Source organism: Bacillus sp. ISL-78 (assembly GCF_018613455.1).
Lineage (GTDB): Bacteria > Bacillota > Bacilli > Bacillales > DSM-1321 > Peribacillus > Peribacillus frigoritolerans.
This window is the reverse complement of the sequence record NZ_JAGGQC010000036.1, coordinates 1-53,605: the sequence shown is the minus strand read 5'-3', so window position 1 is coordinate 53,605 and position 53,605 is coordinate 1. Positions and strand designations below refer to the sequence as shown.

The 53,605-nt window shown below is 37.5% G+C and carries 51 protein-coding genes, 2 pseudogenes and 1 riboswitch; of the genes and pseudogenes, 37 read left to right on the top strand and 16 right to left on the bottom strand.

The genetic code is table 11. From position 1 onward, the window contains the following. Positions 1–44: 44 nt before the first annotated feature. Together J7I96_RS24975 and J7I96_RS24970 are read right to left on the bottom strand one after the other, a co-directional pair. The gene (locus J7I96_RS24975; protein ID WP_214772712.1) at positions 45–2,018 is read right to left on the bottom strand and encodes a S9 family peptidase; all 1,974 of its coding nucleotides are present in this window, start codon (positions 2,016–2,018) and stop codon (positions 45–47) included. Between the two features lie 167 nt (positions 2,019–2,185). After that, positions 2,186–2,506 carry a YckD family protein gene (locus tag J7I96_RS24970; protein ID WP_214772713.1) on the bottom strand — a complete coding sequence of 107 codons (321 nt, stop codon included), beginning with the start codon at positions 2,504–2,506 and terminating at the stop codon, positions 2,186–2,188. Between the two features lie 275 nt (positions 2,507–2,781). On the opposite strand from J7I96_RS24970, the gene J7I96_RS24965 reads away from it, so the two are divergent. Then, entirely contained in the window at positions 2,782–2,928 is a 147-nt protein-coding gene (locus J7I96_RS24965) for a lmo0937 family membrane protein (protein WP_214772714.1), read from the top strand. 84 nt (positions 2,929–3,012) lie between these two features. Here J7I96_RS24965 and J7I96_RS24960 read toward each other — a convergent pair whose 3' ends face one another. Then, entirely contained in the window at positions 3,013–3,930 is a 918-nt protein-coding gene (locus J7I96_RS24960) for an NAD(P)/FAD-dependent oxidoreductase (protein ID WP_214772715.1), read from the bottom strand. Positions 3,931–4,068: 138 nt separating this feature from the next. After that, positions 4,069–4,392 (bottom strand): catDE operon transcriptional regulator CatR, encoded by a 324-nt coding sequence (gene catR, locus J7I96_RS24955; protein ID WP_048678030.1) that lies wholly within the window; start codon positions 4,390–4,392, stop codon positions 4,069–4,071. Positions 4,393–4,655: 263 nt separating this feature from the next. Here catR and J7I96_RS24950 point away from each other — a divergent pair, with 263 nt between their 5' ends. The 3 genes from J7I96_RS24950 (at position 4,656) to J7I96_RS24940 (ending at position 7,850) form a co-directional block, all read left to right on the top strand. Further along, positions 4,656–5,735: a nitric oxide synthase oxygenase gene (locus tag J7I96_RS24950; protein WP_214772861.1), complete on the top strand. Its 1,080-nt coding sequence runs from the start codon at positions 4,656–4,658 to the stop codon at positions 5,733–5,735. A gap of 62 nt (positions 5,736–5,797) precedes the next feature. Further along, entirely contained in the window at positions 5,798–6,070 is a 273-nt protein-coding gene (locus J7I96_RS24945; RefSeq protein ID WP_214772716.1) for a hypothetical protein, read from the top strand. An 841-nt stretch (positions 6,071–6,911) separates the two neighbouring features. Next, complete coding sequence (locus tag J7I96_RS24940) at positions 6,912–7,850, top strand: magnesium transporter CorA family protein (RefSeq protein WP_214772718.1); 939 nt, start codon at positions 6,912–6,914, stop codon at positions 7,848–7,850. Between the two features lie 30 nt (positions 7,851–7,880). On the opposite strand, the gene J7I96_RS24935 is transcribed toward J7I96_RS24940, so the two are convergent. Beyond that, positions 7,881–8,072, bottom strand: a complete 192-nt coding sequence (locus J7I96_RS24935; protein ID WP_063576027.1) for a hypothetical protein — start codon at positions 8,070–8,072, stop codon at positions 7,881–7,883. 95 nt (positions 8,073–8,167) lie between these two features. Between J7I96_RS24935 and J7I96_RS24930 the strand changes: the two genes are divergently transcribed. Then, positions 8,168–8,332 (top strand): hypothetical protein, encoded by a 165-nt coding sequence (locus J7I96_RS24930; RefSeq protein WP_214923062.1) that lies wholly within the window; start codon positions 8,168–8,170, stop codon positions 8,330–8,332. 115 nt (positions 8,333–8,447) lie between these two features. Here J7I96_RS24930 and J7I96_RS24925 read toward each other — a convergent pair whose 3' ends face one another. Then, positions 8,448–8,582, bottom strand: coding sequence for a YuzL family protein (locus J7I96_RS24925; protein WP_095392115.1), 135 nt, complete (start codon positions 8,580–8,582; stop codon positions 8,448–8,450). Positions 8,583–8,680: 98 nt separating this feature from the next. On the opposite strand from J7I96_RS24925, the gene J7I96_RS24920 reads away from it, so the two are divergent. Beyond that, positions 8,681–8,932: a YkuS family protein gene (locus J7I96_RS24920; RefSeq protein WP_214772721.1), complete on the top strand. Its 252-nt coding sequence runs from the start codon at positions 8,681–8,683 to the stop codon at positions 8,930–8,932. A gap of 55 nt (positions 8,933–8,987) precedes the next feature. Here J7I96_RS24920 and J7I96_RS24915 read toward each other — a convergent pair whose 3' ends face one another. Beyond that, entirely contained in the window at positions 8,988–9,437 is a 450-nt protein-coding gene (locus tag J7I96_RS24915) for an OsmC family protein (RefSeq protein WP_214772722.1), read from the bottom strand. 399 nt (positions 9,438–9,836) lie between these two features. Between J7I96_RS24915 and J7I96_RS24910 the strand changes: the two genes are divergently transcribed. The 3 genes from J7I96_RS24910 to J7I96_RS24900 are packed head-to-tail and all read left to right on the top strand — an operon-like array spanning position 9,837 to position 12,177. After that, positions 9,837–10,598, top strand: coding sequence for an SDR family oxidoreductase (locus J7I96_RS24910; protein ID WP_214772862.1), 762 nt, complete (start codon positions 9,837–9,839; stop codon positions 10,596–10,598). Positions 10,599–10,625: 27 nt separating this feature from the next. Continuing rightward, on the top strand, positions 10,626–11,132 hold the full coding sequence (locus tag J7I96_RS24905; RefSeq protein WP_214772724.1) for a hypothetical protein: 507 nt from the start codon (positions 10,626–10,628) through the stop codon (positions 11,130–11,132). Continuing rightward, positions 11,125–12,177, top strand: coding sequence for an alpha/beta fold hydrolase (locus J7I96_RS24900; RefSeq protein WP_214923061.1), 1,053 nt, complete (start codon positions 11,125–11,127; stop codon positions 12,175–12,177). Before J7I96_RS24905 ends, J7I96_RS24900 begins: the two co-directional genes overlap by 8 nt. 182 nt (positions 12,178–12,359) lie before the next feature. Here the strand turns inward: J7I96_RS24900 and J7I96_RS24895 are convergent, their stop codons facing one another. Then, positions 12,360–12,959 carry a nitroreductase family protein gene (locus J7I96_RS24895; RefSeq protein WP_214772726.1) on the bottom strand — a complete coding sequence of 200 codons (600 nt, stop codon included), beginning with the start codon at positions 12,957–12,959 and terminating at the stop codon, positions 12,360–12,362. Positions 12,960–13,201: 242 nt separating this feature from the next. On the opposite strand from J7I96_RS24895, the gene J7I96_RS24890 reads away from it, so the two are divergent. From J7I96_RS24890 to J7I96_RS24860, 7 genes are all read left to right on the top strand, one after another. Continuing rightward, positions 13,202–14,179 (top strand): ring-cleaving dioxygenase, encoded by a 978-nt coding sequence (locus J7I96_RS24890; protein ID WP_214772727.1) that lies wholly within the window; start codon positions 13,202–13,204, stop codon positions 14,177–14,179. 24 nt (positions 14,180–14,203) lie between these two features. Continuing rightward, positions 14,204–15,151 carry a ring-cleaving dioxygenase gene (locus J7I96_RS24885; RefSeq protein ID WP_214772728.1) on the top strand — a complete coding sequence of 316 codons (948 nt, stop codon included), beginning with the start codon at positions 14,204–14,206 and terminating at the stop codon, positions 15,149–15,151. Then, positions 15,151–15,759, top strand: a complete 609-nt coding sequence (locus tag J7I96_RS24880; protein WP_214772729.1) for an alpha/beta hydrolase — start codon at positions 15,151–15,153, stop codon at positions 15,757–15,759. Before J7I96_RS24885 ends, J7I96_RS24880 begins: the two co-directional genes overlap by 1 nt. A gap of 17 nt (positions 15,760–15,776) precedes the next feature. Beyond that, the gene (locus J7I96_RS24875) at positions 15,777–16,385 is read left to right on the top strand and encodes a flavin reductase family protein (protein WP_214923060.1); all 609 of its coding nucleotides are present in this window, start codon (positions 15,777–15,779) and stop codon (positions 16,383–16,385) included. A 234-nt stretch (positions 16,386–16,619) separates the two neighbouring features. Beyond that, a riboswitch (SAM riboswitch) is annotated at positions 16,620–16,722 on the top strand. Positions 16,723–16,805: 83 nt separating this feature from the next. After that, positions 16,806–18,200: an S-methylmethionine permease gene (gene mmuP / locus J7I96_RS24870; protein WP_214772732.1), complete on the top strand. Its 1,395-nt coding sequence runs from the start codon at positions 16,806–16,808 to the stop codon at positions 18,198–18,200. Beyond that, entirely contained in the window at positions 18,190–19,152 is a 963-nt protein-coding gene (gene mmuM, locus J7I96_RS24865) for a homocysteine S-methyltransferase (protein WP_214923059.1), read from the top strand. Before mmuP ends, mmuM begins: the two co-directional genes overlap by 11 nt. A gap of 306 nt (positions 19,153–19,458) precedes the next feature. Continuing rightward, positions 19,459–19,626: a hypothetical protein gene (locus tag J7I96_RS24860; RefSeq protein WP_162878727.1), complete on the top strand. Its 168-nt coding sequence runs from the start codon at positions 19,459–19,461 to the stop codon at positions 19,624–19,626. Positions 19,627–20,120: 494 nt separating this feature from the next. Here the strand turns inward: J7I96_RS24860 and J7I96_RS24855 are convergent, their stop codons facing one another. After that, positions 20,121–20,495, bottom strand: coding sequence for a helix-turn-helix domain-containing protein (locus J7I96_RS24855; protein WP_214772734.1), 375 nt, complete (start codon positions 20,493–20,495; stop codon positions 20,121–20,123). A gap of 229 nt (positions 20,496–20,724) precedes the next feature. On the opposite strand from J7I96_RS24855, the gene J7I96_RS24850 reads away from it, so the two are divergent. Together J7I96_RS24850 and aspA are read left to right on the top strand one after the other, a co-directional pair. Beyond that, positions 20,725–21,714: an asparaginase gene (locus J7I96_RS24850; protein WP_214772863.1), complete on the top strand. Its 990-nt coding sequence runs from the start codon at positions 20,725–20,727 to the stop codon at positions 21,712–21,714. 23 nt (positions 21,715–21,737) lie between these two features. Beyond that, entirely contained in the window at positions 21,738–23,168 is a 1,431-nt protein-coding gene (gene aspA / locus J7I96_RS24845) for an aspartate ammonia-lyase (RefSeq protein ID WP_034307227.1), read from the top strand. A 278-nt stretch (positions 23,169–23,446) separates the two neighbouring features. Here aspA and J7I96_RS24840 read toward each other — a convergent pair. Beyond that, a pseudogene (locus J7I96_RS24840) lies at positions 23,447–24,134 on the bottom strand (MFS transporter); the annotation flags it as partial. Between the two features lie 285 nt (positions 24,135–24,419). Between J7I96_RS24840 and J7I96_RS24835 the strand changes: the two are divergent. The 5 genes from J7I96_RS24835 to J7I96_RS24815 all read left to right on the top strand — a co-directional run bounded on the left by J7I96_RS24835 (position 24,420) and on the right by J7I96_RS24815 (position 29,603). After that, the gene (locus tag J7I96_RS24835; RefSeq protein WP_214772735.1) at positions 24,420–24,863 is read left to right on the top strand and encodes an SRPBCC family protein; all 444 of its coding nucleotides are present in this window, start codon (positions 24,420–24,422) and stop codon (positions 24,861–24,863) included. A 167-nt stretch (positions 24,864–25,030) separates the two neighbouring features. After that, on the top strand, positions 25,031–25,294 hold the full coding sequence (locus J7I96_RS24830) for a metal-sensitive transcriptional regulator (RefSeq protein WP_214772736.1): 264 nt from the start codon (positions 25,031–25,033) through the stop codon (positions 25,292–25,294). 228 nt (positions 25,295–25,522) lie between these two features. Beyond that, positions 25,523–26,980, top strand: a complete 1,458-nt coding sequence (gene cls, locus J7I96_RS24825; RefSeq protein ID WP_214772737.1) for a cardiolipin synthase — start codon at positions 25,523–25,525, stop codon at positions 26,978–26,980. Positions 26,981–27,400: 420 nt separating this feature from the next. Continuing rightward, positions 27,401–28,150, top strand: coding sequence for a (S)-benzoin forming benzil reductase (locus J7I96_RS24820; protein WP_214772738.1), 750 nt, complete (start codon positions 27,401–27,403; stop codon positions 28,148–28,150). Between the two features lie 190 nt (positions 28,151–28,340). Then, positions 28,341–29,603 (top strand): glycosyl hydrolase family 18 protein, encoded by a 1,263-nt coding sequence (locus tag J7I96_RS24815; RefSeq protein WP_214772739.1) that lies wholly within the window; start codon positions 28,341–28,343, stop codon positions 29,601–29,603. A gap of 152 nt (positions 29,604–29,755) precedes the next feature. Here J7I96_RS24815 and J7I96_RS24810 read toward each other — a convergent pair whose 3' ends face one another. Continuing rightward, positions 29,756–30,997 carry an MFS transporter gene (locus tag J7I96_RS24810; protein ID WP_214772740.1) on the bottom strand — a complete coding sequence of 414 codons (1,242 nt, stop codon included), beginning with the start codon at positions 30,995–30,997 and terminating at the stop codon, positions 29,756–29,758. Positions 30,998–31,213: 216 nt separating this feature from the next. On the opposite strand from J7I96_RS24810, the gene J7I96_RS24805 reads away from it, so the two are divergent. From J7I96_RS24805 to J7I96_RS24755, 11 genes and pseudogenes are all read left to right on the top strand, one after another. Beyond that, positions 31,214–32,929, top strand: a complete 1,716-nt coding sequence (locus J7I96_RS24805) for an ABC transporter ATP-binding protein (RefSeq protein WP_214772741.1) — start codon at positions 31,214–31,216, stop codon at positions 32,927–32,929. 622 nt (positions 32,930–33,551) lie between these two features. Then, a complete protein-coding gene (manA, locus tag J7I96_RS24800; protein ID WP_214772742.1) occupies positions 33,552–34,499 on the top strand; it encodes a mannose-6-phosphate isomerase, class I in 948 nt (315 codons plus the stop codon). A 215-nt stretch (positions 34,500–34,714) separates the two neighbouring features. After that, positions 34,715–35,455, top strand: coding sequence for a sugar phosphate nucleotidyltransferase (locus J7I96_RS24795; RefSeq protein WP_214772743.1), 741 nt, complete (start codon positions 34,715–34,717; stop codon positions 35,453–35,455). Then, positions 35,452–36,411, top strand: coding sequence for a dTDP-glucose 4,6-dehydratase (gene rfbB / locus J7I96_RS24790; RefSeq protein WP_214772744.1), 960 nt, complete (start codon positions 35,452–35,454; stop codon positions 36,409–36,411). Before J7I96_RS24795 ends, rfbB begins: the two co-directional genes overlap by 4 nt. Positions 36,412–36,415: 4 nt before the next feature. After that, entirely contained in the window at positions 36,416–37,261 is an 846-nt protein-coding gene (gene rfbD, locus J7I96_RS24785; RefSeq protein WP_214772864.1) for a dTDP-4-dehydrorhamnose reductase, read from the top strand. Further along, the gene (locus J7I96_RS24780; protein WP_214772745.1) at positions 37,254–37,712 is read left to right on the top strand and encodes a dTDP-4-dehydrorhamnose 3,5-epimerase family protein; all 459 of its coding nucleotides are present in this window, start codon (positions 37,254–37,256) and stop codon (positions 37,710–37,712) included. The genes rfbD and J7I96_RS24780 overlap by 8 nt, the downstream gene beginning before the upstream one ends. A 434-nt stretch (positions 37,713–38,146) precedes the next feature. Beyond that, positions 38,147–39,256 (top strand): glycosyltransferase, encoded by a 1,110-nt coding sequence (locus J7I96_RS24775; protein ID WP_251029241.1) that lies wholly within the window; start codon positions 38,147–38,149, stop codon positions 39,254–39,256. A 217-nt stretch (positions 39,257–39,473) separates the two neighbouring features. Next, positions 39,474–40,511 (top strand): mannose-1-phosphate guanylyltransferase, encoded by a 1,038-nt coding sequence (locus J7I96_RS24770; RefSeq protein WP_214772747.1) that lies wholly within the window; start codon positions 39,474–39,476, stop codon positions 40,509–40,511. 54 nt (positions 40,512–40,565) lie between these two features. Continuing rightward, the gene (gene gmd, locus J7I96_RS24765; RefSeq protein WP_214772748.1) at positions 40,566–41,522 is read left to right on the top strand and encodes a GDP-mannose 4,6-dehydratase; all 957 of its coding nucleotides are present in this window, start codon (positions 40,566–40,568) and stop codon (positions 41,520–41,522) included. Positions 41,523–41,709: 187 nt separating this feature from the next. Next, positions 41,710–42,336: a LamG-like jellyroll fold domain-containing protein gene (locus tag J7I96_RS24760; protein WP_214772749.1), complete on the top strand. Its 627-nt coding sequence runs from the start codon at positions 41,710–41,712 to the stop codon at positions 42,334–42,336. Between the two features lie 571 nt (positions 42,337–42,907). After that, positions 42,908–43,186, top strand: a pseudogene (locus J7I96_RS24755) (TylF/MycF/NovP-related O-methyltransferase). 351 nt (positions 43,187–43,537) lie between these two features. Here the strand turns inward: J7I96_RS24755 and J7I96_RS24750 are convergent. Beyond that, a complete protein-coding gene (locus J7I96_RS24750) occupies positions 43,538–44,137 on the bottom strand; it encodes a class I SAM-dependent methyltransferase (RefSeq protein ID WP_214772750.1) in 600 nt (199 codons plus the stop codon). A gap of 358 nt (positions 44,138–44,495) precedes the next feature. On the opposite strand from J7I96_RS24750, the gene J7I96_RS24745 reads away from it, so the two are divergent. From J7I96_RS24745 to J7I96_RS24735, 3 genes are all read left to right on the top strand, one after another. After that, the gene (locus tag J7I96_RS24745) at positions 44,496–45,497 is read left to right on the top strand and encodes a glycosyltransferase (RefSeq protein WP_214772751.1); all 1,002 of its coding nucleotides are present in this window, start codon (positions 44,496–44,498) and stop codon (positions 45,495–45,497) included. Positions 45,498–45,642: 145 nt separating this feature from the next. Next, positions 45,643–46,773, top strand: a complete 1,131-nt coding sequence (locus tag J7I96_RS24740; RefSeq protein WP_251029240.1) for a glycosyltransferase — start codon at positions 45,643–45,645, stop codon at positions 46,771–46,773. Between the two features lie 676 nt (positions 46,774–47,449). Next, positions 47,450–48,733: a glycosyltransferase family 2 protein gene (locus J7I96_RS24735; RefSeq protein ID WP_214923058.1), complete on the top strand. Its 1,284-nt coding sequence runs from the start codon at positions 47,450–47,452 to the stop codon at positions 48,731–48,733. Between the two features lie 14 nt (positions 48,734–48,747). Here the strand turns inward: J7I96_RS24735 and J7I96_RS24730 are convergent, their stop codons facing one another. The 4 genes from J7I96_RS24730 to J7I96_RS24715 form a co-directional block, all read right to left on the bottom strand. Beyond that, entirely contained in the window at positions 48,748–49,575 is an 828-nt protein-coding gene (locus tag J7I96_RS24730) for a glycosyltransferase family 2 protein (protein ID WP_214923057.1), read from the bottom strand. A 410-nt stretch (positions 49,576–49,985) separates the two neighbouring features. After that, positions 49,986–50,597, bottom strand: coding sequence for a class I SAM-dependent methyltransferase (locus J7I96_RS24725; RefSeq protein WP_214772754.1), 612 nt, complete (start codon positions 50,595–50,597; stop codon positions 49,986–49,988). Between the two features lie 80 nt (positions 50,598–50,677). Further along, the gene (locus tag J7I96_RS24720; RefSeq protein WP_396020140.1) at positions 50,678–51,565 is read right to left on the bottom strand and encodes a glycosyltransferase family 2 protein; all 888 of its coding nucleotides are present in this window, start codon (positions 51,563–51,565) and stop codon (positions 50,678–50,680) included. Positions 51,566–51,738: 173 nt separating this feature from the next. Then, positions 51,739–53,605 (bottom strand): hypothetical protein (locus J7I96_RS24715; protein WP_215048154.1); only part of this gene is annotated, 1,867 nt, incomplete at its 5' end.

Here is a 53,605-nt window from a genome sequence, read left to right as displayed (position 1 = left end):
AAAAACCAAAACTCTGTTAGCTATGGCTAACAGAGTTTTGGTTTTTAAAGATACTTATTGAACCAGCCCTTGATTTCTTCAACATGTTGCAGCCGCATTTTTGGAGAACCGCTTCGCGATACCTCATGAGTTTCATTTGGGAATGACACAAGTACCGCTTCTTTATTTTGCCGTTTTAAAGCGACAAAAAATTGCTCGCTCTGTTCAATGGGACAGCGGAAGTCCTTTTCTCCGTGAAGTAAAAGTAAAGGGGTATCCACATTGGAAACATATTTTAATGGAGAGTGCTGCCATAGTTTTTCAGCAGAGTTAATGATATCGCCGCCAACTTCCCACTCTGTAAAGTAATAGCCAATGTCGCTGACCCCATAAAAACTTAGCCAGTTACTGATACAACGCTGAGACACAGCCGCCTTGAAGCGGTTGGTGTGTCCGATGATCCAATTTACCATGAATCCTCCATAACTTCCTCCGGATACCCCTAAATCTTCATCGTCTATAAAATCATACGTAGCTAGAACGTGATCGACTCCAGCCATTAAGTCGCTATAATCCATGCCTCCATAGTCGCCACGGCAGGCGTTTACGAAGTCCTGGCCATATCCTATACTCCCTCGTGGGTTAGTGAACAATACAGTATACCCTTCATTAGCCAAGGTCTGGAATTCATGAACATAGGTATTTGCATACATCATATGCGGTCCGCCATGGATTTCTAAAATGAGCGGATATTTTTGACTATCATTAAAACCGTTCGGTCTCATGATCCAGCCGTGAATGGTAAGCCCATCGACTGATGGAAAAGTAATGGGTTCAGCCATGGACAAATGTTTATCCTTCAAAAAATCCTCATTAACAAAACTGATTTGTTCCTTATCACCATTGGTAAGGTTATAAGCAAAGAGATCGCCAGGATGAACAGGTGTACTGATTGCAACGACAGCACGGTGGCTTTCGGGATCTATAGTCAGTCCGTATATATGCTGCGGGTCAAGGATTGATGGATACATAGCTCCTTCAATGGACCCATAATATACTCCGGTATTTCCATAATCACTTATTAAAAAGTAAAAGCCTTGACTATCGTTTGTCCACAAAATACCTGGGTCGACGGCTCCGATTTGGAAATCCCCTATTGCGGAATCTCCAATTTGCACGTCCCATCCGTCGGTCAAACACTGAGTCGTTTGGTCCATGATGGAATATAACCAGATATTTGAAAAGGTGGCACCGGCAAATTCTTTATTATGGCCAATGAAAGATAAATATTCGCCATTTGGAGACCATTTAGGATCTCTAAAGAAACCTGTACTATCCGTAATTTTCTCTAAAGATTTCGTATCAAGATCCATGATGAAAATATCTGAAAAAAGTTCATCATCACTTCTTTCTGCATCCCCGCTTATGAAGGCAATACGCTGTCCGTCTGGAGACCACGCATTCGGAATATGATCAATATTGCTTTCCGTCAGCAATGTGAAGTCTCCCTTAAAAATGTCCGCTATTACAAGCTGCTGATATAACTGATCAAAATAGCCTCTCCCATCCCATTTATACTTGATCCGGTCATACCTATTAACATCTTTGGATAGATCATTTTCCTTGACCGTATTAAGGTTTTCGCCTTCCTTTAACCCGGTAGAAAGCAGTAACTTGGTGGAACAAGGGGACCAAATAGGCTTTGACGTGCCGTTAACGAAATGGGTGAGCTGGCGAGCTTCCCCGCCAATGCTCCCGATAATGTGGACTTGTTTTTTTCCTGATCTATCTGATATAAAGGCGATATGCTTGCCGTCGGGGGACCAGGCTGGTGATGTATCGCGATTATCCCCAAACGTCCATTGCTTTGTTTCATTCGTAATCAGGCTGAACATAAACAAATTGGAAATGTATTTTTCCGTTTTTTCATCTATTCTGGTTTGGACATAAACCGCCATGCTGCCATCCGGTGATAGCTTTGGATCGGTCACTGATTTCAAGTGAAATAAGTCTCTTGCTGTTATACCTATTTTGTTCATCCTTTTCACCCTTTCATTTCTCATAGTTATGTATTTCGCTAAAGAGAAATAAAATCCTTTAGTAAATGGTAAACGCGTCATGTTTATTTATCAAGGACGAAAGAAATGAAAATAATCCGGCCTGTTTATCAGGTCGGATTATCTGGAGATATGGGAAAAGCTTACAATTACTTATGCATATGTCCTGTATGCGGACGGTGCGGCGGTATTTGGAAATTATGTTCTTCCATCATTTTATAATGTTTTTCAAAATGTGAAACCATTTTATCGGCTTCTTCTTTCGAAAGCGCGCCATACTCAACATATTTTTCAATCAATATCTTTTTGTCTGCGAGTATTTGTTTTTGGATCTTAGCGATTTCCGATTTTTGAGCATCAGTGAATTGTACACTTTCAGTCTTTGCTTTAATTTCCTGTGCAGCCGGATGATTAAGGGTGACTAAGAATAGGGAACAAGCTGTTAAACAGATGAAGAAAAACTTTTTCATGAATGAACGACTCCTTCTTTTTAATGATTTTTTCTGTCTAATTGAAGAACTGTAGAACCTTTAAAAACCTGAAAGTCCCTTCCTGATGGTGAATGAATATCAATATGGAAGATTCCTTATTTCTTTATTATCATTTACAGCATTTACAGTTTTATGTAAAAAATAAGGGGGAGGTTTGTTAGAGAAGGATATGGGTAATTTAAATGTAAGTGGAAATTTTGTTGTAACTTCTTATTAATAAAAAGTCCTTTAATAGGGGAGAAAGGGGGATTATCATGATTTGGACGATTATTGGTATAATAATATTATTATGGGTTCTTGGTTTAGTCTTTAAAGTGGCTGCAGGCTTTATACATATCTTGCTTATCATCGCGGTCATTCTCATTTTGGTCAAGGTTTTTAAGGGAAGGAATCGAATGTAGATGTGTATTGAATGACTGACTTGGATTAAATACCAATGTAAAAGGCGGCCTGGTGAACAGGCCGCCTTTTAATTCAGTAAACTGTCAATCATAAGGAAGTGGATGGCCTAACAGCCTCTTATGAATCCATATCGCTGACTGGGTGCCATCTCCCATGGAAATGGTGACTTGTTCGGAATGGGCAACGAGGTCGCCGCCTGCCCAGACTCCTTTAATATTCGTTTCTTTAGTTCGGGGATGAACCACGACATGATTGTTTTCATTGACTTGCACACCTAATTGTAAGGCTAGGTCATTATTAAGTTTGTTCCCTTTAAACGCCGTGAATGCCTTTTCAGCTCTGATAATTTTACCAGATACTAATTGTATGCCCGTTAACTCCTGATTGGGATTGACATGAACCTCACAAACTTCCTCTTCAATTACGGGAATGTGATTTGCCGCTAACTTATCTCTATACTCATCATCAATTTTAGATTTCAAATGGTTTACATAAATGATATCTTTTGACCAATATAATAGAGTAAGTGCCATGCCTGCACCCGTATTTCCGCCACCAAGAACAACGGTTTGCTTATCCATGATCTCATACCCATCACAGTCAGGACATATATATGTGGATGTCCCAAGAGTTGAATAGATGTTTTTGATTGGAGGAATGTTATCGGTAATGCCAGTACCCAGAAAAATCATTCTTGCTTGATATTCCCTGTCATTTTTAGTTTTGATAAAAAACTTGTCCTGCCTTTTTTCTAGAGATGTCACTGTATCATCCGTGAATTCGACACCGAATTTTTCAGCGTGCTGTCTGCCAAGCGTCCTTAATTGTTTGCCGCTAACCCCGTCTGGCCACCCAAGAAGGTTATGGTATGCCTTGGCAATGGAAGATCGGCCTTGAGCAGAATCAATGACGATAATATCATGTTTATATCTTCCTAGCTGGATGGCTGCCTGAATCCCGGCTATACCTCCACCAATAATAATGCAATCTGCTTGTTTCATGAATTCACCGCCCATATATTTGGAATAAACCTAGTGTTATTCTATCTGTAAAAAATATACCACTAGTCGCTGGAGCTTAAACAAAAAAAGGAGGAAGTCCGCATCTGGCAGATCTTCCTCCCTTATCTTTAGCCTATATCATTGATTCTGTATTGGTTCGAGCCATTCTTGTGCCCAATTTTGGATTTCGTTCATAACCGGTGCAAGGGCCTTGCCTTTTTCAGTTAAAGAATATTCAATCCTGACCGGTGTCTCTGGATATACGTCCCTTTTAACAATACCTTCAATTTCCAAGTCCTTTAAACGTTCAGAAAGAATCCTGCCGCTTATCGGGAATGCAGATTCAATATTACAAAACCGTTGAGGGCCATTAAGTAATTGATTGACAATCAATCCAGTCCAGCGTTTACTCAAGATTTGCATTCCTTTTTCAAATCGTGGACAAAGTGTCGTATTATTCATCATATCACCTCATTATTAATATATTATAATGCATTTACCTCATATGTAACAACTTTACCGAAAATTATTTAGTTACTTGAGATGTTATAGTATAAGAAATTCATGAGCTTACTTTTAGTATCATGAAAAGGATTCCGCCTCGGAATTGCCACATTTTAAAAAAAGTGCGCTTTTAAAAAATGTGTTGTTTAGAGATACCATGAAAAATATGTTATTTTAATATTGAAGTCAAAGTTTTGCAAATGGAAGGATCCGTGGGAAAGATGAGTGAGTTACTGCAAGAGGCCGTATCCTTTATCAGGACAAGTTATCCGGAATTATTGAAAACGGAAGAGGACATAAATGGCAGGGTCGAACAAATTAAAATGGAAATAAATGAAACAGGCAGATATGAACATACTTATGAAGAATTGGTTTATGGTGCTAAATTAGCTTGGCGGAATAGCAATCGTTGCATTGGACGCTTTTTTTGGGAATCACTTAGGGTGATAGATAAAAGGATGATTCAAAGCGAAGAACAAATGGTATCGGCCCTCTTCGAGCATATCGAATATGCTACGAATAATGGGAATATCCGACCTGTGATTACAATTTTCAAACAGAAAGATCATGATCGAAAAGTGGATATTTGGAATCACCAGCTTATTCGTTATGCAGGATATCAGACGGAACATGGTGTAATCGGCGATTCAAGTTCAATCGAATTCACCAAGCGATGTATGGCATTAGGGTGGGAAGGAAAATTCGGACCTTTCGATATTTTACCCCTTGTAGTCCAAATGGACGGAAAAACCCCTAGTTTTCATGATATACCTGAAAGCCTCGTTAAAGAGGTTCAAATCACCCATCCTGAACTGACATGGTTCGAAGATCTTCAACTAAAATGGTATGCAGTTCCAATCATATCTGGTATGAGGCTGGAAATTGGCGGTATTACATATTCAGCTGCACCATTTAATGGGTGGTACATGGGAACGGAAATCGGTGCGAGGAATCTTGCTGATGAAGAACGCTACAATATGCTGCCGGCAATCGGGGAGAGGATGGGCCTGGATATTAAACGTGATTCGAGTTTATGGAAAGATCGAGCCCTTATCGAACTGAATGAAGCAGTTCTTCATTCGTATAAAAAACACGGAGTCAGCATTGTTGACCATCATACAGCAGCTAAGCAATTCAAGAAATTCGAAGAAAAAGAAGCCTCATATGACCGGAAAGTAACGGGGGATTGGACATGGTTGATTCCACCGGTGTCACCAGCCACGACCCATGTTTTTCATCAGCCATATACCAATGAAATAATGAAACCTAATTTCTTTTATCAAATTCCTCCATATAAATAAAGGTTTACATGAACTGGCGGCGGGTATATATATAGCAAGCCAAATAAATAAGGGGGAAGGTAATGATGGCATTAGGAAGAAACGTGGTATTACTAGGAGTCGGAGTTGCCGGAGTCTCATTTTTATCGAATAAAACGAACAGAGGAAAAGTGAAGGACATGTGGTCCACTGCAAAAGCAAAAACGGTAGGCTTTTGGAATAGAACGGCTTCAGAGATGGATCCTGTAATTGAAAAGGCAGGTCACCCTGATCCATATGATCACGATGACAATAAAATGGTGGACGAAGGCGCCATGTACGGTGTTCACTATTATAATAATGCAAAGCATGGATAAAGCAATCAGAATCGCTTGGGAGTACCCAAGCGTAGACTGCAGACAAACTTGTTCAGTTTGTCTGCAGTTTTTTTAATTAAAAAGTTTTATTGATTACAGAAATCCGCTCCTTTTCCGCCGACTGTCTGCCAAGCCCCATCAAAGCAAGCGTATGGTGTCTCGGCTAGCCGGTACTTCGGCAGGAGTGTCGCAAATTTCTTCAATCTAATGAGAGTTTCCTTCATATAAAAAGTAAAAAACATGAAGGATAAGCAGGTCTTCTTTAAAATCATGGTTCAGGATGAGACCATTCCGACCCATCATTTTAAAAAAAGTTAATTGGAATGTAAGGAACGAGACTCCTGCGGAAAAAGGCGCGTCAAAGGGAGACTCCATAGGCTTGCGCCGAGGAGGCTACCGGACCGCCACGGAAAGCGAGTGCCCAGAGTGGAAATCAACATCTGAAAATTGTAACCAGACCCGAGGAGTTGAAGGTGTGTTTTGATTCAGTTGGTTTAGTAACATCAGTTACGTTTTCCGAACCCCTTTTGTCTACTAACTATCGCTTGGGGCTACCCAGGCGATTTCTTGTAGTGCATTTTATTTATCAATTGATAAAAGATAATTATGAATCCTGAACAAGCTTCAAGGTATTAAATTATTTATTGTGCTTTAAATGAATAAGGATTAAGATAAAAGAATCGAAAGGAAGTGGATACGAGTGAGCAGCAGTTCTTATGATCCTGAACCCAGAAAGCAAGAGGAAGCCAATATGATGCTAGAAGTCGAGACTGTTATTCACCCTGAGTATCTGCTCGAAGAAGGTAAATAAGGCTTTCTCTATAGAAGAGGAGGTCAAAAAATGATTGAAATCTACAAGACGGATGATAACCGTCACCTGAACAATATCGAGGAAATGACAAAAGGTTCCTGGGTGAACATTGTCGCGCCCACAGAAGCTGAAATAGATTATATATGCTCGACTTTGAAGTTACCGATCAATTTCATGAAGGATCCACTGGATGATGAGGAAAGGCCGCGAATCGAAAAAGAGGATGATAATGTTTTAATTATTGTCGACTTCCCATATTTGACAAGGGATGAAGCCGACTTACCGATTTTTGAAACGATTCCCATAGGCATGATCTTTTCCAAAGACTGTTTCATTACGGTATCTCTGAAAGAAACACCGATATTGGCTAATTTCAAAAACAATAAGATCAAAGGTTTTTTCACCAATAAGAAAACGCGGTTTGCTTTACAAATATTATTCGAGATTTCATCCTATTATTTACGTTACCTGAAACAGATTAACAAGATGACTAATGAAGCCGAACGTGAATTACATCAGTCCATGAAAAATAAAGAATTATATACTTTCCTTGCTTTGGAAAAAAGCTTGGTTTATTTTACTACGTCATTGAAATCCAATCGTGTAGTCCTTGATAAGATTCTCCGTTTTAATTATTTGAAAATGTATGAAGAAGATAAAGAATTGCTTGAGGATGTAATCATCGAAAATGCTCAGGCTATCGAAATGGCAGAAGTGTATCTATCCATTCTTAGCGGTATGATGGATGCATTCGCTTCGATCATCTCCAATAATGTCAATAATGCCATGAAGTTTCTAACATCAGTGACCATTATATTAACTCTCCCGACGATGGTGGCAAGTTTTTACGGTATGAATGTGGAGCTGCCATTTGAACATAATCGGTTTGCTTTCATTTTTACATTATTAATTGCCATAACTTTGGCGGGGACGACTGCATTCATTTTTTGGAAGAAAAAATATTTTTAAGAATAACCGGCTTATTAAGCCGGTTTTGTTTTATTCCTCGAAAAAATCAGAAAATCCTTCACTGTTAATGCGATCTGTATAAGGGTTCTCATCATTTACATTCTTTGCATCCAAATTGGTTTTAATCACTAAACGGGGACTCTGTGATGCTTCTCTGATGATACGATCGTTCAACTCTTTAAAATCCGGTACATTCTTATTGCCGGGTTTGTTTGGTTCCAATTAAACCACCTCCATTTTTATCTTTGCAAGAAATGATGGGGTGTATTCATGAATATTCTTAGGTTTGGGAAGGATAAAGGACTGAGGAGGAGATCATGATGACCAAATGGAACGAGCAAGCATCTCGCAATAATAATTTAAGGGCAAGTGATTTAAACCCAGATGGAGCCGGTAAAGGAAAAATGGATTCAAAAAAAATTGATGGAGATCAATTGAATGATCTAAAGATCCAAGAGGAAATCAGAAAGCAAAATATGTAAGAGAAGTCCCTGATTTAAAAGTAAAACAAAAAAGAATCATGCAGCGGAAAACGCTTGGCGGATAAACCAAGCGTTTTTTTCGCATCATGGATGGTTGATTTAGGATTCTCTTTTATCAGGTACGCTTTTGCTTTTTAAGTGAAGAGGGTTGAGTGAAGGACCCGGTTTCTTTTGTTGTGGTACCTTGCCCCTCTACCTGAGAAGAACCTAAACGAGTTTGTGAAGCATCTTTCTTGTTTTTTCCATTCATGTTTATCACCTCGATATTACTTTCCCTATTTCCTTTGCATCCTATACATATATTGAGGGTGAAAAGGACAGGTTAGAAGGTAGAGGAGGTGTGTGTCGATGTCAAGAATCGGTGTTGAAGAATCATTAACGAATATTCAGGAAGCACTTCGTGAAAAAGGTTTTGATGTTGTGGAGATTAAACAGGAAGCTGACGCAAAAAACGTGGATTGTTGTGTAGTGACAGGTTTGGAAAGTAATGTGATGGGTATAAGCGATACTACATTAAAAGCGTCTATCATTGAGGCAAGTGGTTTAACGGCTGATGAAGTGTGCCGTGAGGTTGAAAATAAAGTGAATACCATTCAATAGTTAAAAAAGTGCCTAATCCGATATAGGGTTAGGCGCTTTTTCTGTTTATTCAAGGTTACTGTGCTATGGAAATTGCCGCAATCAATTCCACCGCTACATTCCCTTTGATCGCCCTGGAAATCATACATGAAGTTTCGGCTTTTTCAGCAAGTCTCCTCGCTTTTTCAACCACTTTTTCAGAAGTACCCGGCACCAATATAAGTGCGGGGCGATGAATGATTTTCTTATAGGTGAATACACCATTCGTAACATCCACTAACGCTTCCGATTGCATGGTCAAGCTCACTTTTTCTATATGGGACCGCTCTAACATGGCAGCATAGGTAATGATATAGCAGGTCGATGCCGCTCCAAGCAGCATTTCATCGGGATTAGTTCCAATCCCTGGTCCTTCCATTTCCGTAGGAATACTTATCTGTGTTTGAAGATTCCCTGAATGAATCGTGCCGCTATCATTTCTGCCGCCAGGCCACTCCGCAGTTAAATGAAAGTGATGTATCGTCATTTTTTTACCTCCTTACTAATCTATATAGTGTAAACGATAAAACAGGTTAAGTATCCGATTTTGCTCAATCAGTCAAATAATCCAGCACTCGGCTGAGTTTAAAATCTGCCAGAAGGATGAAGAAATGCCGAACCGGTCGAATAATCCAACGCTGTCCGAAGCTATGAATCGATCAAATAAATTACCGCCCTGCCGATTTACGTTTCCAGTAGGCACAATTTCTGCTAGTAACAGAAGCATGCTTAATAAATATAAGATACATGTTGATGAAACAAAAGGCTGAGGCATTAGGCTATTTTAAGCACAATATTGGATAGGCTTTTCTATAATGATATAGACGGTTTTATATAAATAATACTTCATTAAGGAAGGGCTGAAAAGTTGACTACATTGAGTAATATGTTCGATTTGACTAATAAAACGGCTATCATTACCGGCGGCGGCAGAGGACTGGGCAAACAGATCGCCATGGCGTTGGGGGAGGCTGGCGCAAATATAGTCATTGCTTCACGAAATCTACCTGTCTGTAAGGAAGTATGTGAAGACTTGCAATCGATGGGTGTTAATGCCATTGCCTTTGAATGTGATATCACCGATGTGAGTGCCATTGACCATGTCGTTCAAGAAACGGTTGCTCAATTCGGCACGATTGATATTCTTGTCAATAATAGCGGTACGTCTTGGTCAGGTCCGCTTTTGGATCTTCCCAAGGACAAGTGGGAAAAAGTATTGAATGTCAACGTTACGGGTACATTCCTGTTTTCACAGGCTGTAGCGAAGGTCATGACGCAGCAAAATTCCGGAAAAATCATAAATATTGCATCGGTGTCAGGACTTGGCGGGACGTTTCCAGAGCTTTTGGACACGATAGCTTATAACACAAGTAAGGGTGCCATCATTACAATGACCAAGGATTTAGGAGTTAAACTTGCTAGATACGGCATTCAAGTCAATGCAATTGCACCTGGATTTTTCCCGACTAAAATCACAAAGAAAATTCTTGAAAAGTCTAACTATGACATATTAGGTAAAACTCCGGCTGGCAGGTTTGGCGATGAAGATGATTTAAAGGGTGCCGCCGTATTTTTAGCCTCACAGGCTTCTGACTATATGGTTGGTCATATTTTGATCATTGACGGTGGAATATCAGCACTAGTGTAAACGGAAGAGAAAGGAAGGAAGAAATATATGGCGGAAAAAAAATCCAATTTTTATAAAGGACTTAAATTACTAGGCACACAAAAAGAGCAACAGCTGAATAATAAAATTCAAAATCTGCTGAATAATCGCGAATTAATCGAAAGAGTGAGCGATAATGCGCAAATGCAGGTGCCAAGAATAAATAGTCTGCAGGAAGCTTCAGAAAGAATGTCCATCATCATGAATTATCCAACAAAAAAAGATGTGGCGAGTTTAGCGAAATTAGTCATCCAACTCGAAGAAAAAATTGATGGGTTGGAAGAATTGGTTTCTATACTTGTTGAGAATAGGGGCGGGAATGTCGGGGGTAATTCTTCAATTCGCAATAAAGGCAATGCCAATTCATCCCGCAGCATCAAAAAGAAATCAAGATTGGCACCCAATGAAATGGAAGGGAGTAAAAAAAGGATATCTGATTTTATAAATAACTCCTTATTGTTAAGCTCACAGTTGCCTGAGTTCAATTCAGTTGGACAGGAGAATTCAAATGGCTAAGCGGAAAGAGCCGAAAAATCAATCTGAATCCAAAACGAAATGGCAACATTTATTGGATATTCCCAATCAGCCAATGCCTGAAATGGGACTGACTCCAAAAATAGCGGTGTGGAAAAAAAACAAATCAACGCTTTGGTTTTATCCCTCAGCACAAAAAAAATATGATGTACCGGTTTTTCTTATATATTCACTAATCAATACTCCTTTGATTCTTGATTTATCCCCGGGAAATAGTTTAATAGAATCTTTTGTAAATGAAGGTTTTGATGTGTATTTGCTTGATTTTGGAAGCCCGGGCTTTGAAGATGGTGACATATCTATCGAAGATTATATCGTCGATTATATTCAAAAAGGAGTGCAGCGTGCATTACGTCACTCTGGAGCATCAGAAATTACAATCATGGGGTTTTGCCTCGGCGGTACAATAGCCGCAATATATGCTGCCATTGCAGACGAGCCGATCAAGAATTTGATACTTTCCGTGACCCCGGTGGATTTCAGTGCCTCGGAATTTTTTGATCAATGGCAGGAAGCGTTAAAAGAAGGGACAGCGGATTTTGACGAGACAATAGATATTTACCAAACGATACCGGCCAGTGCAGTTAAATATGGAATCCGGTTAATTACATCGCCCATCTATATATCACCTTATTTATCTTTATTGAATCAAGCGGATGATGAGAAATACGTTCAAAATTGGCGCCGCTTCAATGATTGGGCTAATGGGCATGTACCGTTATCCGGAGCAGCCGCAAAACAAATATCCAAGGATTTATTGATAAAAAATAGCTTGGTTAATGGTAGTTTTAAGGTAAGGGGTAAAAAAGCGAAGCTATCGAAAATTGATGCTAGTGTTTTGGTCATAGCAAGTAAGTATGATCGACTGGTCCCACAGGAAATGATTTATCCGGTAATGGGGCATTTAACATGTAAGGATAAGACATATAGCCTACTGAAAAGTGGACATGCTGCTAAACAATATTCCGGTGTACTCCCATATTATTTGAAGGAATGGCTGCCAGGGCGTTCTTCACCAATTCAATAAGATTAATAGAGGGATGTTAAATGTACGTTTTGAACGTCAGTGAGGGTATCAAAATCATGCTGGTTGTTGAGTATATAGGCTTTGCGTTATTGATTTTTTTAAAATTTTTTGCAACATTTCCGGATTACTAAAGCGAAATAAATGAAAACGGCTGGCTTGTTATGTTGAGCCAGCCCCTATTATCATTGAAAATATTTCACACGTTCTTCAAGTGGTGAGAAGTCTTTATCCCCAGGTTCTGCTTTGGGTTTTCCAAAGGGCATCTGTGCGATGAGTTTCCAATCTCGTGATATATCCCATTTCTTTCTCACTTCGTCATCGAGTAAAGGATTATAATGCTGAAGGCTTGCACCAAAGCCCTCAATTTCCAAGGAAGTCCATACGACAAATTGTAAAATGGCAGACGATTGGTTCGACCAAATCGGAAAATTTTCGGCATACGTTTTATATTGTTCTTGGAGCCTATTTATAATGGCTTGGTCTTCAAAGAATAAAACCGTTCCATAACCATTTATAAATGACCCCAAATTTTCTTCCTTTTTTTTAAAATCTTTGCCATCGGCTGCTTTTCTTAATGTTTCTTTCGTGATATCCCATAATTGGTCGTGGCTTTGTCCAGTTAATACAATCACTCTGGCACTTTGGGAGTTGAAAGCGGAAGGGGAGTATTGAACGGCATGATCGATAACTTCTTTAATCCTTTTATCAGGAACGACATGTTCCTTGCTAAGGGAGTAATAAGAGCGTCTATCTTCAATTGCGCTAAAAAAATCTTTAACCATATATCACACCTCCATTCTTATACCGATTTATTTTGACCTGATTTTTTTATTTTATGATAAGTGATTCCGGTTGAAATTATTTGAATGAAAATGGTTGACAATTTTATCTCTGTCGTTTATCTTTAAATCAAGATATTTGCATTAAAAGTATTATGTTAGGTTAAATACCTTGAATTCGAGATATTATTAGCGGATTAATTCATCTCCGTAAGGGGAGATTTATAAAGATAGGAGTGGTACGGATGGAGTTAAAAGGATTACATCATGTTTCGGCGATTACAGCAAAAGCGGGAAATAACTTTGAATTCTACACAAAAGTCTTAGGAATGCGGTTAATCAAAAAAACGGTGAATCAAGATGATGTTCGTGTGTATCACTTATTTTATGGAGATCAAATTGGTTCACCGGGTACGGAATTGACGTTTTTTGAAATTCCAAATGCTGCTCGCACTCATGAAGGAAATAATAGCATTTCAGAAATTTCTTTAAGGGTGAGGGATGATGAAGCGCTAGGATATTGGAAAAAACGGTTTGTGGAATTCGATGTTGAGCACGATGAAATATCGAACCGTTTTAAAAGGAAGGTGCTTGCTTTTAAAGATCCTGAAGGGCAGAGGCTTATTCTGGTTTCCGATCAGGATAATAACGGCGTTCAAGGTGGATTACCGTGGGATGGAAGCCCGGTACCGAAAGAGTTTTCCATCCTTGGATTAGGACCAGTAAAACTTACTGTACCCAATATAGAACAAACAGAAAGTGTTCTTATCGAGGTATTGGGGTTCAGGAAATCAGGCACATACCCATCCGCAATCAGGGGGCAAAATCCAATAGTCGTTTACGAGACAGGTGAAGGAGGAACAGGAGCGGAACTCCATATTGAAGAAAGGAATGACATCCCTCGGGAAAGGTTGGGGAGAGGTGGAGTACACCATGTTGCCTTCCGGGTGGATAATGAAGAAGAATTGAGAAAGTGGATAGAAAAAATTAGTGAATCGAAATTCGTGAACTCTGGATATGTGGACCGCTTTTACTTCCGTTCACTCTATTTTAGGGAGCCGAATGGCATATTATTTGAACTAGCTACTGATGGACCTGGTTTTGAAGTGGATGAAGCTGAGCAGCACCTAGGTGAAAACCTTGCCCTGCCACCTTTTTTGGAATCGAAAAGAAAGGATATTGAATCGAATCTAAAACCACTGAATACAAAGTCAACTTATTAATCAATGGGAAAGGAAGTAATCGGCATGCAAAAGCAAAATGCAGGAATACATCATATAACCGCAATTGTAGGCAAACCTCAAGAGAATGTGGATTTTTATGCTGGAGTATTGGGAATGCGTATGGTGAAGAAAACAGTTAATTTTGATGATCCAGGCACCTATCATTTATATTTCGGAGATGAATCCGGTTCACCGGGCACAATCATCACTTTCTTTCCTTGGCCTGATGCATACCGGGGGACAATTGGCTCTGGACAAGTGGGGATTACAACATATGCCGTTCCGGAGGGGTCAATGGGCTTCTGGGAAAAGCGTTTGGGTAAATTTAATATAGACTTTGAAAAGGTTACACGCTTCGGTGAGGAATATCTGGAATTCCAGGACCCACATGGTTTGCAACTTGAACTGGTTGAGCGTAAAGAAGGTAAAAATAGCGAGTGGTCATTCGGTGGTGTACCATCTGATAAGGCAGTCAAGGGATTCGGCGGTGCTGTATTATTGACGGCAAAACCGAACAAAACGATGGAACTATTAGAGGAAGTTATGGGCCTGCAAAAGATTGGGGAAGAGGGCGATTTCATCCGCTTCAAATCCACATCGGATATCGGGAATTTGATCGATGTTAAAAAGACGGTTTTACCAAACGGTAAAATCGGAGTGGGAACTGTCCATCACATTGCATGGCGTGCGCGCGATAATGAAGATCATAAAGAATGGAGGGAGCATATCGGTAATCATGGCTATGGTGTGACTCCCTTTACAGACCGTCAATACTTCGATGCCATATATTTCAGGGAAGATGGAGGCATACTCTTTGAAGTTGCCACAGATCCACCTGGCTTTGCTCATGATGAAACGAAGGAATCGATGGGCAGTAAATTAATGCTGCCGCCATGGTTGGAAGAAAAACGGGAAGTTATGGAAAGAACGTTACTGCCGGCAGTGCCGAGAGTACTAGAGGAGGATAAATGATGAAACATATTTTTCAAAAAGGAAGTAATCCAGAAGCTCCGTTACTACTGCTTTTACATGGAACTGGAGGAACGGAAACAGATCTCTTGCCATTATCGGAAATGGTTTCACCGGGTTCATCCGTATTGAGCGTACGGGGAAATGTACTTGAAAACGGAATGCCCCGTTATTTCCGCCGGTTAGCTGAAGGCGTTTTTGATGAGGAGGATTTGCTCTTCCGAACGAAGGAGCTTTATGACTTCTTGGAATCAGCGTCCGGAAAGTATGACTTCGACCGTGACAGAGTGGTGGCATTAGGTTATTCCAATGGTGCAAATATAGCGGCAAGTTTGCTGTTCCATTACGAGGGGGCATTACAAGGAGCGATTCTTCATCATCCAATGGTTCCAAGACGAGGGATCGATTTGCCGTCCCTTTTAGATATACCTGTATTTATAGCTGCAGGTAAAAACGATCCGATTTGCCCGGCAGAAGAAACAGATGAACTTAATCAACTTTTACAGCAAGCTGGTGCTGCCGTGAATGTTCACTGGGAAAATTACGGTCATCAGTTAACACGTTCAGAGGTTGATGCAGCAAGTTCATGGTTCCAAAAGAACTTTTTATAAGAATGAGGGGGATGAAGATGATTTCAGTTAATCCTGAAAGTCTTACAGAACGGGAAAATTATAAGTTTTTGACTGGAAGCATTATACCGAGACCAGTAGCCCTGGTTACGACACAATCCGAAACCGGTACAATCAATATAGCGCCGTTCAGCTTTTTTAACATAGTCAGTTCAAATCCTCCGATGATTTCCATTTCTGTTCAAAGGAAAGAAGGAGTTTCAAAGGATACAGCCCGAAATGCAATTCAAACAGGTGAGTTCGTTGTTCATATCACTGATGAAGATAATGTTGCTGATGCAAATCGAACGGCCAAGGAACTCCCATCTGAAGAAAGTGAATTGGGTCTTACCAATTTCACGCTTGCTGTTAGCGATAAAGTATCCGTACCAGGATTGGAAGAAGCGAAGGTACGTTTAGAATGTACATTAGAACAGTCGATTCCATTGGCAGGTTCCAAGAATAAACCTGGTTGTGATTTACTGATAGGGAAAATAGTCTGCTATCATATAGAGCAAGATATTTACCATAATGGCCGTATTGACCCGAATGGGCTAAAACCTGTAGCAAGATTAGCAGGTCATACTTATACAAAACTAGGGGAATTATTTGAAATAGAACGTCCTTAAGTAAAAAGAAAAAAATGGCGACATCTTCTAAGATGTCGCCATTTTTTAAAACAACATAACCCCGGTTAGTTTTATTTGCCATATAATACGCTCAGCGCCAGTTCCAAAACCAAGCAACCATTTAATATTAATGACGCAGGTGCCATGGTCGTTAGTAGTTAAAAGGAAGCCTTTACATTCCGAAACAAAACTTGACAATTTTTTCATAGATTGATAAAGTTATAAAAAAATAATTTCTTATCCAGAGAGGTGGAGGGACTGGCCCTATGAAACCTCAGCAACAGGTCTAAAAAGACACTGTGCTAATTCCAGGGGGTGAAACCTTGATAGATAAGACCGTACGTGTTTATTTGTCAGTAACGCACTCTTTTTTAGGGTGCGTTTTCGTTTTTTCTGGATGCAAGATTAAGGAGAGTAAGAATGGAGAACAAAAGGAAGCATGATTTTCAAAGGAAAATGCAAGCACGGCATATAATAATGCTATCGCTTGGCGGGGTGATTGGAACTGGTTTATTCTTAAGTTCGGGATATACGATTCAACAGGCTGGTCCGTTTGGAACCATCCTTTCGTATTTGATTGGTGCATTAGTGGTTTATCTAGTCATGCTATGTCTAGGAGAACTTTCAGTGCATATGCCCGAGACAGGTGCGTTTCATAGTTACGCAGCCAAATACATCGGACCAGGGACAGGGTATACAGTAGCCTGGTTGTATTGGCTAACCTGGACTGTTGCACTAGGTTCGGAATTCACGGCTGCAGGATTGTTGATGCAACGATGGTTTCCATCAATCAGTGTCTGGATATGGAGTGCTCTATTTGCCATGTTGGTTTTGGCATTAAATGCATGGACCGTTAAGTTTTTCGCTGAATCCGAATTCTGGTTTGCGTCTATTAAGGTATTTGCTATTGTGATATTCATTATTCTGGGAGCTGCGGCAATGGTAGGTTTCATTCCAATGAGTAACGCACAATCAGCTCCGTTATTTTCAAATGTTACAAGTGCAGGTTTATTTCCAAATGGTGCTTTTGCCATTCTAATGACGATGCTGGCGGTGAATTTTGCATTTTCTGGAACTGAATTGATTGGAGTTGCAGCTGGAGAAACTGTGAATCCGGAAAAAACGATTCCAAAGGCAATCCGTATGACATTATGGAGATTGATTATCTTTTTTATAGGTACCATCGTTGTTTTATCCGCATTATTGCCTGTTTCGGATGCAAGCGTATTAGAGAGCCCCTTTGTTGCCGTTCTAGAACGAATTGGAGTGCCATATGCTGCGGATATTATGAACTTTGTAATATTAACTGCCATTTTGTCTGCTGCAAACTCAGGACTATATGCCTCATCCAGGATGCTTTGGTCTCTTTCAGATAAGAAAACTATTTCGCCAATATTTGCAAAATTGACAAAACGGGGTGTTCCATTGAATGCAGTCCTTTTCAGTATGCTGGGAGGTGTTTTAGCACTTTTCTCGAGCATTATTGCTCCGGATACTGTATACATAGTGCTAGTATCCATCTCTGGACTAGCCGTGGTTATAGTTTGGATGAGTATTAGCGCGTCACAGTTTCTATTTCGCAGACGATATATAAACGAAGGAAACTCAGTTAATGATTTGGCTTATCATACACCATTATATCCATTCGTACCAATCGTTTCATTTATGCTATGTCTTGCTTCTTGCGTAGGAATTGCATTTGATCCTACACAAAGAATTGCACTATATTGTGGCATTCCGTTTATTTTGTTTTGCTATGGAAGTTATTATCTGACACAAACCATAAAGAAAAGAGGAGTAGATCATGAAGAATGAAATTAACCCAATTGAAGCAATTTTACGAGATCATTCAGTGATGATTTTGGACGGAGCTTTAGCTACTGAGCTTGAAAGTCATGGGTGTGATTTGGACGATCCCCTGTGGTCCGCACGTGTATTACTTGAAAATCCAGAAGTGATTTACCAGGTTCACTCTGATTACTTTCGAGCTGGTGCTGACTGTGCGATAACGGCAAGCTATCAAGCAACAGTTGAAGGTTTCGCCCTCCGCGGAATACAAGAAAAAGAGGCATTGGATCTAATCAGGAAAACGGTTTTACTTGCAAGAAAAGCAAGAGATGAATTTTGGAAGGAAGAATATCAATCGAATAGACCTAAGCCATTGGTTGCTGCATCAGTTGGACCTTATGGGGCTTATCTTGCAGATGGGTCAGAGTATGTCGGGAATTATGGTGTTTCAGATGAAACTTTAGCGGCATTTCACCGCTCACGAATATCAGCTTTGATTGAAGCAGGAGCTGACATTTTAGCATTTGAAACGATTCCTTCCCTGCAAGAAGCAAAAATATTACATTCATTATTGAAAGATTATCCAGAAGTCTATGCTTGGCTATCCTTTTCTTTGAAAAATGAAAAAGCGATTAGTGACGGCACATTGCTGGAGGAGTGTGCCAGATTGTTTGGGGACAGTGAGCAAATTGCCGCAATTGGCATCAACTGTGCGCCTGTAACAGTTATCACGGAAGCCATACAGGTGTTGCGTGCAAACACGCATAAACCAATTATCGTCTACCCGAATTCCGGTGAATCTTATAATCCAGAAACTAAAACATGGCATGGTCCAGAATCATGTAATAGGCTCGATGTGAAATCTGAAGATTGGCACCATGCGGGGGCAAATATAATTGGAGGATGTTGCAGAACCGCTCCTCATCATATTGCAGCCATTTCAAGAAAGTGGCGACCTTCCGTGGTAACGATCTCCTAGCCTTTTTTTGTTATCAAAAATGGTTTGTTTAAATATGTAAGTAGTCGGTAAACCAATAAACAAAAAGAACAGGAAACGTCATTATCTGGCGGTTCCTGTTCTTTTTGAGCTCTTTATTCAGATTCGAGTGATTTGAGAGGTTTGAATTGTTATTCCTGCCATTTCAGAATCAAGCCGCGCAAGACGGGATGGGAATTTCAGGTAAACCAACCCTTTTGCAAAAACTGAAAAAAGAGAAATTAAATCATATTTTTTTCGTGCTTGGGAAAACTATACAAACAATGAATGGAAAGGAGAGAATGAGTTATGAGTCGTGGTAAAAATTTTAATCATAAAGAAAAAGGACATCCAGGAAATTTACCCAATAATAGAATTAGCGAAGAGAAGGAACACAGCCGCCAATACGAACAGATTGAAGATATTGTCACACATGAAGCTTTCAAAAATCGGGAAAAAGAAGATGAAATGCCTTAATATATGGAAATACAGCATATCTGTTGAGACATTATAATTGAGCAATTTTCCATTTCTTTAAGGATTTCAATAATAGAAGCACATGAATTAAGACATAACTCTCACTTCATGTTGCTTCTTTTTTTGATTAATTCACCAGGGGAAACCAAGATCTTTGTCATGATTTTTCTCTCATTGCAAATAGTTTAGAGGGAAAATTGGAGATAAAACTTAAATCAATCTTTCCTTGATGGAAAATGAATAAGTCTAAAGAGGACAACAGAAAAATGAAGATGGATGATTTTTTGGAAAACCGACTTTCTTCCATATAATAATTAATTAATAAACTCTAAATTTCTAAACAGAAATAATTACGTGCAACCGGCAAAGGGCGATCCGACCTTTCCTAATTGATGAAAGCCGCGGTATCTTTTATATGAACATGCCAGGCAGTATGAGAACATGTTGATGAAGTGCGGTTCTTTTTCCAAATACCAGTTTAAACAAGATGTCTGCTATATTTCATTTTGTTTATCGCGATTTATTTCCACTTCCCGTTTAGCTCTAATAAAGGCGATAAATTGAATCGTTTCCTCTTCAGAAAGGGAAATTCCATCTATAGCTAGCTCCATATCTGGTAAATCCGTTAATTCCATGACTTGAGGTGGCTCTTTATCCATATCCTTAGATGGATAATCCACTCGACCCAGAATGTAATCAGTTGAGGTATCATATAAGCCTGCCAATAAATTAATCGTTTCTAATGAAGGGCGGCGGTGTCCCGATTCGTAACCGGCATAGGTACTCTTGGCGATTCCGAGCCTGTCAGCGGTATATTGCAAAGACCATCTTTTGGCCTTCCTTAATGTAGTCAATCTATTTAAAATCATTATTATTACTCTCCTTTTATATAAATCCATTATAACATCATATTGAAAAAAGTGTACGCGTAATGAATAACTTTCGCTTGATTTCAATATGAAACATGACTATAATAACATGTGTTGTACGCGTTACATGAACATTTAAAGCGGAAACATCCTTTTCTGAGATGATAGAATGATAGTGAAACAGGGAGGCTAATTAGGGGGTAGTATATTGGAAAAGTTAAAATCAAAAATGAAGAAGTTGATGTTGCTTACTACAGGTGGTACAATTGCATCGTTAGAAGGAAAAAATGGACTTGTTCCAGAAATGAAAGCTGACGAAATTTTAGGCCACCTACCGGGATTGGATTTACTATGTCAGATTGATAGTAAGCCTTTGATGAATATTGATAGTACAAATATGCAGCCGGAAGATTGGACAGAAATGGCACAATCCATCCATGAGCAATACCATGATTACGATGGCTTTGTGATTACCCATGGAACAGATACAATGGCTTACACTTCTGCTGCGCTCTCATATATGTTACAAGATTTAGGGAAACCAATCGTCATTACTGGTTCTCAGGTACCGATTGCCTTTAAAAAGACAGATGCCAAAAGGAATATCTCTGATGCGATCCGGTTTGCTTGTGAAGATATTGGCGGGGTATATGTTGTTTTTGATGGCAGAGTCATTCAGGGTACGAGGGCCATTAAATTGAGAACGAAAAGCTATGATTCGTTTGAAAGTATTAACTATCCTTATATTGCTACCATATTCAAAGATAAAATTGAGTATCTAAAGCCAGTTCAATCACCAAAGAATAAGGAAGCTAAGTTGGATGCTTCCCTATGTACTGATGTTGCTTTAGTCAAGCTGCATCCCGGTATTAAGCCTGAATTCTTTGATTTCCTGAAAAATCAATGTCGGGGAATCGTAATTGAAAGCTATGGAAGCGGTGGTATTCCATTTCAAGGAAGAAACATTTTAGAGAAATTGAATGAGTTAGTACAATGTGGAATATCCGTTGTCATTACTACCCAATGCTTAGAAGAAGGGGAAGATATGGATATTTACGAAGTGGGACGAAAAGTCGACAAGAATGTCATCATTCGTTCCAGGAATATGAATACAGAAGCCATCGTTCCTAAGTTGATGTGGATATTAGCGAAGACGCAGGATCCTAAAAAAGTGAAGGAAATGATGGAAACACCGATTGCAGAGGACATTACATTCTAGAACAAACAAAGGGGCAAGAGGAAATGTTGATAGAAGAGAAAACATACCGAATCGAGAAAGACTTTCTTGGGGAAAAGGAAATTCCGGCAGATGTTTATTATGGTATACAAACTTTACGCGCAGTGGAAAATTTTCCGATTACCGGTTACAAAGTCAATGAAGAAATGATTCGAGCACTGGCCATGATTAAAAAAGCTGCCGCTTTAGCGAATATGGATACCAAACGGTTATATGATGGTATTGGAAGCGCTATCGTTAAAGCTTCTGAAGAAGTGATCGATGGAAAGTGGCATGAATATTTCATCGTTGACCCAATTCAAGGCGGTGCGGGTACATCGATGAATATGAATATTAATGAAATCGTTGCCAACCGTGCGTTAGAACTTATGGGACACAATAAAGGTGATTATGTACATGTTAGCCCAAATAGCCATGTTAACATGTCTCAATCAACCAATGACGTATTCCCAACTGCCATTCATTTATCAACACTGCGTCTTTTGGAGCAATTGTTACAAACAATGACCAAGATGAGTACAGTTTTAAAGAAAAAAGCAAAACAATTTGATCATGTTATCAAAATGGGACGCACACATCTTCAGGACGCAGTGCCGATTCGCCTTGGTCAGGAATTCGAGGCTTACAGTCGCGTTTTGGATCGGGATATAAAAAGAATAAGTCAATCACGTCAACATTTATATGAAGTGAATATGGGAGCAACAGCAGTGGGAACGGGATTGAACGCAGATCCGCGTTACATTGAAAACGTTGTTACTTATTTAGCTGAAATCAGTAACTTGCCGCTTGTAGGAGCAGAACATTTAGTAGATGCAACCCAAAATACGGATGCATACACTGAGGTATCAGCTTCATTGAAAGTATGTATGATGAATATGTCTAAAATTGCAAATGATTTACGTTTGATGGCTTCAGGACCGAGAGCGGGATTAGGAGAAATCACACTTCCAGCCCGTCAACCAGGTTCATCCATCATGCCAGGTAAAGTAAATCCAGTCATGCCAGAATTAATTAATCAAGTCGCTTTCCAAGTAATAGGGAACGATAATACGATTTGCTTAGCATCAGAAGCGGGACAACTAGAGTTGAACGTAATGGAGCCAGTGCTTGTATTCAATTTGTTGCAATCAATCAGCATTATGAACAATGCTTTCAATGTCTTTACAGATTATTGCTTGGAAGGCATTGAGGCTAATGAGCAGCATTTAAAAGATTATGTCGAACAAAGTGTCGGAGTGATTACAGCAGTCAACCCGCACCTTGGGTACGAAGTGGTTTCACGTATTGCCCGTGAAGCGATATTGAAAGGGAAATCAGTTCGCGAACTTTGTTTACAATATGATGTGTTGACAGAAGAAGAATTGGATCTGATTCTAAATCCTTATGAGATGACAAAACCCGGAATAGCGGGGGCTTCTCTTTTTGATCGGCAATAAACAGTATTCTGGTGGAAAACATGAATCTATATGATTTTTGATATAATGACCATGCCTTTAGGACCATTGGTATAAAGGCATGGTCATTTTTTTATATTCATTTCAATAGAGTATGTCAAACTAACGTCCGTCAACTGCTTTTTGTCAAAGATAACTGAATATTCAGTTATCAGGGGCGTCAATCTAATCATGGATGGGTTTAACTGATAATAGAAAACCCATCCCCCTAGAATATATCCAGGGGGATGGGGAAACTTGAGCTCAATAATATGCCTGTATTAGCCCTTTACTACTTCCTGTCCTCGGACATTCCAAGTACATGCAAAGACCACTACTGCCAGCACACAAGAAATCGTAATCAATGTAAAACCTGCATTCCAGTGAAAAGTCAACTACATATCCCATAATGGCATTAGCCGCTACAGATCCACCTAGATATCCAAACAAGCCAGTCAGTCCTGCTGCAGTGCCTGCAGCTTTTTTAGGAACTAAATCAAGTGCTTGCAGACCTATTAACATTACTGGTCCATAAATTAAGAATCCAATCGCAATTAGGGATATAATATCAATCATTGGGTTGCCTGCAGGGTTAAACCAATAAACAAGGACTGCGATTAATACTCCTAGCATGAAGACAACGCCAGCAGGTCCCCGACGGCCTTTAAAAACTTTATCAGAGATATAGCCGCATAATAAAGTACCCGGAATACCTGCCCATTCGTATAAGAAATAAGCCGTACTGGACTCGTCCATGTTGAAGCCTTTTTCTTCGCTTAAATAGGTTGGTGCCCAATCAAGTACCCCATAACGGACGAAATAAACAAAGATGTTTGCAATCGCAATCGCCCAGACCCATTTGTTATTTAATACATATTTAAATAATATCTCTTTTGTTGTCAGTTCTGTTTCAAACGTTTTTTTCATTTTATTTGGAAAATCATTACGATACTCTTCAATCGGTGGCTCCCTGACCGCCCGCGGAAAGCGAGTGCCTGAAGTGGAAATCAACGCTTATATTTTACACTCCCTCAAAAAAATGTAGGCATTCTATATTTGTATCGAGTTTGTCTAAAGTCTGAGTCCCAGCAAAAAAACGATCGTTCCTCAGGGGCGATTCTTTGCTGTTATTGTCTTTAAATGGTTTCTTACACCGGGAGAATTTTGTTCAAGAATCTAATCTTACCGTTCTATTCAATATTGTTAAGCCATACATTACAAAGATGTAAATAGAATGATTAAGGGGGAACTGCTTTGTCAGAAGGTGTGCATAGTATCATATTACCTGTTTCCAAAAAAACGGTATGGGGTTTTGTAAGTAGCATAAATCGTTGGGCACCTCTAGTCCCAGGATATATCAATCATGAGATGATAAATGAGCGGACACTTATTTGGGAGTTTAAAAGCGATTTGGGATTAATGAAGAAGAAAATTAAACTGGAAGTGAATATATTGGAATGGATTGAACCAGATAAGGTAACATTTAAGCTTAAGGGATTAAATGAAAAATTTGATGGGCATGGCTATTTTTTAGCGGAAGAGTGCGGAATTGGACAGACTAAAATGACTGGCTGCCTGGCGATTACAGCAAAAGGCGCAAAAGCCCCTATCGTCAATGCTTTGTTAAAAACCTACGTTCCCCAAATGACGATCGAGTTTTCTGAGGCAGTTGCACAAAGTCTTCTTGTACAAAAATAGGAATTACATATTGGAGTTTTATTGGATATTGGTACTTGACAATTATACCTAAGTGGTATGTATTATAAATTGTAAGATTTTTATCAAACCTTCATTTCGACTGAAAAGGTTTTATGATGGATGTCTGGATAGGATTCATAAGTAATAGGCAGGGTAGGAGGCCTCATATGGAGTACGATAAGCAGGTTAAAAATAGAGTAAAGCGAATTGAAGGACAGCTTCGTGGGATTTTGAAAATGATGGAGGATAATAAAGATTGCAGGGATGTAGTAACTCAGTTATCTGCAACCAGATCTGCAATCGATCGGACAATTGGGGTGATAGTAAGTTCCAATCTTGTTGAATGCGTCCGGGAGGCTAATGATTCCGGAGAGAAGAATCCCGAAGAGCTAGTGAAAGAAGCTGTGAATTTATTAGTGAAAAGCCGGTAAGCAATTATTTATTGTTAAATAGGGATTTTTAAGACAATTATTATTAGACTGCCCTGGCCAATCTGAGAAATTTTAGTGTCCGGGGTGGATGGATTTTTTAAAATGGGCCTCTACAAGAAGAGGTCCATTTTTGTGAATTCTCTGTTTTCATTTCTGATAAGCAAATCCTTTGATATAAAGAATTTGCATGGTATCCTTAAAGGGATAAAAATTTAGTGAGGGTATGCTATGGAATTTACGCATGTTACATCGGTTTTGCTCGGCCTCGTCATCATTCTAAATATTTTATTTGCAACGATTGTCATATTTTTTGAAAGAAGGGAAGCGAGCACTACCTGGGCTTGGTTATTGGTTTTATATTTTTTGCCTGTAGTCGGTTTTATTTTATACCTGCTTTTTGGAACAAGTTTAAGGCACGCACACTTATTCCAATGGGAGGATAAGAAGAAGATTGGGATTGAAGAAATCATTGATAAACAGATGGAAGAGCTTTCAACGAATCATTTTCCTTTTCGAAATGCTTCTTCGAGTAATTATCGTGATTTGATTTATATGCATCTCCGAAATAATGATGCCGTACTTACTGAAGATAATCAAGTCGATATTTTTACGGAAGGGAAAAATAAGTTTGATCAGCTTTTTAAAGATATCGAAGCGGCCGAAAACCATATACATATACAATATTACATCATTCAAAGGGACGGCCTGGGTAAACGATTCATTGAAGCTTTGACTAAAAAAGCGAATGAAGGCGTCAAAGTTCGGCTGCTTTATGACGAACTGGGATCTAGAGGGATGACCAAACGTTTCTTCAGGGAATTTAGGCAGGCTGGAGGACGAGTGGAGGCATTCTTTCCTTCCAAATTAAAATTTATAAATTTACGACTGAATTTCCGTAACCATCGAAAGCTCGTCATCATAGATGGAAAAGTAGGGTATGTTGGAGGCTTTAATGTTGGGGATGAATATTTAGGGCTTAATCCAAAATTCGGTTATTGGCGTGATACACACCTTCGTATAGAGGGTTCGGCTGTCAAAGCCATTCAAACTCGGTTTATCCTGGATTGGAATCAGGCATCAAAGCATCATGATATAACTTATCAGCCACATTATTTCCCTATTGTAGAGACCCAAGGGAATATAGATTTGCAAATAGTGACAAGTGGGCCGGATTCTGAATGGGAACAAATTAAAAATGGCTATATTAAATTAATTTCATCAGCAAAGAAATCGATTCTCATTCAAACACCTTACTTCATACCGGATGCCAGTTTATTGGATGCACTCAGGATTGCCAGCTTATCAGGGGTAGATGTAAAAATCATGATTCCGAATAAACCTGATCATCTTTTTGTTTATTGGGCAACGACTTACAATGCAGGGCAGTTATTAAGAGCGGGTGCTAAGGTATACATCTATGATAACGGCTTTATTCATGCGAAGATGATCGTGGTGGACGAAGAGGTCTCCTCGGTGGGGACAGCTAACATTGATGTCCGTAGTTTTAAATTGAACTTTGAGGTCAATGCCTTCATTTATGATGAAGGAATGGCCGAAACACTGACCAGGATTTTTTATAAGGATGTCGAAGTATGCAGGCAGCTTACAATTGAAGAGTTTGAAAAGCGATCAAAGTGGATTCGTTTTAAAGAGTCCATTGCAAGGCTGGTATCACCGATATTATAATATTCTAAATAAGCGGAACCATTACTACATGGTCTGTTCAGACTGTAGACAAATTCGGAAAATAGAGTTTGCCTGCAGTTTTTTTACTTAAAAATAGTACGGAGCTTGATTTCAGAAATCCATTCCCTTTTAGTTGTAGACCATTGTTATTCATTGAGTTTGCAAAATCCTTGACTTCCTCACCAGGCACGCGCTTTCCCCACAGGAGTCTCGCACACCCACTCCAATCAACCTTGCTTTATTTTAGATGGAGCCTCTTTTGTCTCAAAGTCAATAATTGAGGCTTCCTGCATTTTTAAAACAAGTACGGAGCTTTATTTCATAAAACGGCAGTCTTATCTTCAAAACACGGTTTGTGGTGAGACCATTCCGAACTCGGTTTTGGTACAATAGTTTATATCCAGAAAAGGGGGAAAAGCCGTGAAAACGTTTATAATCACAGGAGCTTCAAAAGGTCTAGGTGCTGCCATCGCCAAAGGATGTTTACAGGCGAGTGATCATTGCATTTTAGTTTCCCGCACCGCCCATCCTGAAATGCAGCGGATGGCTGACCGTTCCGGGACGAAACTTACATTTATTTCGCTGGACTTGAATGAAACAGAAAAGTTACCTTCCTTAGTCAATGATATTCTTGCTGCCGTCGATGATACAAGTGACATTTATTTCATTAACAATGCAGGTGTCATTGAACCGATAAAGCCAGTAGGAAACCTTGGTATAAAAAATTTGGAAACGAGCATGAGGGTGAATTTCATGGCACCCATCGTATTGGCTGATGAATTCGTTAAACAGACAAAGGACTGGAACAGAAAGAAGGTAATGGTCAACATATCTTCAGGAGCAGCAAAAAATCTTTATCATGGCTGGGCAGCCTATTGCAGTACTAAGGCGGGGCTGGAAATGTTTACACGGGTTGCAGGGTTGGAACAGGATAAAACGTCTTATCCTACGTCTCTCATTTCTTTTTCACCAGGTGTAATGGATACGGAGATGCAAGGGACAATCCGATCAGCAGACGAACGGGACTTTGCTGATCGAGACAAATTTCATGAATATAAAGAGAAGGGCATATTAAGAAGCCCCGAATTTGTGGCAGATAAACTTTTGCAGCTGCTTGAAGCAGAAGACTTGGAAAATGGGAAGTTCTACGACATTAAGAATTTACTTTGATGTATAGGAGAATATGAAGCGAAAAATCAATTGATGGCTTATAGCGTAGGGGGTGTCCCTTTGGACAGCCTCTTTTTTTTGATCCTTTATTCCATTAAAAAAACGAATCATCATTAGGAAATGTGATAATTCGTTCTATCCAATTACCTGAATAACATAAACTTTTTTTAGGGAGTTTGGAGGGTTTTGAATGACGATCATTATTGTGAAAAAAGGTGACACCCTTTGGGAAATTGCCTCGAAAAACAAAGTTGCCCCATCGAGGATAATTGAAGTCAACGGATTGGAATCAACAACTTTGGTTCCTGGTCTGGCGTTGTATATACCTAATGAAAAAGCGGTGAATCGAAGGTATCTAATTAAAAGTCAGGATACCCTTACTAAAATCGGCAGTCGTTTTGGTACGAGTGCAGCGGCAATCAAGGAGGAAAACCCTGGAATCTCTGAAAACTCGCTAAAAGTCGGTACGGAAATTTTGATACCGTCTCCTTACAAAAATCAATTGATTACGCTGGGTTTTGCCTTCCCGACCACAGGTGGAGTCGTATTTGAAACACTTGAGCAGAATGGTGATAAATTATCCTATTTAGCCATTGTCGCTTATTCGTTTACAAGGGAAGGAAATGCGTACGTTGATGGAGATGATCTCCCGCTTATCGCGAAATGCGAACAGACAGGGGTGACGCCGCTACTGATGATCAGAAACTTTCAAGATGGTGATTTCGATGCTGATTTGGCTGGTGATGTCCTTGCCAGTTCAGTATACAGAGCTAATTTAATCAATAGTATGCTGACTTTCGTTAGGGAGAAAGGCTATGGGGGTGTCAGCATGGACATCGAATTCATCCCACCTGCCAGGCGTTCCGATTATGTGCTTTTTTTAAAAGAATTAAAGGAGGGATTGAACGAACTGATCCTGCATGTGAACGTTCATGCAAAAACAGCGGATAATCCTGATAATCGAATTGTAGGCGGGCATGATTATCGGGGGATCGGAGAGGCGGCAGACCTTGTTGCAGTAATGACCATTGACTATGGGTATCCAACTGGACCGCCTGAACCCATTTCCCCACTCTGGTGGATGGGAGAGGTTCTACGTTATGCTTTGTTGAATATCCCAGAGTATAAACTGCAGTCGGCATTTCCTATGTATGGATACGATTGGATTGTACCAAGCCACGAGACGAAAGCTTTATCAGCTCAAAATGCCCAAAATCTTGCCATTGCAACTGGTGCTGAAATAACTTTTGACACCTCAGCGGCTTCACCTTCCTATTCCTATCGAAGAGAGAATTCGAATCATGTCGTTTGGTTTGAAGATATTCGATCGATAAGTGCAAAATATGAAATGATTGATGCATATGAACTGATAGGTGCAACTTATTGGCAGATTGGTTTGGAATTCCCGCAGAATTGGGAGTTTATAGATAATAATATCTGGATTATCAAATAGAATGAATGGGTGCAGGCGGTTCATATATTTACTTCTTTCGTTTGGTTGTACAACTTTTAACAGAGGCAATATTGTTCGACGGGCATTGAAACGATAAAAAAGGAGCCATGGAAAACCAAGGCTCCTTTTGGTAGTGAATCGAAAGACATGCATCATCCAGGAAGATTGGATGACTGATTTGACAGTGATTGATCACATTGCTTCCCTTGTAAGTCGTTCCTTTTAAAAATTGCATAAAGAAAGGCAAGAAATATCAGGGTGGAGGAAAATTGGAACGTTGTTTTGACACTGTATGTTTCCGTTATAAAGCCTAATAGTAAGACAGAGCCGGCAAATGTAAGATTGATGACTGCTCCCCAAACGGCATAAATTTTTGCAAGAGTCTTTTCCGTAGCATGATCTTGGAATAGCTTTGTATAGATCACTTCCCGGATTTGTTCTGGGAGACCGTACAGGCATGCCAGCAGCAAAGCTAAAGTAGGAATACTGGTAGTTCCAAAAAGCAGGATCAGCAGTGAACTGAGAAATAGCCCGAGAGTGATGAAGAATCCAATATGTTTTTCTAGTAACTTGGCAAAACGGATGACGATCAATCCACTTAAAATCATGCCGACAAAGTAGCTTGTGTTAATGTACCCCCACCATTCCTCACCAAGTTGCAGGTTCTGTTCTACGTATATATATAGAACGGCAGCCACCCACACGCTTGAAGCTAAAGTGGTTATGAAATCAATGGAAATGAGGGTACGTATAGTTGGGATTTGACGAATCGCAACCCATCCGGATTTAATCGAACCCCAGTTTGACGGAGCAACAGGGGCCGTCGTTTGTTCTGGGTCTTTGATTCTGCCTGTATAGATTGTTGAAACGGCATAAAGCATGACCGTAAGCCAAATGATGAAACTGCTGTTGGTACTTATCAATAAGACGGAACCTAGAGGCCATCCTGCTACAAAGATGGTCTGGGTGATCACATTCAAGAAACCATTCGCTTTCATCCGCTCTTCTTTTGGAACTAATTGAGGAACCAAAGCTGCGCTAACCGGGGCAGCGACTCCGTCCAATAATGAAATCAAGGCAATGAAGAAAATGACGGCAACAGAAAAACCATGATTGAAGCTTATTATAAAGATTCCTAGGCAAACGAGTAAGACCGTTTTCCACCATTGAGATTGCACGATGATTCTTTTTAAAGGAAACCTGTCGATGACAAGGGGGGCAAGTAAACTGCTGATGAACCGAAAAATCGTTGTAATGAACGGGAGCAAACTCAAATAGAGGGCAGATCCCGTCAAGTTATATAATAGTGAAATCAACCCGACTACATAAAAAATATCCCCTAGATTTGCAAATGCCTGACCAATCCAAAGGCATCGAAACGATGTGTTTTTCATGAATACCATCCTTTACGAAAATAAAGTTCATGGATATATAGAATGGTTTATTTTTTTACACTGGATTCACTCCTTCATTCAATAGATTGCATGAGCCGGGTTGGCTGTTTTATAGATGATTTTACCATAATATGAACGTGGGGGTTCTGAAATGCTTGCTCAATATTGAATATGGAATTATACTCCTTAATATATGTAAAAAAGGAGAAAAATTTGATGATTCGACGTTTTGCTTCATATTACCTGCCGCATAAGCGGTTATTCATTATTGATTTCTTCAGTGCAGTGGTCGTGGCTGTACTTGAACTTGCATTTCCGCTAGCAGTTCAGTGGTTTATTGATACACTGCTGCCTGGCGACGATTGGTCTGCCATTGTTTCGGTAAGTGCCGGTTTGTTCCTGCTTTATATCATTAGTACCTTCTTGCAGTTCATCGTAGGGTACTGGGGTCACAAATTGGGTATAAATATCGAGACTGATATGCGTGAGGAATTATTTGAGCACGTGCAGAAACAATCATTTCGTTTTTTTGATAACACGAAAACCGGCCATATCATGAGCCGCATAACCAATGATCTGTTCGATATTGGTGAACTTGCTCACCATGGTCCCGAAGATTTATTCATTGCCTTCATGACTTTTATAGGTGCATTTTGGATTATGTTGACAATCAATGTGAAACTGGCACTCGTATCGGTTTGTATTTTACCTTTCCTCGTGTTATTGATTGTCATAAGTAATTTAAAGATGAATAAATCTTGGAAGAAAATGTATACAGAGGTTGCGGATGTAAATGCCCGTGTGGAAGATAGCGTCTCAGGAGTGAGGGTTGTACAATCCTTTACGAATGAAACATATGAAATGAAAAGATTTGCTACTAATAATCGCAGATTCCGTAAAGCGAAACTACTAGGATATAAGGTAATGTCCTTTAGCTTATCAGGTATTTACATGATGACGAGGTTCATGACCCTTGCCGTGTTGGTGATAGGAGCTTGGCTAACTTTTCATGGGCAGCTATCTTATGGGGAACTGGTTGCATTCGTCTTATATGTTAACGTATTATTTAAGCCGATCGACAAAATCAGTGCGTTGATGGAACTATATCCAAAAGGGATGGCCGGTTTTAAACGTTTCACGGAACTACTGGATGTCGCGCCTGATGTAGTGGATAAAAAGGATGCAATTGAGGTGACCACCCTTTTGGGGGATATTTCCTTTAAAGATGTTTCTTTTAACTATGAAGACAAAAAGCCAGTTTTAAAAGGAATTGATCTAACAATTAAAGCTGGTGAAACCATCGCTTTTGTCGGGCCTTCAGGAGCTGGGAAAACGACCATATGTTCATTGATCCCACGTTTTTATGATGTTAAGGCCGGTTCAATATCCATTGACGGAATTGATATTCGTGAAATGACGAAAAAGTCATTGCGCTCACAAATTGGCATAGTCCAGCAAGATGTATTCCTTTTCACAGGAACAGTAAAAGAGAACATTGCGTATGGAATGCTTGGAGCATCGGATGAACAAATTCAAGAAGCCGCCAGGAAAGCCCATTTGGAGACTTTCATTGAAGGACTTCCAGAAGGCTATGAAACTCAAATAGGTGAACGAGGCTTGAAATTATCCGGAGGACAAAAACAACGAATTGCAATAGCGAGAATGTTTTTAAAGAATCCGCCAATATTAATTCTCGATGAGGCAACCTCTGCACTCGATACGGAGACGGAAAGAATCATTCAACAGGCCCTTACGGAACTAGCTGAAAACAGAACGACGTTAATCATCGCACACCGATTGGCAACCATTCGAAACGCCGACAAGATCGTGGTTGTTACGGAAGAAGGAATTGCTGAAGAAGGTGGTCACGATGACTTACTTAAGCAGGGGGGCATTTTTGCCAATCTGCATCAATTACAATTTCAAAAATGATGGTGATCAAAAGCTACATGCCCTTTCATTGAGGATATGTAGCTTTTTTTATTTGGTGGAGTTATTTCTTATTGAGTTAAATATTTCCATTTTAAAAGAATGGAAGTGCCCTTTTTGTTAACATATAACTTGATTCTTAAATTGTTTTCATTTGAGGGTGCGGTATGCGGATAGACTCCAAAACCTGTATCTGCTTGCGCCAGTCTTTAACTATCATTAAACACATAAGTCTTCATATTGACGAGTCGGGGCAGTAGGCACTTAATTTGAGAGTTGGTCTAGGCAGTCTTGCAACTGGATTTTGCACCGCTTATTGATTGGGCCATACCGAACTGAATGTCAGTGGAAGTAGGTATGCAGTGTACTAACAACCGAATCACGGGTAATAAAAGTTATGGAAAATATAATAATGTAGCAAATGGGAGGACTTGGAGTTGATCCAGGTCTTTTTTTGGTTCATTAACTTCACTTGAAATAGCAGATTCTTGATTTAGGATAAGTAAACTCATGCCCTATTCCGAAAATGCAACGGAACCGATTCTTCAAGTTATCCATAAAATAATTAAAGATGTTTTAGTAATGGGTAATATTTTTAAAAAATATGGAGAGGGTTTGAAGAAGGTTGAAGCACCCAATATTTTTACAACCGGTTTTCAAAGAAAAAATATGGGGAGGCACTGCGTTACGAGACAAATTCCATTATAACATTCCTTCACAAAACACAGGTGAATGCTGGGCAATTTCTGCCCATCCAAATGGGCAAAGTATTGTAAGTGCAGGTCAATTTAAAGGCCTTTCCCTAGGAGAACTTTGGCGAAAACACCCTGGGATTTTTGGTGGGATGAAACAGGGGGATTTTCCACTTTTAACAAAAATTCTAGATGCGAATAATGATTTATCTATACAAGTCCATCCTAACGATGAAAATTCTAATAACAAGGAAAACGGAATGCAGGGTAAAACAGAGTGCTGGTATATAATCCATTGTGAAGAAGATTCAGAGATTGTACTTGGGCATAATGCAAATACAAAGGATGAATTAATAAACATGATTGAAAATAAGCAATGGGATCGATTGCTTAAAAGAGTAAAAATTAAACCGGGTGACTTTTTCTATGTACCAGCTGGTACGATACATTCTCTTGGTAAAGGAATCCTTGTTTTGGAAACACAACAAAGCTCTGACTCCACTTACCGTGTCTATGATTATGACCGTGTCGACAGTAATGGTAACCTTAGAGAATTACATTTGGATAAAGCGATTGATGTAACGATAATTCCTCATGAACTAAAAGAATCAGGTTGTATAGTGATAAAAAAAGAAGAGGCAACCATTACAAGATTTGTAGATTCAGAGTATTTCTCTGTATATAAATGGGAAGTGAATGGTGTTTATTCTAATACACAAAACGAAAAGTTTCAATTAGCAAGTGTAATCGAAGGAACTGGTCAAATTAAAACAGCAGAAGGAACATCTTTATTCAAAAAAGGAGACCACTTTATTCTGCCGTTCGATTTAGGGGATTTTGAAATTAAGGGTAATTTAGAGCTAATCGTTTCACACCCATAAGGTTGTAGTCGGAATTATAATGAAAGAGGTATGAAAAGTAAAATATAATAATAATACCCAAATATCAATAATAACTTAAGAAAGCAAACAAATTTTTATTCAAATATTATGTCAAGTGAGTATGTCAGCCATATAGGTAATAAAACATGATTTGAAAGGAACTCTTTTATTCGTGTAAAACATCTGATGCTAATTCAATAAAAAGGTGGTAAAGAATGAAGGGAGTAATACTTGCTGGTGGTACAGGGTCCCGTCTAGAGCCATTGACTAAGTTTCTGAATAAGCATCTTTTGCCAGTAGGTCCTTATCCGATGATTTTTTGGTCAATTTTAAAGTTGAAAGAAGCCGGAATAAATGAAATTTTAATTGTAACAAATAAAAACCATCTTAGTTCCTTTATCGAATTATTGGGACTCGGGGAAGATCTCCATGTAAACATTCAATTTAAAATACAGGGTAACGTAGGTGGAGGAATAGCGGATGCATTAATATCAGCTAATGATTATATAAAAAATGAAAAGTTTGTCGTATTACTAGGAGATAATATTTTTGAAGATTCATTATCCCCATTTGTTCAGTCATTTCAAAAACAGAAAAAGGGTGCAAGGTTACTTCTAAAAGAAGCGGAAGATCTTACTCGATATGGTGTACCTCATTTAGACATAACCAACCAAAAAATAAAATCCATCATTGAAAAACCGAGCAATCCTCCGTCTTCGTATTGTGTGACTGGAATCTATATGTTTGATCAAAAGGTTTTTGAATATATTGAAACGATTCATCCTTCACATCGAAATGAGTTGGAAATAACCGATGTGATTAATCTATATATTCAAGATGATCAACTGCAATATGATATTTTGCAAGGATGGTGGGTTGATGCAGGTACACATGATTCGCTTTATCAAGCCAATCAATATGTATACGAAAAAATAAAGAAGGAGGATGCGAAGTGAAACGACACCTCCTCATAACAGGTGGAGCCGGTTTTATTGGATCTAATTTTATATCCTATTTACTTGAAAATACTAAATACTATATAACCAACGTGGACTCTTTAACCTATGCCGGTAATCTTGAGAATATCCAATCATTTGAGAAATCGAATCGCTGTCGTAGAATTAAAGCGGATATTGGTGAAAAAACAGAATTATCCAAGGTATTTGATCAAGATTACTTTGCCATCATTAATTTCGCTGCAGAATCCCATGTAGACCGTAGTATCGAGGATGCATTTCCATTTATTCACACTAATATTATAGGGACATATAACCTATTACAAGCAGTTATATCTGGAAAAGCTCATAAAATGATTCAAATCTCAACCGATGAAGTATATGGTTCTTTAGAGCCGTATGATTCTCCATTCACTGAAACAACTTCTCTTTCTCCGAACAATCCATATTCAGCAAGTAAAGCCAGTGCGGATTTATTGGTAAGATCTTACTTCCAAACCTATCAGCTGCCGTTAACGGTTACCCGGTGCAGCAATAACTATGGTCCCATGCAACATACAGAAAAATTCATTCCTAAAGTCATTACGAGAGCCTTGAATAATATGGAAATCCCTTTATATGGCGACGGATTAAACATTCGTGACTGGATATATGTTGAGGATCATTGCCGGGCGATCCATGCTGTTCTTGAAAAGGGAGTGGCCGGAGAGGTCTATAATATTGGAGGTTCTGAAGAAAAAACAAATCGAGAAATAATCGACTATATTTTAAAGAAGTTAAGAAAAGAGGAAACACTAATCAAGCATGTAGCGGACCGAAAAGGGCATGATCGTCGATACTCCATGGATTCCTCGAAAATCTCGAGGGAACTAGGTTGGAGACCAACTATTTCTTTTCATGAAGGGATTCAAAAGACGATCGAATGGTATCGCCAAAACGAACAAAAGAATGGGTGAGAATTTGGATATTGTCATTACGGGTGCCAATGGCCAGTTAGGAAAAGAACTAGAAAGAAGGTTAGGTCCATTTCATAATGTGGTAAGTTTAAGTAAAAATGATTTAGACATATCAGAAAAAGAGGAAGTATATAAAAAAATCACCCACCTTGAGCCACAAATCATTATTCATGCTGCCGCATTTACTGCCGTGGATCAATGTGAAACGGACCGTAGAAAGGCTTTTGAGGTAAATAGCCTTGGTACGGGCTATATTTCGAATGCTGCAAATATGGTTGGCGCTCGGGTATTTTATATTAGTTCTGATTATGTGTTTGATGGAAATAAGCAATCTCCTTATTTGGAAGAAGATGTTCCAAACCCACAATCAATTTACGGTATAAGCAAGTGGATTGGGGAACAATTCGTACTTTCAATAAATAATGGTATAGTGATCCGCACTTCCTGGTTATATGGTCATGAAGGAAAGAATTTTGTGAAGACCATGTTAGAACTGGCGAAAAAAAATAAGGAAATAAGAGTTGTAAATGATCAAGTGGGTTCCCCCACCTATGTTAATGATCTTGCTGAAACAATAAGTCATTTATTGAATAAGAAAAGTGGCATTTATCATGTATGTAATGAGGGTTCATGCTCTTGGTATATATTTGCAAAGGCTATTTTTGAGGAAGCTGGATTCGATCCATATTTGGTAAAAACCATAACGACTGAAGAATTTGGTGCTTTAGCCCCAAGACCTCATTTTTCAGTTTTAGAAAATAAAGCATTGCTTCGAGAAAATGTTCAAATTCCCCGTCCATGGAATGAAGCATTAAAGGAATTTATTCGAAAAGAGGTCTGTCATGATTGAAGGTGTAAGGGTAAAGAAACTTGTAAAACATTGTGATGACCGTGGCTTTTTTGCAGAGCTTGTCCGTGATGATGAACCTGAATTGTTATCGAGGTTTGGTCAGGCTTCTTGTTCGATGAGTTATCCAGGAGTCATAAAAGCTTTTCATTATCATGAGAAACAGGATGACCTATGGTTTTTTCCTTCTGGAAATGCCCAAGTCGTTCTTTATGATTTGAGGGAAGGTTCTTCTACAAAGGGTGAAACTGATGTGTATTATATGGGGGAGGAAAATCCAATCATGCTACTGATACCAAAAGGCGTTGCACACGGGTATCGGGTTCTCGGGCAAAAACCTGCAACGATTCTATACTTCACAACTGAGTCATATAACCCGAAAAATCCTGATGAGAAACGGATTAATTGGGATGATTCGGAAATAGGTTTTTCATGGGAGACAGAAAATAAATAATGAGTTCTTTACAGAGAGAAATTAAAATGTAATTGGGGCCGGTTCTATTGTAGCTATTTATGGAATCTGGTTTTTTTCTTTGTCTTTTCCAGATTCGTTGAATTTCCGTGAAGCCTTTAATAATTCTTATTTTAATAAATTAATAAGTATATATAGAAATAACCAAAGTATAAATACATATATATCCTATTCCCTAAAATAATTGATGTCTCCAATGAATCCATGTATTAATATACCTTGGTACGTAGATCTTCATTAAACTTGATTCATCTCAAAAACTTGATTTAGATGCAAAAGTAATCTTAATTATATAAAACGTGAACGAAATCCACTATTTGTATTAAAGTAAAAATATTCATGAAAGGAAACGAATAGCTTGTAGTGATCTGAATTGAAATGGGATAATCCCAGACAAAATAGCAATTGAGGTGAAAATGATGAAAAATGGAGTAAATCTCATTGGATATGCTAGAGCTGAATCAGGTTTGGGTGAAGCATGTCGTTCGGCTGCCAAAGCTCTGCAATCTGTAGGTGTTCCGTTTTGCATCATTAATTTTCCTAGATGTCCTTCAAGACAAAATGACCTTAGTTGGAAACACAAAGAAGTAAAACAGCCTATTTATAAAACTAATATTTTTTTTATAAATGCAGACCAACTGTATTATCACTTTAGTTTAACCAATTTAAAAAGAGAATGGTTTAACAATCGATACAATATTGGATATTGGCATTGGGAATTGCCTGAATTTCCAGATACTTGGGTAAAGAGCTTCGATTTAATAAATGAAATTTGGGTTCCTTCACGTTTTATATTAAATTCAATTTCTTCGAAAACATCAAAACCTATTCATTTTATTCCCCATGCAATTTCCGTTGAAATCCCAAAAATAAATCGGACTCATTTTAGTTTACCAAATAATCGCTTTCTGTTTTTAACGATGTTCGATCTTCACAGTACATCAGCCAGAAAAAATCCCTTAGCGGTCGTAGAGGCATTTAAAAAAGCTTTTCCGCAAAATGATCATACAGTTGGTTTAGTTCTTAAGATCAATAATGCATCTCATTTTCCAAACGAAGTTAATTTAATAAAACAAAAAATTATGGGGTTAAATAATATATTTTTAATTGATAAAGTGTTAAGCCGCATAGAGGTTAATGGGTTAATGAATGTCACAGACAGTTTAATTTCCCTTCACCGTTCAGAAGGATTTGGTTTACCGCTAGCTGAAGCTATGTATTTGGGGAAACCAGTGATTGCAACAAACTGGTCGGGAAACGTTGATTTTATGAATGAAAACAATTCAAGTTTAGTTGATTTTACATTGAAAAATATTGAGGGAAATTACGGACCCTATTTAACAGATCAAAAATGGGCAGAACCTGAAATTGATCATGCTGCGTTTTTAATGAAAAAAATGGTGGATGATGCAGATTACGCTAATCGAATTGGTTTACAGGCTAAAAAAACAATATTAATTAAATACTCACCCAAAAATATAGGACGTATATATAAAATACGTCTAAATCAAATCGGATTATTATGATTAATAAAAGTATCATACTAAAATTTGAGCGAGACTTAGAAAAACTAAAAACCTAACTTACTTTGTAAAAAAAGAAAACTGTAGAGGCAACTTTTTTATGCTTATAAGGGTAACTTTGGTGTTCCTATTGTTCTTTATGACACATACTATGTAATTGAAAGATTTTGTATTTATTCTGGGTGTACTTAAATTTTATTACAAGGGTGTGTAGTAAAGTATGAAAGCAATCATTTTAGCGGGAGGACAGGGAACACGGTTTTGGCCATTAAGTACAAAAGATAAGCCTAAACAGTTTCAAAAAATAATTTCAAATGAAACAATGCTTCAACAAACTTATCAAAGATTTCGTGATTGGCTTCCAGCTGAAAAGGTGTTTGTAGTAACAACTGAGAAATATTTAAATCTTGTAAAAGAACAATTACCAGAGATTCATAAGGAAATGATTATATTGGAACCAGATCAAAGGGATACAGCTCCATGCATTGCACTGACTGCTCTGCACTTTCTGGAAAAAAATGATGATGAGGCTTTGGTTATATCTCCTTCTGATCAGTATATACAAGGCAGTAAATCCCTTCAAAATGCAATTAATTTAGCAGAAACGATAGCCGACAATGAAAATGCAATCGTTACACTTGGTGTAAACCCTATTAACCCTGAAACTGGATATGGGTATATTCGCACAAAACCGAATGCTCAATTTTATTCTTCCGTTTATCAGGTAGAAGCATTTATTGAAAAACCAGACATTAAAACGGCAGAAAAGTTGTTGCTTGAAGAAAATGTATATTGGAACACAGGCATTTTTATTTGGAAACCTTCGACAATTTCAGCATATTATAAAAAATTGCAACCAGAGATGTGGGAACTTATAAACAATAAAGAAGTTGACATAAAAGCAGCTTATTCAATGATTCCAAAAGTGTCTGTCGATTATGCAATCATAGAAAAAGCAGATAATCTTTATACCATACCAGTAAACTTTGTCTGGGATGACTTAGGTGTATGGACATCTTTGGAACGTGTTGAAACAGCTGACAAAAATAATAATTATCAAAAAGGTGAAGTTACTACATCCTCTTCTGAAAATTGTATTGTCTACACTGATCGTAAGACGCTCCTTATTGGAGTGAAGGACTTAATTGTAGTTTCAACAGAAGAGGGGATATTGGTTTGCCACAAATCAGAGGAACAAACTATAAAAAAGCTATTGAATAAAGAATGCTTCTCGGATAAACCATCCAAAGATGAATAGGAATCTCCAATAATAATTGATTTACGATGAAAATAACGAACGGAGGTTTAACTTATGAAAACAGCATTAATAACAGGAATTACAGGCCAGGACGGCTCATATTTGGCAGAACTGTTATTAGATCAGGGTTATAAAGTTTATGGATTAAAAAGAAGAACAGCTACCCCTAATCTTGAAAATATCAAATCTTTGATAAATGAAATTGATTTTATATCAGGTGATCTTCGCGATATTACATCTTTGACTGAAGCAGTGCAATTAGCAAAACCTGATGAAATTTATAATTTAGCAGCACAATCCTTTGTCGGCGATTCATGGCGTCAGCCAATCTATACGGGAGAGGTAACGGGACTCGGAGTAACGAACATGCTTGAGGCGATCCGTCAAGCAAAACCCGATGCACGGTTTTATCAGGCATCTAGTAGTGAAATGTTTGGGAAGGTGCTTGAAACGCCACAAAATGAAACGACACCATTCTACCCTAGAAGCCCATATGGTGTGGCAAAGGTTTATGGTCACTGGATTACTGTGAATTATCGAGAGAGTTACGATATGTATGCTTGCTCTGGAATTTTGTTTAATCATGAATCACCTCGCAGGGGAATAGATTTTGTTACCAGGAAAATTACTGATGCCGTTGCCAAAATAAAGCTTGGGATTCAAGATAAATTGCATCTAGGAAATATAGATTCAAAACGCGATTGGGGTTTTGCAGGAGATTATGTTAAAGCTATGTGGCTTATGCTGCAGCAAGATGAACCAGATGATTATGTTATTGCAACTGGAGAAACTCATACTGTTAAAGAATTCATTGAAATAGCTTTTGAACATGTTGGTTTAAACTGGCAGGAATATGTCGTTCAAGACCCACAGTTCATGAGACCTGCAGAGGTTGATATTTTGTTAGGAGATCCTTCAAAAGCAAAACAAAAATTAAAATGGGAGCCTCAAATAAACTTTGAACAACTGGTAAAGATGATGGTAGATCAGGACCTTGAAAATAATAAATAAAAAACAAATCTCTATTTTTATACTTTTTCCGTACATTATGAAAATAAAAACAATATTCATCAGACTTAAACTTAGTTATTTTTCCTAAATTCCGTCTTTTTACTTATAAATATATCTTTATTGACATACCTTGTTTGTTATTTAAAAAATCGATTGCGCATGAGGAAAAAGGTTGGGGGAACAGCCAATGTATTTTAAAGGAAAAGAGCATATGGTAGATCAATCTATATTTGAGAACATTCGCAACTCCTTCACGTATGAGTTTCGGGTAAAACCAAATGCATCCCATAAAATAGTCGATGAAACTTCCGTTGGAATTAGTGGACTATCCGGTCAAAGATATTTAATTGGACCAGCGCATTCTTTAACCCGGGAGAATGCAGGGGTAGGGGTATCCGCCGGTACCAACGGTGTAACGGTATTTGAACATTCTTCTTCACATCTCCCAGCCTTATTGGTATATGAAATACCAATAACAGAGTGGACACATGTTTCAATTGTTTATTGTGACAAAACACCTTCCTTGTATATCAATGGTGAATTCAAGAAAATGGGCCAAAAGAGCACCAAAAATAATGTATATGCTTCAGGGCATCTAGGCGGCTATGATCCATATGGTTTTTATATTGGACACGTTAAGGATATAAAACTTTGGGACTTTGCCAAAACTGAAACGGAAATTAAAGAAGGGATGCAGGAGATATTGACTGGGGAAGAAGAGGGATTATTTAGATATTGGTGGTTTCATAGTAATATAACAATTAGCCCTCCCAACCTTATCAATAATTTTATTTTAACCGCTCTTACCAAGTAAACATATTTGAGAAAACCAAAAGGGGCAGCATTCCTGTTAGAAGGATGTTCGGGCTCTTTTGAAAGAAAAAGAGCCCTCTTGTATGATGCATGAGTGTCAACGACCATTGACCCAGCATCAAACAAGGAGGACTTCTCTATGCAGTTTATATGGAATGAAAAAATTAATCAAGTTACTAAAAGCGTGTTCATTACGCTTGTTTTGTTGATGAACAAGGGCGCATGATAGAAAAAGCCCTCGCGTACATCAATCAAAAGAGGGCTTTTGAACACCTATATGAAAAGATTAGTCAAACAATGGATGAAGGATCTCTACTGTCTCTCAGAGGCAGCGTATGCATTTCTAACTATCAATTTATAACAAGAAGGATGACACGGAGAAGCCGGCAACATTACTAAACTAAGACCAAGAGGCCCGGGGCGGCATAGCAGGTCTCTGCCTTATGAATAGACCGAACGAAGGAATGTATGCGCAAATGATGATTAAAAGAATGGGAGGGTACGTCATCATAAGTTTCGCAGAGATCTATTGTGCATCACCTAGTGGAGAAAATAGCTAATGGTTTCCATAAATTTTAGCGAAGCGTAAGCTCGATGATTTATTAGATGAAAAAGTTTGTTTTTTAAAAGGTTGGTTTAAAGATACATTACCTAATGCTCTGATTCAAAACTTAACTATATTGAGATTAGATGGGGATATGTATGGTTAAACTATGGTTAGTTTAAGGAATCTTTACACAAAGGTTTCAATTGGTAGGTTTATCATTGGAGATGATTTTAGTTTACCAGGTTGTAATGCTGCGGTTATAGATTTTCGAACGGAAAATTATTTATTGATGAACCACTTGTAAACATCGATGCTAGTGGTGCTTTTATTCGAGGAAAATGAAAGATATCTAATTTTAAAAATCCTATGTTTACAACTTTAAGCCAAATTACCTTATTATATAGATTAATATTTAAAATAGTAATAATCCCGGAACTTCAAGTTAGGATTTAACGGTAGGCGATGTCTTTTTCAGACTAGTCTACCGTTTTTTTCCTTTATAAGATCTCGGGTTAATGTTTAAATCCAAGGTAAATAAATAGTAAAGACCATATTAAAATAGACGCCTAGTTTGTAAAACTAAACGCCGATATTTATGCTGGTTGCATATAAATATTAATAATATTAGTTTAAGGTTTAATCTCAAGAAAAGATCTTATCGTCCATTCCTACATATCTGAAAACATAAAAAGCCATTTTGGATAAGACAAATATGAATATCTTCCGTTAAATTTAATTCATCAATTACTTCTGTCACATCGGGAACGAGTGAATTCCCGTAGTCGTGCCAACAAATAATCCCACCTTGCCGTATTGTTTGCCGAGCTAAAAGGGTATCAAGTAAAACTCCCTCTTTAGAATGATCACCGTCAATTAGTATCAAATCTGCAATAGGTAAATCGGCCGCCGTTAAATCTCTCGTCCCATTGGGTTTTAAAATTAGTTCTACACGGGGATCATCTTTAACTAACTCCCCAGCCATTTGAGGCACTTCTCCCTGCTGTAGTGATAATGTAGTTTGAGAATCAGGTGTTAGGTCTATACCAATATATTTTTCTATCCAGGGGCTATTTTCTAAAATAACTTTTGCTGTTTCTCCTCGTTGAATACCGATTTCGATCACTGTTTTCAAACGAAATGTTCTCGAGAATGCAAGTAGTGGTTCTACATCCGCCCCCATAAAAATAGGTGGCTCTCCATCGAATGCACCACTACCAAAAATGTCAAAAAAAGTACTTCTATCTATAATGCTCATAATCTACCTCCAGTCCATTTAACTAATGTGATGTCATTTCAATTAATAATTGATATAAGATTTTTTATTCTTAAGGAACCCATTAATAGGATCCCATTAATTCATCTATTTCAGAATGTGTTAGCAAACTTGTATTAGTGTATGCGGATTCTAAAGCAAACATAACATCCAATAATAAAAACAAAAGTTCCTAAGTGTATTTAAAAGAACATACTTTTAAATGGGATTGCATAGCCTGATATATACGGACTTTTGAGTAATTAATTTTAAGACACTTGAATGTTATGAATTTATACGTATATAAAACATTAAGAATATATTCCGAAAAGTATCAAAGTTAAGGAAAGAAGGGTAGAATATGCGCATTTTATATATTTCTGTTCATGAGGTATTAGAGTATGATGAGTTAAAAATATTTAATGAATTAGGTTACGAATGTTTCTCTCATGGCGCTTATAGTCGACCACATATAGGAAGTTCACTTCGCCCACCTATCCCAGAGATGAATTATGATCCCAATTTCGCAGATTTAGTTGATCATTCCCCTAACAAAGATAATCTTGATTCCAGGCTTATTGATGATAAGGATATTATTATCATTATGCATTCACCTTCAATTGTAGTTAATAATTGGGATAAGATTAAGCATAAAAGGGTTATCTGGAGATCAATAGGGCAGTCTGTATCTTCAGTTGAACAAGTACTGAAGCCTTATCGGGAACAAGGTTTAGAGATTGTCCGCTATTCACCAAGAGAAAAAATGATTCCCGCATACCTTGGTGAAGACGCAATAATACGCTTTTATAAAGATCCATTAGAGTATAATGGGTGGAATGGTAATAATAACCAAATAATGGCTCTGAATCAGTCAATGAAACAAAGAGCAGTTGATTGTAATTACGATTTTTTTCATAAAACATGTAAAGGGTTTCCAGTTAAATTGTTTGGTGGAGGAAATGAGGGATTACCAGAAAGTGCTGGGAAGATAACATACGAACAATTAAAGCAGGAAATGAGGGATAACCGTATTTTTTTCTATACAGGAACACAAGTAACGAGTTATACCCTTGGCTTTATTGAGGCATTCATGACGGGAATTCCTATAGTTTCAATCGGAGAAAAACAGGGTAACCATCAATTTTATAAACAACAAACCTTTGAAATTCAGGATATTATTGAAAATGGTAAGGAAGGATATGTATCAGATAATATTTCAGAGTTAAAAATGTATATAAGTGAACTTATGAATAACCACCAATTTGCTAAAGAAATTAGTGATCGTGCCAGAATAAAAGCAATAAATTTGTTTGGGAAAGATAATATTAAAAAACAGTGGGGACAATATTTAAGTAAAAGTTGATAATTTTGAAATTAATAAAAGGTTATTTTGTGTGTTGTGATATTAACTACAAAGCTTAATAAAGGGAAGTTTAGATACGTTCCATAAATGTAAATAATTTGATCCGAGATGCATCTAAAAAAGCTTAAATAAGGAGAAAAATAAAATGATAGAACCATCAGGAATTACTTGGGTAGGACCAGTAGGTGATATCGGTGGATACGGTAATGTTTCGAGAAATTATTTAAGAGCATTGAAATATATAGGGTTCCCAGTATTAATTAACTTAAATGGCTCAATTGAAAAAGAACTTGGGAATGATGATAAGGAATTTTTGTACAATTACCGGTATATCCGGACGCCAGATAATAGCATAGGCCAGTCTTCAATACTATTTATTCATGGAACACCAGAGAATTTTGTGAATGGTAACAAATTTGGCTTTAAAAAAAGGATTGGAATAACTATTTTTGAAACGGATCGTATCCCAATGAGTTGGGTGAATTTGTGTAATACAATGGATGAAATTTGGGTACCTACTCAATTTAATTACCAGACTTTTACACAATCTGGTGTTGATCCATCGAAAGTAAAAGTTATCCACTATCCAATTGATTATACAAAATACAATCAATTATTTCCCCCATATCCATTTCCACCACAAGTAAGATCCTTTAGATTTTTATACACTATAGCCTTTGATTTTCGAAAAGGTCTAGATTTACTTATACCAAGTTTTTGTGAAGAATTTTCAAATGAGGAAGATGTTAGTCTTATCTTAAAGATTTACGTACCTAGTTGGAATCAAGAAAATGATTATTTAAAAGTAATTTCTTCATATATTCCCGTTAAAGAAAATAATCCTCACATCCATTTCATTATTGAAAAAATGCCTCAAGAAACTCTCTTATCCTTATATTCAAGCTGTAGTTGTTATGTTTCTACCGAGAGGGCTTGCGGTTGGGGAATGCCACAGATGGAAATGATGGCTATGGGAAAACCAGTTATTTCAATAAATTGGGGTGGAGTTACAGAATTCATGAATAACAGTAATTCTTTTCTTATACAACCAGAACTTGAATTAGAACCTGTTCATAATGAACTACAAAAGGCCAGACCTGAATTATACTTAGGACACAAGTGGGCAAAAGTTTTGAAACAAAATGTTAAGAAAGTAATGCGTGAAGCATTTGAAAACCATATAAAAAGAGAAGAAGTTTCAACAAATGCAAAACAAGACATAAGAAATAAATTCTCATTTCAGAATATTGCAAATCAAATTAAAGAGAGATTATAAGGGAAAAAGTTTAACGTCTATTAAAGGAACTTTAATAATACGGAAAATACGTAATAACTATTACTGACTGGCCTAAAGTTCTTCTTTTTACTTAAAGGCAGAAAAGTGATAGGAATTGAAAACCCGAAATAAAAGTGTGAGGAGAGCTAAATTTTTTATAAAAATAATTTATACTACTATTATTGAACTTTATGGAATCAAGAGGTGGTTTACAGGTTAATGGAGGTGGGTGATATTCAAATTGAAATTGAAATTGCATGGGATCAATAAATTGAGCAGATGTGGCCATCCGTTGGTACATCTGCTTTATAATATTCTTATCAGGTTTCGTAATTGAGAACTTCAATAATCTTTTGAAGTGTAATCTGTAAAAATTTCACTCACTGTTACTGATCACTTTCTTTGTTTAAGAGAATAGTGGTTACCATTTAATTGAACATAGGCAAAACCAAAATTAATTCCATGCTTTACATACGAGTTTTTTGATCTTCTTTATTTTTGAAATCAATAGTTGTAGTAGCAAAGGACCTAGCACAGACGCCCAAGCTTATGGCTCGATGCATTCATATAATAAAATATCAGTACTTTATGAAATTCAGCTCTTTCCAACAGATCGAAGCAATGAATATTAACCAAGTTATATTCCAATTTAAAAACAAGTTGAGGTGAATAGAGAATGACTCCGATTGTATCGGTCATTTTAACTAGTTACAACAAACCCAATACAATTGGTAAAGCCATAGAAAGTGTTCTCAATCAAACTTATCAGAATTGGGAACTTTTCATTATGGATGATAACTCCAATGAAGAAACAGTTAAAATCATAAAGCAATATATAAATAAGCCTAGAATACATTATTTTAACAGTAACATCCAAGACAGTGAAAGATACAAAACAACAAGGTATGCCACATTAATTAATGAAGCGATTCCTAAGACAAGAGGAAAGTATCTTACTTATTTAACGGATGACAACTCATTTTTACCTTCACGCTTTGAATCGATGTTAAAAGTACTGAATCGAAATTCTTCTATAGAAATCGTATATTCAAAGCAATTAGTGAAAACCATTAACGAATACGGAATAGTTGAACAGGAAAAAGTTCGAAAAACATATGGAGTGTTAAAGAATCCTGTGGGGTTTGTTGATCATTGTTCAATCATGCATACCAGGAATCTTGCAGAAAGGATATTTAAGGAATTTGGAAGCTACTGGAATGATGATCAAGCATACTGGTATAATGGGGATGCAGCTTTTTGGAGTCGTTTAACTAAATATAAGCCTTTTCATCCTATTCCGGAAGTTTTAGATATTGCGCTTAAGGATGATAAATCATTTCAGAGACTATATACTCATTTGCCAAAGAGCATACCAAACGGAACACTTGTAAGAGGGCCATCCTCAGAGACATATATTATTGATAATCAAGTACGGAGAAAGATTTCCCAAGAAGTGTTTACAAAATTAAAATATGATCCTAGCATGGTTGTGAAGATTCCGGATCCATTTATTTTCAAATATAAAGAGGGGACACCGGTCGATAGTCAGGTATTTATAAACTTTTTGCTTTTTCCGAATCAAAGGCTCGTGAAGGCGCAAAATCACCCGGCAGTATATTATCTGCAAAATAATCGCAAGCACCTCATTAAAAATGAAATAGCATTTAGAGATTTTAATTTTAGGTGGGATAAGATAATATCCACTGATGAACATTTATTAGCACAAATACCAGATGGTTTGCCTATTGAGGAATTATCCGAAAGCACCCCTATTTTGCCAGATGGTACCCTATTTAAGCATGAAAACTATTACATTAGCCTGAAGAATTGTTTACATCCTATAGAAAAACAGGTAGCGTTGAAACTGAACCTCCCTGTTTCGAATCCAGTTAAAATGGACCATTCGGTGTTATCTAAATTTAAAACAGGGGAGCCTTTTGAATGGGAGATTCTTTTTTGAAAATAAAAAGCCTTTCAAAAGGGAATATAATGATGCTCCCGATCGAAAGGCTTTTCGCGTTCCACAGTTTCTTTAATCTCTTTAAGGTCACTCATCTTCCATTTAAGAAAGAACTTTTTTTGGCTGTCTAGGATGATTTTATTCTGCAATGCTCTATTTAACCTAAAACTACTACTGCCATAATGATGAATAAAAACATCATTTGCTACCCATAGTTCTCTATTGGATATTTGAGCCCTTATACTGAAATCTGCATCTTCAAAATATCCAGGGGAAAAGCGCTCATCAAGCCCCCCAATCATATCAATCAAACTTCTTTTGAAAATCATGCAAAGGCCGCTTAAGTAATTCACTTCGTAGCCTTCCTGATCATGCTTTTGTGTCCATTCATTAGCGAATTTTTGCATTTGATCCATATTCTTGTAGGGAGTTGGGGTAATTGCTTGATGTGAAACGACATTATTTGATCTGGGCCCAACGATGCCAATGGAAGGATTTTTATTAAGTTGCCATAGAAGCCTGCATAACCATTCGTTTGTAACAACAGTATCATTGTTTAAAAGGACAATATTTTCTCCTCTTGCAATAGTGAAGCCCTGATTGCATCCGCCGGAAAATCCTTTATTTTTTCTATTTGCAATTACCTTGGTATTAGGGAGCGTTTTAATAAATTCAAGTGTGCCATCCGTAGATCCATTGTCAACTAAGATCAATTCAAAGTTTTCACTGGTGTGGCGAAATATGCTTGATATGCATTCCTTTGTAAAAGTAAGGCCATTCCGGGTAAGAATGATAATGGAGGTCAGTGGTGATGTATCAGATGGATATTCGTTACTCTTCATTTTTTTCTCCTCCTACCTAGCAGCCCCTCTTAAAGGCTATTATTAACAAAGGGCTAGATGTAATTAAGATGATCAAAATTACAAACCAGCGTTATTTGTTGGATACCAAATGGTCGAAAGAACTATACCAAGGTCATAAATTAATGACGAAAGATTAATTAGAGAGAGAATTTTGGACATGGTCAATTATTCTTGTAATTTACCATTTATACGACCATTGTTTTTACTGCAATATAGTCTTCAGGATAATCTGAGAAGAATTGTTAACTGTATGACGAAAATACTAACTTTATATTCATTTTAATTAGGATGTTTCATGATACCAACAAACATAGGAATAAGCTTAAATTAACTAGCTCTGAGACACGATCAATAGGAAAATCATTTTATTTACCTTATTCATGCCTGTTTTATGAATTGATTAGATTCAAATCCCATAAAGCTAGTGATTTATCAGTAAAATTCATTTCTCCTTCCGTACAATTCTCATTAATAACCAAGATGGGTTTTGGAAAGTTGAATGGCTCAATCTCTAGGTTAAGAGGACGCCAGCTTCCTGTTCTTATTTCATGATTACACGAATGGTTTGTAAATGTAGTCGTTAATAAATACCTTGATTGGCTAGCTTTAAAATTGTTTAAAGCTAAATGAATATCAGAAAAGCTAAAATGTACGAGACAATCTCTACAAAGGATTAAATCACCTGTAGGCAGACGGTCTTTTGTAATGTCCATGTGAACAAACCGTACATTGTTTAATGGGTATTTTTTTTTATTTCTTTTTATAATTTCATCGACGATATCAATCCCAATATATAATTCCGTATTTTTGTATACTTCTTTCATCCAATTAAAATCACCACAAGGTGCATCTATCATTTTTTTTATCTGAAGTTGTTTTATTATGCTTGGTAATTCCTGAATGAGTGTTTTGGTTTGAGTAAGTGATGAACCCGTACCAGATACAGACTCAGAATTTCTCCACCTGTTTTTCTTATAAATATTTGTAAATAGCTCTTTCATTTACATTCTCACCTTTCATCATTTTGTTAATTTAGAAAGGAATTAAAAAACGACATACTCGAAAGGGCCATCTGTACAATCTAGAAATCTATATTAAATTTGGTAAAGTACCAATCATCATCATATTTTCGTTTTTGAAAGTAGGTCCGTCTCTGCTTTTTGACTCCATCAAGGATCACTTGGGATTCAATCGGGTTTGCTTTTACATGTATCATGAGTTTTTTGCACTTTTGGATGCGATGAGTATTAAAATGAGAGTAGGCCATCCTTAATAAATTATAATAAACTTCATCATAGCTAACTTCATAGGGATGAGTTTTTCTGAATAAATGGATAATTTTTACATCAGGCAGAGCGTGACAGCGAAATCCAAACAGCCATAGCTTAATTGAAAGCTCTACATCTTCATGTCCCCAAGTTTTAAATCCCGTTTCAAATCCGCCCACATCTTCAAACACTTTTTTTGAGATAATAAAACATCCTCCGGGTAATACGGCAGTTTCAAAGAGGCCATTTTGTTTAGCGTTCCATTTAATTCTAAGGTTTGACTTTAAGGTTTGACCATAGCCAATGAAATCGGAATTGCCAAAGGAAGCAATTGCTGGGGTTACTGCATCCGATTTTCCTGTAAGCAGAGGTTCTATAATATGATCGATCCAAAAATTTTCAAACTGTAAATGGGCATCGCAAAAAATCAGGAATTCTCCAGAAGCTTTTGTTGCACCCAAATTTCGTGCGTTAGCAGCTCCAATTCCTTCTGTTTGAAAAAGTTTAACTTGGTTTGCATGATTATAGGTATTAAGGAAATCGCAGCAATTGTCTGATGATCCATCGTTTATAATAATCACTTCGAAGGAATACTGTGTTTCAACTGAAAATAATGAATCAAGAGTGTTTTTCACATTTTCCCCTTCATTTTTGGCAGGAAAAATTATTGAAATTAAAGGATGAGTTTTCACTTCATTTATCTCTCCTTTTGTAACGAATTTTTCATTATAGAAAAATATCAAGGACTGTGAAATGGATGTTAAGAAGGGGGGTATCACAATCCTTGATCTTCGGTTGAAAGTGTAATTAAGTTTTGTTTGTAGTTCAATGAGTTAAAGTGAGAGGGTGCATATACTCTAAATAATGCTTAATATTATTGCTTTCTAAAATTCTTAAAAGGATCAATCGCTGTTTTTTGCACTCCGGAATGTAAATTATATAAAGGATGATTTTTATAAAACATATCTAACGAAAATGAATCTTTATTATTTTTGTTAAATTTAGTATCTTGGTAATCGTTTTTTTGATACGATGACATGATCCCGGAATTATAATTTTGTTGGGTTCGATCAATTTCTGTGTAACTCGGTTTATTTAGTGGAAAGGATATTTGACAATGTGATGTTTGCATATTAAAATTTTGGGTTGTATTTTTTTGTTGGTTTGTTTCATTCGAGAATCGAAACGCACTTGGTTGATTAATTATTTCTTTGTTATTTGGCGATTTGAAATTTCCCATATTAACACGGGTATTTCCAACTTGCTGCTGTTTTCCAATATTATTAAAAGGTTTTCGCATTTTTCCTGTTGCTTTTTGATCATTAACTGTTTTATTCATATTTTCTATTTTTTGCAAATAATTTATTTCTTTATCTGTTAAATCTGATATGGATTCGGTTAATTCCTTAATCTCCTGTTGATGTTGGCTTTCATTTTCCTTTAAATTGATAATCGTCTGTTCTAAATTATCAATCTCGGTTTTATATTTATTTTCTTGCTCTGAAACACGAGCAATCGTTTGATTCAAATGATCGATTTCTTGTTGATGTTGATTTTCATTTTCCTTAAAATTTTTAATCATTAGCTCTAAGTTTTCAATCTCGGCTTTATATTTATTTTCTTGCTCCGAAACAAAAACGATCGTTTGATTTAACTGATCGATTTCCTGTTGACGTTGATTTTCATTTTCCTTTAGATTGTTAATCGTCTGTTCTAAATTATCAATCTCGGTTTTATATTTATTTTCTTGCTCCGAAACAAGAGCAATCGATTTATTTAACTGATCGATTTCTTGTTGATGTTGATTTTCATTTTCCTTTAAATTGATAATCGTCTGTTCTAAATATTCAATCTTGGCTTTATATTCATTTTCTTGCTCCGAAACAAGAGCAATCGTTTGATTTAACTGATCGATTTCTTGTTGATGGTTATCTTCATTTTTCTTAAAATTAATAAGCATTTGCTCCAGGTATTCAATCTCGGCTTTATATTTATTTTCTTGCCCTGAAAAAAGAGTAATCGATTGATTTAATTGTTCAATTTCTTGTTGTTGGTTATCTTCATTTTCTTTAAAATCAATAATCATTTGCCCTAGGTTTTCAATCTCGGCTTTATATTTATTTTCCTGTTCGGATAGGTGGTCGATGGTTTTGGTATAATTTTCAATTTCCTGTTTGAATTTGTCGATAACTTGTATATGATGATTTTCCTTTTCGGAAAGTTCAATCATGGCTTTTTCTAATTTTTCAATCTCCACTTTATATTTATTTTCTTGTTGGGATACAACGCTAATCGTTTGATTTAACTGCTCGATTTCTTGGTGATGGTAGTTCTCTTTTTCCTTTAAATCTATAATCATCTGTTCTAGATTTGTAATTTCCACCTTATATTGACTTTCCTGTTCCGATAGTTGGCCTATCATTTGGGAATAATTTTCAATTTCACGTTTGAAGTTGTCGATAACTTGTGTCTGCTTTTCTTCTTTTTCGGAAAGTTCGATCAGGGCTTTTTCTAAACGTTCAATCTCGGTTTTATATTTATTTTCTTGCTCCGAAACAAGAGCAATCGTTTGATTTAACTGATCGATTTCTTGTTGGTGGTAGTTCTCTTTATCTTTTAGGTCGGAAATCATCTGTTCCAAATTCTCAATGTTCACTTTGTAATGACTTTCCTGTTTGGAAAGGAGGTCGATCGTTTGATTATATTTTTCCATTTCCTGTTTAAAGTTTTCGATAACTTGT

What these genes read in the sequence shown, in the direction of transcription:
- J7I96_RS24975 (WP_214772712.1), bottom strand. Translation starts at nt 2,018, where the DNA reads ATGAACAAAATAGGTATAACAGCAAGAGACTTATTTCACTTGAAATCA.
- J7I96_RS24970 (WP_214772713.1), bottom strand. Translation starts at nt 2,506, where the DNA reads ATGAAAAAGTTTTTCTTCATCTGTTTAACAGCTTGTTCCCTATTCTTA.
- J7I96_RS24965 (WP_214772714.1), top strand. Translation starts at nt 2,782, where the DNA reads ATGATTTGGACGATTATTGGTATAATAATATTATTATGGGTTCTTGGT.
- J7I96_RS24960 (WP_214772715.1), bottom strand. Translation starts at nt 3,930, where the DNA reads ATGAAACAAGCAGATTGCATTATTATTGGTGGAGGTATAGCCGGGATT.
- catR (WP_048678030.1), bottom strand. Translation starts at nt 4,392, where the DNA reads ATGAATAATACGACACTTTGTCCACGATTTGAAAAAGGAATGCAAATC.
- J7I96_RS24950 (WP_214772861.1), top strand. Translation starts at nt 4,656, where the DNA reads ATGAGTGAGTTACTGCAAGAGGCCGTATCCTTTATCAGGACAAGTTAT.
- J7I96_RS24945 (WP_214772716.1), top strand. Translation starts at nt 5,798, where the DNA reads ATGATGGCATTAGGAAGAAACGTGGTATTACTAGGAGTCGGAGTTGCC.
- J7I96_RS24940 (WP_214772718.1), top strand. Translation starts at nt 6,912, where the DNA reads ATGATTGAAATCTACAAGACGGATGATAACCGTCACCTGAACAATATC.
- J7I96_RS24930 (WP_214923062.1), top strand. Translation starts at nt 8,168, where the DNA reads ATGATGACCAAATGGAACGAGCAAGCATCTCGCAATAATAATTTAAGG.
- J7I96_RS24925 (WP_095392115.1), bottom strand. Translation starts at nt 8,582, where the DNA reads ATGAATGGAAAAAACAAGAAAGATGCTTCACAAACTCGTTTAGGTTCT.
- J7I96_RS24920 (WP_214772721.1), top strand. Translation starts at nt 8,681, where the DNA reads ATGTCAAGAATCGGTGTTGAAGAATCATTAACGAATATTCAGGAAGCA.
- J7I96_RS24915 (WP_214772722.1), bottom strand. Translation starts at nt 9,437, where the DNA reads ATGACGATACATCACTTTCATTTAACTGCGGAGTGGCCTGGCGGCAGA.
- J7I96_RS24910 (WP_214772862.1), top strand. Translation starts at nt 9,837, where the DNA reads ATGTTCGATTTGACTAATAAAACGGCTATCATTACCGGCGGCGGCAGA.
- J7I96_RS24905 (WP_214772724.1), top strand. Translation starts at nt 10,626, where the DNA reads ATGGCGGAAAAAAAATCCAATTTTTATAAAGGACTTAAATTACTAGGC.
- J7I96_RS24900 (WP_214923061.1), top strand. Translation starts at nt 11,125, where the DNA reads ATGGCTAAGCGGAAAGAGCCGAAAAATCAATCTGAATCCAAAACGAAA.
- J7I96_RS24895 (WP_214772726.1), bottom strand. Translation starts at nt 12,959, where the DNA reads ATGGTTAAAGATTTTTTTAGCGCAATTGAAGATAGACGCTCTTATTAC.
- J7I96_RS24890 (WP_214772727.1), top strand. Translation starts at nt 13,202, where the DNA reads ATGGAGTTAAAAGGATTACATCATGTTTCGGCGATTACAGCAAAAGCG.
- J7I96_RS24885 (WP_214772728.1), top strand. Translation starts at nt 14,204, where the DNA reads ATGCAAAAGCAAAATGCAGGAATACATCATATAACCGCAATTGTAGGC.
- J7I96_RS24880 (WP_214772729.1), top strand. Translation starts at nt 15,151, where the DNA reads ATGAAACATATTTTTCAAAAAGGAAGTAATCCAGAAGCTCCGTTACTA.
- J7I96_RS24875 (WP_214923060.1), top strand. Translation starts at nt 15,777, where the DNA reads ATGATTTCAGTTAATCCTGAAAGTCTTACAGAACGGGAAAATTATAAG.
- mmuP (WP_214772732.1), top strand. Translation starts at nt 16,806, where the DNA reads ATGGAGAACAAAAGGAAGCATGATTTTCAAAGGAAAATGCAAGCACGG.
- mmuM (WP_214923059.1), top strand. Translation starts at nt 18,190, where the DNA reads ATGAAGAATGAAATTAACCCAATTGAAGCAATTTTACGAGATCATTCA.
- J7I96_RS24860 (WP_162878727.1), top strand. Translation starts at nt 19,459, where the DNA reads ATGAGTCGTGGTAAAAATTTTAATCATAAAGAAAAAGGACATCCAGGA.
- J7I96_RS24855 (WP_214772734.1), bottom strand. Translation starts at nt 20,495, where the DNA reads ATGATTTTAAATAGATTGACTACATTAAGGAAGGCCAAAAGATGGTCT.
- J7I96_RS24850 (WP_214772863.1), top strand. Translation starts at nt 20,725, where the DNA reads ATGAAGAAGTTGATGTTGCTTACTACAGGTGGTACAATTGCATCGTTA.
- aspA (WP_034307227.1), top strand. Translation starts at nt 21,738, where the DNA reads ATGTTGATAGAAGAGAAAACATACCGAATCGAGAAAGACTTTCTTGGG.
- J7I96_RS24830 (WP_214772736.1), top strand. Translation starts at nt 25,031, where the DNA reads ATGGAGTACGATAAGCAGGTTAAAAATAGAGTAAAGCGAATTGAAGGA.
- cls (WP_214772737.1), top strand. Translation starts at nt 25,523, where the DNA reads ATGGAATTTACGCATGTTACATCGGTTTTGCTCGGCCTCGTCATCATT.
- J7I96_RS24815 (WP_214772739.1), top strand. Translation starts at nt 28,341, where the DNA reads ATGACGATCATTATTGTGAAAAAAGGTGACACCCTTTGGGAAATTGCC.
- J7I96_RS24810 (WP_214772740.1), bottom strand. Translation starts at nt 30,997, where the DNA reads ATGAAAAACACATCGTTTCGATGCCTTTGGATTGGTCAGGCATTTGCA.
- J7I96_RS24805 (WP_214772741.1), top strand. Translation starts at nt 31,214, where the DNA reads ATGATTCGACGTTTTGCTTCATATTACCTGCCGCATAAGCGGTTATTC.
- J7I96_RS24795 (WP_214772743.1), top strand. Translation starts at nt 34,715, where the DNA reads ATGAAGGGAGTAATACTTGCTGGTGGTACAGGGTCCCGTCTAGAGCCA.
- J7I96_RS24780 (WP_214772745.1), top strand. Translation starts at nt 37,254, where the DNA reads ATGATTGAAGGTGTAAGGGTAAAGAAACTTGTAAAACATTGTGATGAC.
- J7I96_RS24775 (WP_251029241.1), top strand. Translation starts at nt 38,147, where the DNA reads ATGATGAAAAATGGAGTAAATCTCATTGGATATGCTAGAGCTGAATCA.
- J7I96_RS24770 (WP_214772747.1), top strand. Translation starts at nt 39,474, where the DNA reads ATGAAAGCAATCATTTTAGCGGGAGGACAGGGAACACGGTTTTGGCCA.
- gmd (WP_214772748.1), top strand. Translation starts at nt 40,566, where the DNA reads ATGAAAACAGCATTAATAACAGGAATTACAGGCCAGGACGGCTCATAT.
- J7I96_RS24760 (WP_214772749.1), top strand. Translation starts at nt 41,710, where the DNA reads ATGTATTTTAAAGGAAAAGAGCATATGGTAGATCAATCTATATTTGAG.
- J7I96_RS24750 (WP_214772750.1), bottom strand. Translation starts at nt 44,137, where the DNA reads ATGAGCATTATAGATAGAAGTACTTTTTTTGACATTTTTGGTAGTGGT.
- J7I96_RS24745 (WP_214772751.1), top strand. Translation starts at nt 44,496, where the DNA reads ATGCGCATTTTATATATTTCTGTTCATGAGGTATTAGAGTATGATGAG.
- J7I96_RS24740 (WP_251029240.1), top strand. Translation starts at nt 45,643, where the DNA reads ATGATAGAACCATCAGGAATTACTTGGGTAGGACCAGTAGGTGATATC.
- J7I96_RS24735 (WP_214923058.1), top strand. Translation starts at nt 47,450, where the DNA reads ATGACTCCGATTGTATCGGTCATTTTAACTAGTTACAACAAACCCAAT.
- J7I96_RS24730 (WP_214923057.1), bottom strand. Translation starts at nt 49,575, where the DNA reads ATGAAGAGTAACGAATATCCATCTGATACATCACCACTGACCTCCATT.
- J7I96_RS24725 (WP_214772754.1), bottom strand. Translation starts at nt 50,597, where the DNA reads ATGAAAGAGCTATTTACAAATATTTATAAGAAAAACAGGTGGAGAAAT.